The 57,671-nt window shown below is 66.2% G+C and carries 51 protein-coding genes and 3 rRNA genes (2 of these 54 only partly in view); 8 read left to right on the top strand and 46 right to left on the bottom strand.

Going from position 1 to position 57,671, the window contains the following annotated elements:
• The 10 genes from MF407_RS05870 to MF407_RS05825 all read right to left on the bottom strand — a co-directional run.
• Positions 1–1,102 carry the 5' portion of a CTP synthase gene (locus MF407_RS05870; protein ID WP_239701730.1) on the bottom strand. 590 nt of this gene lie to the left of the window's left edge, so the window shows 1,102 of its 1,692 coding nt (coding positions 1–1,102); it begins with the start codon at positions 1,100–1,102; its stop codon lies beyond the left edge, outside the window.
• A 68-nt stretch (positions 1,103–1,170) separates the two neighbouring features.
• Positions 1,171–2,790, bottom strand: coding sequence for a lipid II flippase MurJ (locus tag MF407_RS05865; protein ID WP_168990166.1), 1,620 nt, complete (start codon positions 2,788–2,790; stop codon positions 1,171–1,173).
• Positions 2,787–3,578 (bottom strand): hypothetical protein, encoded by a 792-nt coding sequence (locus MF407_RS05860; RefSeq protein ID WP_129624989.1) that lies wholly within the window; start codon positions 3,576–3,578, stop codon positions 2,787–2,789. The genes MF407_RS05865 and MF407_RS05860 overlap by 4 nt, the downstream gene beginning before the upstream one ends.
• Positions 3,578–4,507: a copper transporter gene (locus tag MF407_RS05855; RefSeq protein WP_239701729.1), complete on the bottom strand. Its 930-nt coding sequence runs from the start codon at positions 4,505–4,507 to the stop codon at positions 3,578–3,580. The genes MF407_RS05860 and MF407_RS05855 overlap by 1 nt, the downstream gene beginning before the upstream one ends.
• Complete coding sequence (steA, locus tag MF407_RS05850; RefSeq protein ID WP_141928747.1) at positions 4,504–5,682, bottom strand: putative cytokinetic ring protein SteA; 1,179 nt, start codon at positions 5,680–5,682, stop codon at positions 4,504–4,506. Before steA ends, MF407_RS05855 begins: the two co-directional genes overlap by 4 nt.
• Positions 5,683–5,699: 17 nt before the next feature.
• A complete protein-coding gene (gene recN, locus MF407_RS05845; protein WP_141928748.1) occupies positions 5,700–7,403 on the bottom strand; it encodes a DNA repair protein RecN in 1,704 nt (567 codons plus the stop codon).
• Positions 7,403–8,302: an NAD kinase gene (locus MF407_RS05840; protein WP_239701728.1), complete on the bottom strand. Its 900-nt coding sequence runs from the start codon at positions 8,300–8,302 to the stop codon at positions 7,403–7,405. Before MF407_RS05840 ends, recN begins: the two co-directional genes overlap by 1 nt.
• Entirely contained in the window at positions 8,299–9,102 is an 804-nt protein-coding gene (locus tag MF407_RS05835) for a TlyA family RNA methyltransferase (RefSeq protein ID WP_239701727.1), read from the bottom strand. The genes MF407_RS05840 and MF407_RS05835 overlap by 4 nt, the downstream gene beginning before the upstream one ends.
• A gap of 7 nt (positions 9,103–9,109) precedes the next feature.
• Complete coding sequence (locus MF407_RS05830; RefSeq protein WP_239701726.1) at positions 9,110–9,337, bottom strand: hypothetical protein; 228 nt, start codon at positions 9,335–9,337, stop codon at positions 9,110–9,112.
• Entirely contained in the window at positions 9,330–9,578 is a 249-nt protein-coding gene (locus MF407_RS05825) for a hypothetical protein (protein ID WP_129624983.1), read from the bottom strand. Before MF407_RS05825 ends, MF407_RS05830 begins: the two co-directional genes overlap by 8 nt.
• Before the next feature lie 82 nt (positions 9,579–9,660).
• On the opposite strand from MF407_RS05825, the gene MF407_RS05820 reads away from it, so the two are divergent.
• Positions 9,661–10,806 (top strand): hypothetical protein, encoded by a 1,146-nt coding sequence (locus MF407_RS05820; RefSeq protein WP_239701725.1) that lies wholly within the window; start codon positions 9,661–9,663, stop codon positions 10,804–10,806.
• 160 nt (positions 10,807–10,966) lie between these two features.
• Here the strand turns inward: MF407_RS05820 and MF407_RS05815 are convergent, their stop codons facing one another.
• From MF407_RS05815 to MF407_RS05695, 25 genes are all read right to left on the bottom strand, one after another.
• The gene (locus MF407_RS05815; RefSeq protein ID WP_239701724.1) at positions 10,967–11,977 is read right to left on the bottom strand and encodes an HAD-IIA family hydrolase; all 1,011 of its coding nucleotides are present in this window, start codon (positions 11,975–11,977) and stop codon (positions 10,967–10,969) included.
• A gap of 15 nt (positions 11,978–11,992) precedes the next feature.
• Positions 11,993–12,406, bottom strand: a complete 414-nt coding sequence (locus tag MF407_RS05810) for a single-stranded DNA-binding protein (protein WP_129624980.1) — start codon at positions 12,404–12,406, stop codon at positions 11,993–11,995.
• A 108-nt stretch (positions 12,407–12,514) separates the two neighbouring features.
• Positions 12,515–13,285: a hypothetical protein gene (locus MF407_RS05805; protein ID WP_239701723.1), complete on the bottom strand. Its 771-nt coding sequence runs from the start codon at positions 13,283–13,285 to the stop codon at positions 12,515–12,517.
• Positions 13,282–13,749: a hypothetical protein gene (locus MF407_RS05800; RefSeq protein ID WP_239701722.1), complete on the bottom strand. Its 468-nt coding sequence runs from the start codon at positions 13,747–13,749 to the stop codon at positions 13,282–13,284. The genes MF407_RS05805 and MF407_RS05800 overlap by 4 nt, the downstream gene beginning before the upstream one ends.
• A gap of 9 nt (positions 13,750–13,758) precedes the next feature.
• Positions 13,759–14,226 carry a hypothetical protein gene (locus MF407_RS05795; RefSeq protein WP_170221619.1) on the bottom strand — a complete coding sequence of 156 codons (468 nt, stop codon included), beginning with the start codon at positions 14,224–14,226 and terminating at the stop codon, positions 13,759–13,761.
• Positions 14,227–14,494: 268 nt separating this feature from the next.
• Positions 14,495–14,612, bottom strand: a 5S ribosomal RNA gene (gene rrf / locus MF407_RS05790).
• A gap of 105 nt (positions 14,613–14,717) precedes the next feature.
• Positions 14,718–17,842: ribosomal RNA gene (locus tag MF407_RS05785) — 23S ribosomal RNA — on the bottom strand.
• A gap of 427 nt (positions 17,843–18,269) precedes the next feature.
• Positions 18,270–19,792, bottom strand: a 16S ribosomal RNA gene (locus tag MF407_RS05780).
• Together the 16S, 23S and 5S rRNA genes form the textbook arrangement of a ribosomal RNA operon.
• A 396-nt stretch (positions 19,793–20,188) precedes the next feature.
• Positions 20,189–21,457: a tyrosine--tRNA ligase gene (tyrS, locus tag MF407_RS05775; RefSeq protein ID WP_239701721.1), complete on the bottom strand. Its 1,269-nt coding sequence runs from the start codon at positions 21,455–21,457 to the stop codon at positions 20,189–20,191.
• 65 nt (positions 21,458–21,522) lie between these two features.
• A complete protein-coding gene (locus MF407_RS05770) occupies positions 21,523–22,161 on the bottom strand; it encodes a DNA-3-methyladenine glycosylase (protein WP_239701720.1) in 639 nt (212 codons plus the stop codon).
• A gap of 4 nt (positions 22,162–22,165) precedes the next feature.
• Complete coding sequence (gene argH, locus MF407_RS05765; RefSeq protein ID WP_239701719.1) at positions 22,166–23,608, bottom strand: argininosuccinate lyase; 1,443 nt, start codon at positions 23,606–23,608, stop codon at positions 22,166–22,168.
• Positions 23,605–24,096, bottom strand: coding sequence for an arginine repressor (gene argR, locus MF407_RS05760; protein ID WP_129626751.1), 492 nt, complete (start codon positions 24,094–24,096; stop codon positions 23,605–23,607). Before argR ends, argH begins: the two co-directional genes overlap by 4 nt.
• On the bottom strand, positions 24,093–25,028 hold the full coding sequence (gene argF, locus MF407_RS05755) for an ornithine carbamoyltransferase (protein WP_129626748.1): 936 nt from the start codon (positions 25,026–25,028) through the stop codon (positions 24,093–24,095). Before argF ends, argR begins: the two co-directional genes overlap by 4 nt.
• Positions 25,025–26,227, bottom strand: a complete 1,203-nt coding sequence (locus MF407_RS05750) for an acetylornithine transaminase (RefSeq protein ID WP_239701718.1) — start codon at positions 26,225–26,227, stop codon at positions 25,025–25,027. The genes argF and MF407_RS05750 overlap by 4 nt, the downstream gene beginning before the upstream one ends.
• Positions 26,224–27,132, bottom strand: a complete 909-nt coding sequence (gene argB / locus MF407_RS05745; protein ID WP_239701717.1) for an acetylglutamate kinase — start codon at positions 27,130–27,132, stop codon at positions 26,224–26,226. Before argB ends, MF407_RS05750 begins: the two co-directional genes overlap by 4 nt.
• 100 nt (positions 27,133–27,232) lie before the next feature.
• A complete protein-coding gene (gene argJ, locus MF407_RS05740; RefSeq protein WP_239701716.1) occupies positions 27,233–28,384 on the bottom strand; it encodes a bifunctional glutamate N-acetyltransferase/amino-acid acetyltransferase ArgJ in 1,152 nt (383 codons plus the stop codon).
• A complete protein-coding gene (argC, locus tag MF407_RS05735) occupies positions 28,381–29,421 on the bottom strand; it encodes an N-acetyl-gamma-glutamyl-phosphate reductase (protein ID WP_141928759.1) in 1,041 nt (346 codons plus the stop codon). The genes argJ and argC overlap by 4 nt, the downstream gene beginning before the upstream one ends.
• A gap of 67 nt (positions 29,422–29,488) precedes the next feature.
• Positions 29,489–32,008, bottom strand: a complete 2,520-nt coding sequence (pheT, locus tag MF407_RS05730) for a phenylalanine--tRNA ligase subunit beta (protein ID WP_239701715.1) — start codon at positions 32,006–32,008, stop codon at positions 29,489–29,491.
• Positions 32,008–33,102 carry a phenylalanine--tRNA ligase subunit alpha gene (gene pheS, locus MF407_RS05725; protein ID WP_239701714.1) on the bottom strand — a complete coding sequence of 365 codons (1,095 nt, stop codon included), beginning with the start codon at positions 33,100–33,102 and terminating at the stop codon, positions 32,008–32,010. The genes pheT and pheS overlap by 1 nt, the downstream gene beginning before the upstream one ends.
• A gap of 86 nt (positions 33,103–33,188) precedes the next feature.
• Complete coding sequence (locus MF407_RS05720) at positions 33,189–33,986, bottom strand: RNA methyltransferase (RefSeq protein WP_239701713.1); 798 nt, start codon at positions 33,984–33,986, stop codon at positions 33,189–33,191.
• Positions 33,987–34,012: 26 nt separating this feature from the next.
• Positions 34,013–34,405, bottom strand: coding sequence for a 50S ribosomal protein L20 (gene rplT, locus MF407_RS05715; protein WP_129626732.1), 393 nt, complete (start codon positions 34,403–34,405; stop codon positions 34,013–34,015).
• Between the two features lie 73 nt (positions 34,406–34,478).
• Entirely contained in the window at positions 34,479–34,673 is a 195-nt protein-coding gene (gene rpmI / locus MF407_RS05710; RefSeq protein ID WP_129626730.1) for a 50S ribosomal protein L35, read from the bottom strand.
• Between the two features lie 88 nt (positions 34,674–34,761).
• Positions 34,762–35,406 carry a translation initiation factor IF-3 gene (gene infC, locus MF407_RS05705; protein WP_129626728.1) on the bottom strand — a complete coding sequence of 215 codons (645 nt, stop codon included), beginning with the start codon at positions 35,404–35,406 and terminating at the stop codon, positions 34,762–34,764.
• Between the two features lie 292 nt (positions 35,407–35,698).
• Positions 35,699–36,889 carry an MFS transporter gene (locus tag MF407_RS05700; protein WP_239701711.1) on the bottom strand — a complete coding sequence of 397 codons (1,191 nt, stop codon included), beginning with the start codon at positions 36,887–36,889 and terminating at the stop codon, positions 35,699–35,701.
• Between the two features lie 65 nt (positions 36,890–36,954).
• Positions 36,955–38,844, bottom strand: a complete 1,890-nt coding sequence (locus MF407_RS05695; protein ID WP_239701710.1) for a serine/threonine-protein kinase — start codon at positions 38,842–38,844, stop codon at positions 36,955–36,957.
• A gap of 87 nt (positions 38,845–38,931) precedes the next feature.
• On the opposite strand from MF407_RS05695, the gene MF407_RS05690 reads away from it, so the two are divergent.
• Complete coding sequence (locus tag MF407_RS05690) at positions 38,932–39,270, top strand: DUF952 domain-containing protein (RefSeq protein WP_129626722.1); 339 nt, start codon at positions 38,932–38,934, stop codon at positions 39,268–39,270.
• A gap of 43 nt (positions 39,271–39,313) precedes the next feature.
• Positions 39,314–40,714, top strand: a complete 1,401-nt coding sequence (gene lpdA, locus MF407_RS05685) for a dihydrolipoyl dehydrogenase (protein ID WP_129626720.1) — start codon at positions 39,314–39,316, stop codon at positions 40,712–40,714.
• Positions 40,715–41,126: 412 nt separating this feature from the next.
• Here the strand turns inward: lpdA and MF407_RS05680 are convergent, their stop codons facing one another.
• Positions 41,127–42,095, bottom strand: a complete 969-nt coding sequence (locus tag MF407_RS05680; RefSeq protein WP_141928767.1) for a zinc-binding dehydrogenase — start codon at positions 42,093–42,095, stop codon at positions 41,127–41,129.
• Positions 42,096–42,235: 140 nt separating this feature from the next.
• Here MF407_RS05680 and MF407_RS05675 point away from each other — a divergent pair, with 140 nt between their 5' ends.
• The 5 genes from MF407_RS05675 to MF407_RS05655 all read left to right on the top strand — a co-directional run bounded on the left by MF407_RS05675 (position 42,236) and on the right by MF407_RS05655 (position 46,696).
• Complete coding sequence (locus tag MF407_RS05675) at positions 42,236–43,735, top strand: AMP-binding protein (protein ID WP_239701709.1); 1,500 nt, start codon at positions 42,236–42,238, stop codon at positions 43,733–43,735.
• Positions 43,732–44,694, top strand: a complete 963-nt coding sequence (locus tag MF407_RS05670) for a phosphotriesterase-related protein (RefSeq protein WP_239701708.1) — start codon at positions 43,732–43,734, stop codon at positions 44,692–44,694. Before MF407_RS05675 ends, MF407_RS05670 begins: the two co-directional genes overlap by 4 nt.
• Before the next feature lie 309 nt (positions 44,695–45,003).
• Positions 45,004–45,873, top strand: coding sequence for a patatin-like phospholipase family protein (locus MF407_RS05665; RefSeq protein ID WP_239701707.1), 870 nt, complete (start codon positions 45,004–45,006; stop codon positions 45,871–45,873).
• Positions 45,870–46,184 carry a hypothetical protein gene (locus MF407_RS05660; protein WP_239701706.1) on the top strand — a complete coding sequence of 105 codons (315 nt, stop codon included), beginning with the start codon at positions 45,870–45,872 and terminating at the stop codon, positions 46,182–46,184. Before MF407_RS05665 ends, MF407_RS05660 begins: the two co-directional genes overlap by 4 nt.
• A 26-nt stretch (positions 46,185–46,210) precedes the next feature.
• Positions 46,211–46,696, top strand: coding sequence for a hypothetical protein (locus MF407_RS05655; protein ID WP_239701705.1), 486 nt, complete (start codon positions 46,211–46,213; stop codon positions 46,694–46,696).
• A 15-nt stretch (positions 46,697–46,711) separates the two neighbouring features.
• Here the strand turns inward: MF407_RS05655 and MF407_RS05650 are convergent, their stop codons facing one another.
• The 10 genes from MF407_RS05650 to MF407_RS05605 all read right to left on the bottom strand — a co-directional run.
• Positions 46,712–47,476 (bottom strand): SseB family protein, encoded by a 765-nt coding sequence (locus tag MF407_RS05650; protein ID WP_239701704.1) that lies wholly within the window; start codon positions 47,474–47,476, stop codon positions 46,712–46,714.
• A complete protein-coding gene (priA, locus tag MF407_RS05645) occupies positions 47,469–48,206 on the bottom strand; it encodes a bifunctional 1-(5-phosphoribosyl)-5-((5-phosphoribosylamino)methylideneamino)imidazole-4-carboxamide isomerase/phosphoribosylanthranilate isomerase PriA (protein ID WP_129626709.1) in 738 nt (245 codons plus the stop codon). Before priA ends, MF407_RS05650 begins: the two co-directional genes overlap by 8 nt.
• Before the next feature lie 15 nt (positions 48,207–48,221).
• Complete coding sequence (gene hisH, locus MF407_RS05640) at positions 48,222–48,836, bottom strand: imidazole glycerol phosphate synthase subunit HisH (protein WP_141928772.1); 615 nt, start codon at positions 48,834–48,836, stop codon at positions 48,222–48,224.
• Positions 48,833–49,450, bottom strand: coding sequence for a hypothetical protein (locus MF407_RS05635; RefSeq protein ID WP_129626705.1), 618 nt, complete (start codon positions 49,448–49,450; stop codon positions 48,833–48,835). The genes hisH and MF407_RS05635 overlap by 4 nt, the downstream gene beginning before the upstream one ends.
• A 15-nt stretch (positions 49,451–49,465) precedes the next feature.
• Positions 49,466–50,107, bottom strand: coding sequence for an imidazoleglycerol-phosphate dehydratase HisB (gene hisB, locus MF407_RS05630; RefSeq protein WP_129626703.1), 642 nt, complete (start codon positions 50,105–50,107; stop codon positions 49,466–49,468).
• Positions 50,104–51,237, bottom strand: a complete 1,134-nt coding sequence (locus MF407_RS05625; RefSeq protein ID WP_129626701.1) for a histidinol-phosphate transaminase — start codon at positions 51,235–51,237, stop codon at positions 50,104–50,106. Before MF407_RS05625 ends, hisB begins: the two co-directional genes overlap by 4 nt.
• Complete coding sequence (gene hisD / locus MF407_RS05620) at positions 51,234–52,568, bottom strand: histidinol dehydrogenase (RefSeq protein WP_239701703.1); 1,335 nt, start codon at positions 52,566–52,568, stop codon at positions 51,234–51,236. The genes MF407_RS05625 and hisD overlap by 4 nt, the downstream gene beginning before the upstream one ends.
• A 69-nt stretch (positions 52,569–52,637) precedes the next feature.
• Positions 52,638–55,628: a bifunctional [glutamine synthetase] adenylyltransferase/[glutamine synthetase]-adenylyl-L-tyrosine phosphorylase gene (locus MF407_RS05615; protein WP_239701702.1), complete on the bottom strand. Its 2,991-nt coding sequence runs from the start codon at positions 55,626–55,628 to the stop codon at positions 52,638–52,640.
• Positions 55,625–56,962 (bottom strand): type I glutamate--ammonia ligase, encoded by a 1,338-nt coding sequence (gene glnA / locus MF407_RS05610; RefSeq protein WP_129626695.1) that lies wholly within the window; start codon positions 56,960–56,962, stop codon positions 55,625–55,627. The genes MF407_RS05615 and glnA overlap by 4 nt, the downstream gene beginning before the upstream one ends.
• A 103-nt stretch (positions 56,963–57,065) precedes the next feature.
• A protein-coding gene (locus tag MF407_RS05605; RefSeq protein WP_275578446.1) for an immune inhibitor A domain-containing protein crosses the window boundary here: on the bottom strand, positions 57,066–57,671 show its 3' end. The gene runs 1,194 nt beyond the window's last position; 606 of the gene's 1,800 nt are visible here — the last part of the coding sequence; its start codon lies beyond the right edge, outside the window; it ends in the stop codon at positions 57,066–57,068.

Below are 57,671 nucleotides of genomic sequence, written 5' to 3'. Positions count from 1 at the left end.
CGAGCTTGCCGTCGATCCCCCGCACCCCGAACCCACCGGGCACGAGCACCGCGTCGACACCTGCGAGCTCCTTCTGCGCACCGGCATCGGTGGCGCAGGAGTCGCTGGCGACCCAACGGATCTTCACGCGCGCGTCGTGGTGGAAGCCGCCGGCACGCAACGCCTCGGTGACCGAGAGATAGGCGTCCGGTAGATCGATGTACTTACCGACCAGCGCGACCTCGACCTCGTGCTCGGGGCTGTGGACGCGGGTGAGCAGGTCGTTCCACGAGGTCCAGTTGACGTCACGGAACGGAAGGTCAAGGCGGCGGATGACGTAAGCGTCCAGACCTTCGCCGTGGATCACCTTGGGGATGTCGTAGATGCTCGGGGCATCGACGCACGCGGCGACGGCTTCCTGGTCGACATCGCACATGCGGGCGATCTTGTTCTTGATCGAGTCGGGAAGCTCCCGATCTGCCCGCAGCACAAGCGAATCGGGCTGAATACCGACCTGACGAAGGGCAGCGACCGAGTGCTGGGTCGGCTTCGTCTTCAGTTCACCGCTGGGTGCCAGGTAGGGCACGAGCGAGACGTGCAGGAAGAACACGTTGTCGCGTCCGACGTCCTGCCGCACCTGACGGGCTGCCTCGAGGAAGGGCAGCGACTCGATGTCGCCGACGGTGCCACCGATCTCGGTGATGATCAGGTCGACATCCGGGCCGGCCTGGGCGCGCATCTGCGCCTTGATCTCGTTGGTGATGTGCGGAATGACCTGGACGGTGTCGCCGAGGTACTCACCGCGCCGCTCCTTGGCGATGACCTGGCTGTAGACCTTGCCGGTCGTGACATTCGCGCTACCGGCGAGGTTCACGTCGAGGAAGCGCTCGTAGTGTCCGATGTCGAGGTCGGTCTCGGCTCCGTCGTCGGTCACGAAGACCTCACCGTGCTGGAACGGGTTCATCGTTCCCGGGTCGACGTTGATGTACGGATCGAGCTTCTGCATCGTGACCCGAAGGCCGCGAGCGCCGAGCAGGTGACCGAGGCTGGAAGCCGTCAGACCCTTACCGAGAGAGGAGGCGACGCCTCCGGTAACAAAGATATGCTTCGTCTGGTCCGCCACGGGCTGCCAGTCTACGCAGATGGTTCACCGGGTGCGACACCGGCACACGATCGACTCGCTGCCAACGCTCAGGAGCCTCCTGCGCGGCCCAACGCACCGACCCAGCCGCGCATGGTCGGCCGGTCGATCGTCCACATGGCTCCCACGAACGTGGCCATGGCCACCAGTCCGACCAGCACACTGACCGCAGTCGCCCCGGCCAGGGTGTCGGTCAGTCCTGCGCACAGACGTCCGAGGCCCAAGCCGGCGAGGGCGGACAACAACCCGGCGAGAAACGCCCGGACCCATGATCGGATCGTCGTTGCGAGCTCAAGGTCCGGCCAGTCACGCCGGACCAACGCCACGAGAGCTGCGGCGGCCGCGGTCATCCCCAGGGACGAGCACAGCCCGAGTACGACGAGGGTACGCGCGGAATCCAGGTGCACGCCGTGCAGGAATGCGAACGGCAGGACGCCCGCGACGAGCCAGCCGATACCCACCGCCATCCCCGCCGCCACAGCCGCGCCGCGCGCGTAGAGTGCACGGCTGAGCAGAGCGATCAGGCTGAACCCGACCAGTCCTGGCGCGTACGCGGCGAGCGCGGGCGTGAGCGCACGCACCGAGGCCGGCCGGGCGTCGAGCGCTTCGAAGAAGGCCCCGGCCGGACCGGAGACCGCGATCAGAGCAGCGGCACCGAGGATCGCCGCCGCCCCGACGAGTGGCAGCACTCGGCGCAGCACGGACGACCCTTCGGTGCCGCTGAGTCGCGGAAACGCGGCGGTGGCGATCGGCACCGCGAGCAGCGCGTACGGCAGGAGGTAGAGCGCCTGGACGTAGTTGTAGACGTTGACGGCACCGGTGTCGCCACGGTCGTTGGCCAGGGCGATAGTGGCAAGCACGGCAATTTGTTGGGCCACGAGAGCGATCATCCCCGCACCCGCCAATTGCCGGGCCCGGGCAGCGACACCTTCGGGGAATCGCACTGTGGGCCGGAGCCGAATACCCGCTCGCAGTATCGGGATCAGCAGCGGCAGGCTGAGCATCACGACGCCGAGAGTGGTGCCTCCGGCAAGGATCCAGCGGACGCCGTCGTCCGTCCCCAGCACGACGCCGGGTCGGGCTTCGTACCTGTTCGGGTCACCGGCCGCACCGTAGACCAGGTAGGCGGCGATCACGACCAGGCTGGACAACAGCGGTGCGACCGCTGCCGCGACGAAGCGTCGGTGCGCCTGCAGTACTCCCGCCAGCACGATGCCGACTCCGTAGAGCAGCACCTGTGGCGCGAAGACCACCAGCATCGTCGCGGTGAGGTTCGACAGCGTGCCCTCGCATCGAGTACCCGCTCCGCCGGCGAGGGCCGATGCGATCGGACCGGCGAGCAGCCCCAACAAAACGGCGAGAGGCAGCAGAACCACGACGGCCCAGGTCAGCAGCGCCGACGAGATGCGATCGGCCTGATCGCGATCGCCTCTCTCGACCGCGGACGCCACCAGCGGCACCACCACCGCCGCGAGCGCCCCACCGGCAGTGACCTCGTAGAGGACGTTGGGCAGTTGGTTCGCGGTGGCGTACGCCTGGCCGACGCAGCTACCACCGATCTCCTTGGAGAACACCAACCAGCGTCCGAACCCGGTGATCCGGCTGGCCAGGGTGACGGCCGCGATCGCACCTGCAGCACCGAGAAGCGTCCCGGTCCGCCGCGGACTCACGTCGATCTGCCCCACTGATCGATCGCGTGCAGCACCGGGTGGGCATCGATCACCCGGGAGAAGCTGACCTTCTCCGAACTCAACATCAACGCGACGACGCCGGCAGCGGCCACGAGCCGGCCGCGCGTTCCGAGGTGTCGTGCCCAGGCAGCACCCAGCACGGCGCCCAAGGGGTTGCTGCCGGTGTCGCCCATCATCGAGTGACCGGCGAAGTCATGCCGCGCGACGACGGCCCCTGACGTGATCGGCACGACCGCGAGCTCCGGGTCGATGAACAGCAAGGGAAGGTCGGCGAGTAGCGCGACCTTGAGCGCTCGTCCGGGCCGTAGGTCGAACAGGTTCATCAGGTTCGCCGAACCGGCGATGAGGACGGCGGCTGCCGGTGTCCCGATCGGACGCAGTCGGCCACGGTCCATCAGCAAGGCGGCGAGGACGGCGGTGCCGCCGATGCCGAGGATCTTCAGGGCGCCGGTGGTGACCTCGCCGTGCAGCAGCCCGGCGACATGCCCCTTCAACCCGCGCCTGTCGGCCGACCCGGCCACATCGTCCACGAGACCGAACGCACCCGATCCCACCGCGACGAGTGCCAGCACCGGATCGACCATCGCCGCGCCGGACAGGCCCGCGATGATCGCCGGGCCTTCGATCAGTGTGACGTCGTCGCCACGGAAGTTCTTGCGCGACAGGCGTTCTCGGACGGCGGGAAGACGGTGCAGCAGCGAACGCGTACCACCCGTGAGCGCTGCGGAAAACACGGCCGAGCGAACGCAGGTAGCGGTCGAAGCCATCACTGCGCCTCGGCGGACGGCTCCACCTGCGGCATCATCGCCGACGCATCCCGGCCCATGCCGTACTGCCCCGACCTGCCGGCGAGTTCGTCGCGCAGGCAGAGCCCGACGGCGACCTGACCGATGGCGAGCGAGCCGTTGTCGACGGTGCTCATCACCGAGACGACATCAGGGGTGTCGCGCAACCGGGTCATAAGGGCATCCGGGGACAGGCCGTCGTTGGTGGACGCGGAGCCGCTGGACACCCCGACCACGGCATCGACCGAGATGCCGAGGCCGGAGACCACGGCGGCCCACCGCTTCGCCTGGCCGTCCTTGTCCACCATTCCCGGCCACACCACGACGATCGCGGACGCTGCCGGACCGTCGGACGGTTCGACCGTGGTGGCATCGCTGTCGGCGAGCTTGTCGAGGACACCTCGCGCACCGGCGTCCCCGCGCGTCAGCGCGCGCGCCAACACAGCTCCACCGAGCCGGTCGGCCTTCACCGACCTCGGGTCGAGAGCCACCTTCGCGGCGTAGTCACGCATCGTGGCCGAGTCGGCGTAATCGGATCCGGTCCACTTGTCGTCGAGAGTGACGGTCGTGGCGACCTTCCCGTCACTGTCGGTCACCGTCCTGCGGACCTTGGTGACCAGGCTGTCATCGACCCCGGGAAGCACCACGATCGCGACCTGCCGTCCGGTGAGCTTGCCTGCCAGCAGACTCGGTGCGAGTTGCGCCACTCCGTCGTCGCGCTTCTTGCTGGACGCGTTGCCCTGATTGACCTGGTTCTGCAGCTCGGCCTTGTCCTTGCGCAGCGACACCACCTGGCCGTTGAGCTGGTCGGCCACCTCGCCGCGCAAAGAGAACCCGCCGATGATGATGCCGGTCGCGAGCGCGAGGAAGACCGCGACCAACGACACGACGTGATACCGGAAATCAATCACTGAAAGAGCCCCTCGAGCCAGGAGTAGAAGGTGTCCCAGCGCGCACCGATGATCTGGTAGAACGCTTGTCCCGCAGGGGTCGACAACATCGCGACCAGCAGCGCGATCAGTCCCGCGACGACGAGCACAGCCAAGGACGGCCAGCCGATGCTGGAGCGATACAACCTGCTCACGCCCTTCGCGTCGACCAGTTTGCTGCCGACCCGCAGCCGGGTCAGAAAGGTGCTGGCCATACCGGCACGACCCTTGTCCAGGAACTCGACCAGGGTGGCGTGGGTACCGACGGCGACGATGAGATCGGCGCCGGCGTCATCGGCGATGAGCATCGCGATGTCCTCGCTGGTGCCGGTCGCCGGGAACACCACGGCGTCGTCGATGCCGAGCTCCTCGACCCGGGAAAGGCCCGGAGCGCGTCCGTCGCGGTAGGCGTGCACGACAAGCTCGGCGCCGCTGCGCAGTGCTTGATCACTGACCGAGTCCATGTCGCCGACGATCATGTCGGGCTTGTGGCCGGCCTCCAGGATCGCGTCGGCGCCACCGTCGACTCCGATGAGCACCGGTCTGAAGTCGCGGATGTATGGCTTGAGGATCGCCAGATCCTCCTTGTAGTGGTAGCCACGGACGACGATCAGCACCGGTTTGCCGTCCATGTCGGTGCGGATGTCGGGCAGACCGATGCCGTTCAGCAGCAGGTCACGCTCCTGCTCGAGGTACTCCATCGTGTTGCCGGCGAACGCCACGATCTGCTCGGACAGGCCCTCGCGGGCCTCCTGCATCGCCTGCTCGACGATCTCAGGAGTCATCAGTGTGCCGGAGGCGATCGTCTCGTCGTCGACCATGAACGTGTCATCGACCAGGCGTCCGGTGCTGCCTTCGGTGGCCGCCGTCATCACTGCTTCACCGACACCGTCGAGCAACGGGATACCGGCGTCGACCAGGATCCCCGGTCCGACGTTCGGGTAACGACCGGTGGACGACTTCGCCGCGTTCACGACGGCACTCGGCCGGCACGCGACCAGCGCCTCGGCACTCACCTTGTCGATGTCAGCGTGGTTGATGACGGCGATGTCGCCCGGCCGCAGCCGCTTGGTGAGGTCCTTCGTGCGAGGGTCCACCTGCACCCGGCCACCGGTGCGTTCCGGGGCCGCGTCAGACCGCTGGAGTGGGTTCCTCACCCGCACATCGTGCCAGGTCAACGGCTCGAAGCCCGGGAGGTGGCCACCTGGGCGAGGAGATCATCGACGTGCGCCAACGCGGCTGGGCTGTCGCTGACACCGCCCAGCATGCGGGCCAGTTCACGCCGGCGGCGGTCACCCTCGACGACCGCGACGTCGCTGACGGTCACGTGTCCGTCGTCCTGCTTGTGCACAACCAGGTGCTGGTCGGCGTACGCAGCCACCTGCCCCAGATGGGTGACCACGATGACCTGAGCGTGCTGGGCCAGCGCCTTGAGCCGCGCCCCGATGTCGAGCGCCGCGGAACCGCCGACGCCTGCGTCGACCTCGTCGAAGATGAAGGTCGGCACTCCTCCGGCTGCGGTCACGACCTCGATCGCCAACATGACCCGCGAAAGCTCACCACCGGATGCCGCCTTGGACACCGCGCGTGGCTTTGCGCCCTTGTTCGCGGCGAGTTGGATCTCGACGTCGTCGATACCGCTGGAGCTGTACTCCCCCGGCTTCGCGGTGACCTGCACGCTCACCTTCGCCGAACCCATCGCGAGATGCGCAAGTTCGGCGGACACCTCTTTGCCGAGCTTGACCGCGGCTTTGCTGCGCTGGGAGCTGAGTTCCCTTGCCGCTTCGGCGAGTTCGTTCTCCAGCGCCTTCGACCTCAAGGTCAGGTCCTCGATCCGCTCGTCCGAGGACGCCAGATCGTTGCTCTCCTGCGCCGCCTGCGCGGACCACGCCAGCACTTCGTCGACCGAACGTCCGTACTTGCGCAGCAACGTGTTGAGGGCAGCGCGACGTTGTTGCACCTGCTCCACACGGGCCGGGTCTGCGTCGAGGTTCTGTACATACCCCTGAATGTCGGCCGCGAGATCGGTGAGCTGGACGCTGAGGTCGTCGAGCCGGACGCGCAGATCGCGCAGGACCGCGTCATGTTCGATGCCGCGCGCGAGGGACGCGGATGCCTGGCCGAGCAGGGTCAGGGCGCTGCGGTCGTCCAGGTCGTCGCTGCCACTGATCGCTTCGTGAGCGCCGCCGGCGGCGAGCATCAGGGCGTCCAGGTGCTCCAGACGCGACGATTCCTCAGCGAGGGCGACGTCCTCCCCCGGTTGCGGGTCGACGGACTCGATCTCCTCCAGCGCCGTCGTCAATTGGTCGAGGCGCATCGCCCGGTCGCGCGCCTTGGTGGTCAGTTCGTTCAGTTCGCGACGTACCTGTTGACGTCCGAGGTACACGGTCGCGTACCGATCGCCAGCCTTACGCAGCGGCGCGCCACCGAAGTCGTCCAGCACTGCGCGGTGCTGGTCGGGGCGCTGCAGGCGCCATTGATCGGATTGTCCGTGCACGGCGACGACGAGTTCGCCGATCTCACCGAGCACTCCCACGGGTGCGTTGCGGCCGCCCACCCATGCTCGCGAGCGGCCACCGTCGGCCACCGATCGAGCAAGCAGTAGTTCTCCCTGGTCGACCTCTCCGCCGGCTTCCAGCGCGCGTTCGACAGCGGCATGTTCCGCGGGAAGTTCGAGCACCCCTTCGACGACCGCGGAGGAAGCGCCTTCGCGCACCAGGGCTGCAGTCGCGCGTCCGCCGAGCAGCAGGCCGAGCCCTTGGACGACCATCGTCTTGCCGGCACCGGTCTCACCGGTGAGCACATTCAGGCCGGGCGCGAAACGCAGCGTCGCATCATCGATCACACCCAAGTCGCGGATGCGAATCTCCTTGAGCATCAACGCACCTCGCGCGCGCCACGCCAACCGTGCACGGAAAGATCGAACTTGGCCACCAGACGGTCGGTGAACGGGGCCTCGGCCAAGCGAGCCAGGCGCACCGGAACTAGGCTGCGCCGCACCGCTATCCGTGCACCCTCGGGGAGGTCGAAACTACGCCGACCGTCGCACCAGACGACCGCGCGGCCCGGCGAACCGGCGACCATCTCCACAGCGACACGGACGTCATGGCTCAGCACAAGCGGACGGGCGAACAGAGCGTGCGCCGAGATCGGGCACAGCAGAAGCGCTTCCACGCCAGGCCAGACCACCGGACCCCCGGCCGAGAATGCGTAAGCCGTGGAACCGGTGGGGGTACTGATGACGACACCGTCGCAGCCCCAGGTCGACAAGGGTCGACCGTCGATCTCGATGACCAGTTCGATCATTCGCTCCCGGGAAGCCTTCTCGACCGATGCTTCGTTGAGCGCCCAACTGTTCCAGACGACTTCTCCGTTCACCGTCACGTCGACTTCGAGGGTTTCGCGCTCCTCGACCGTCCATGACCGTGACACGATCCGCTCGACGGTCTCGTGGATGTTGTCGCGCTCGGCCTCGGCGAGGAAACCGACATGTCCCAGGTTGATCCCGAGCAGCGGCGTGCCGGCAGCTCGCACGGTCTCCGCGCTGCGCAGGATCGTGCCATCACCACCGAGCACGACGGCGAGCTCACAACCCTCGCCGGGCAAGCCGGTCTGCGGCACCACGTTCGGTCGGTCGAGCACACCGAACGCGCGAAGCTCCTCCTCGTCGCCGGTGATCTCGATGTCGTGAACTGCGAGCTCCTCGACCAGTTCGCAAGCTGTCTGTCGGGCCTGCTCGCGACCGGGGTGCCCGCTCAGCAGGACGCGGCGGGTCATGCGGTCTCCTGCTCGATAGTGGTCACGAAGGCCGCCTGTGCGGCCTCGTCCATCTTGCCTTCCGTGGACCGCCTCGCCCACAGCAGGTACTCGTGGTTTCCACCGGTGCCGGCGACCGCGCTGCGAGCCAGGCCACACACGTGCAGTCCGGCCCGGTCGGTTGCCATGAGTACTTCGCGGACGGCGCGAGCGCGTTCGCCGGCGGATCGGACCACCCCGCCGTGGCCGAGCCGTTCGCGACCGACCTCGAACTGCGGTTTCACCAAGGCGATCAGCTCACCGTCGTGCGTCATCAGTCGCGCGAGGTCAGCGAGGACCAAGGTCAAGGAGATGAAGCTGAGATCGGTGACAACGAGGTCGGCGGGACCTCCGATCGTCGCCGGGTCGAGCCCGCGGACGCTCACCCCACTGTGGTCGTTGACCCGTTCGTCGTCACGCACCACCGTCGCCAACTGGTCATGACCGACATCGACGGCTTCGACCTGCACAGCGCCGCGTGACAGCAACACCTGGGTGAACCCACCCGTCGATGCGCCGACATCGATGGCGCGTCGCCCGGAGGGGTCGAGGGCGAAGGTGTCGAGCGCGCCGAGCAGCTTGTGAGCGGCGCGGCCGACCCAGGGATCGATCTCGCCGCTCACACCCAGTTCGACGGATTCGTCCACCTTCACCGACGGTTTCGTGATCAGGTCACCGTCGGCGTGGACTCGTCCGGCCAGAACGAACTCCCTTGCCACAGCGCGCGATCGAGCAAGCCCGCGGGACACGAGCGCCTGGTCGACGCGTTCGGCGTCGCTCACCGGCGGTTCACCGCTCGATGCTCGACAGCTGTCGCCGCAGGGTGTCGTGCGCCGAACTCAACGTCGCGATCTGCTGATCGAGGTCGATCCGTACGTCGTCGGCTTCGCTGTACTCGGCAGTTGATGAGGGACTCGGCAGCTCACGAACTGCGGACATCGCCGCCTCGACCTCGGTCGCGCCACGCTCTGCGGCGGGCGCAACCGGGCCGGGCTCGGGAACCGTCGGTTCAGACATCCGCGGGCTTGGTGGACTGCTCGGTCTGCGCGTCGGTGTTCACTGCCGGAGCCTCGTCGGCCTGCGAGGTGGACTCGGCCACCTTCGCCGGCTCCACGGACTCGGCCGTCGACTTCGCCGGCGCTGCCGCGGACTCGGTGGTGGTCGGTGCGTCCTGCTCCACAACCGCGGTCGACGGCGTGGCCACCGAGGACGGGGTTGCCGGCGCGGCGGGGGTCACCCCGGCCGACTCGACACCCACCGTGGTCTCGGTCGCGCTCGGACGGGTCTCGTCCTTCGTGGCGGTAGACGGAGCCTGAGCAGGTGCCGACGGCTTCGGTGTCGTGCTCTTCGCCGTGTCGGACGTGGGCGTAGTCGCTGCCGTCTTGGTGGGCGTAGCCGCTGCCGTCTCGCTGGTGGCAGCCGACTTCGTCGTGGTGCCGGACGGCGACGACGCAGTCTTGCTCGGGCTCGCCTCGGTGGTCGATGCCGTGGTCGTCGTTTTTTTGGCCGGCGTCGACTTCGACGTGGTCGTCGTCTTCTTGGCCGGCGTCGACTTCTTGGCCGGCGTCGACTTCGACGTGGTCGTCGTCTTCTTGGCCGGCGTCGACTTCGACGCGGTCTTATTCGACGGGGTGGACTTCGACGGGGTGGACTTCGTGGTGCTCGTCTTCGCCGGGGTCGATGTGCTGGCCGACTTCTTCGCGGCGGACTTCTTCGTCGCCGTCTTCTTGGTCGCGGTGGCCTTCGCCGGAGTCGACTCGGTGGTGGACGCCTTCTTCGCCGGGCTCGCCTTGGCGGCCGTCTTCGCCGCCGTCTTCTTGGCCGCGGCGGTGGTCTTGGTCGGAGTCGATTTCGACGCGGTCTTCGCAGCTGCAGACTTGGTAGCCGGCTCCTTGGCCGAAGCCGACTTCGACGCCGCCGTCGTCTTGACCGTGCCGGTCGCCTTCGTCGTGGCGGACTTCGCGGTGCTCTTCTTCGCCGCCGGAGCAGACTTCGCCGCAGCGGTCTTGTTCGCCGAGGACGCCGTCGACGGGGTGGACTTCGACGGGGAGGACTTCGTGGTGCTCTTCTTCGCCGGAGCCACCTTCGCGGTGGCCGAGGTCGTTGCAGCCTTACGGACGGCAGCACGCGAGGGCGTAGCCCTCTTCGTTGCCTCAGCCGTGGCCGAACGCGAGGGAACGGGATCGGGGGCAACAGTCGGCTTCTCGGTCTTCGGACCACGACCGGGCACGACCCGCGCGGCACTGCGAGCCCCGGTGGTGGCAAGACCGGCAAGGGTCGCGGTGCCTCCTGCCAGGCCTGAACGCAACGAGCGGACCTCCTTGCTCAGGCGGTCGATCTCCTGCTGGGCGTTACCGAGCTCGGAGAGGGTCGACAAACCGACCTTCTCGAGCTGGCCGCTGATCTCTGCCTGGACTGTCTGGCGGATCAGTTCACGGTTCGCAGCGGCGGCTGCGATCAGTTCGTCGGCGAGTGCCGAAACCTGACCGACCGGCTTGTCCATCCCGGTTGCGCTGACGAGGGTCTGCGCCGCCTCCATCGCCTTGGCACGGGTCAGTTCGCCTGCGCCGGAAAGGATTTGCAGTGCTGCACGCACGCTGTCGAGAGCCATGGCCACTCCTGATCGGGGAAAGTCTTCGTACCAGACTACTTGCTCGTTACCCAGCAGTTCACTGCCTTCGCCGAGTCGATCCGACCCGTGTCGACAGCCTTCCAGAGAACGGCCAACGCAAGGCGTAGCCGCTCCTGCGAATCGTCGGTTCCTTCGATTCTTAGCCTCGGCCCCGAAGCATCGTCATCGAGGCGGGCACGCGCCGAGCCGATGCTCCAACTGCCCGAATCCTGTTGCGGTTCGGTGTAATTCTGGTCGAGGGCGCGAAGGTCTTCAGCGACGAAGCGCGGTCGAAGCTCGGTCGGAGCGGCGATCAGGTCGGCCGGTCCGTGCACTCCCGTGAGCACGTGGAGGCAGTCCATCCCGGCTGCTGCCGCGCCGGCGACGTCGGTCTCCAACCGGTCACCGACCCCGAGGGTTTTCTCGGGCGCCACACCGAGTATCTCGGCTGCCATCGTGTACATCAGCGGCCCCGGTTTACCCACGACGTCGGGATCGCGGTCGACGGCAGCACGCACCGCGGCCACGAGCGATCCGTTACCCGGTGCCGTACCCAGAGCCGTGGGCAGAGTCAGGTCGGTGTTCGTCGCCACCCAACGCGCACCGCCCTGGATCGCGTACGCCGCGTCGGCGAGATCCTGGGCCGTGACCTGCGGACCGTAACCCTGCAGCACCGCAGCCGGTCGCTTCTTCGGATGACCAGTCGCCACCTCGAATCCCTTGTCCACCAGGGCGATCCGGACCCCCTCACCGCCGACCGCCAGAACAAGCGAATCCTGCTCGATCTCCTGAGCCAGGAAAGCTGCACCCGCCATGGAACTGTTGACGACCGCGTCGTCGTCGAGGGTGAGGCCGAGATCGCGGAGGTGCTCAGCGACCTGTGCCGGTGGTCGGGAGGCATTGTTCGTCGCGTAGGCCACCTTCAGGCCGGCGGAGCGGGCCGCCTCCACCGCTGTGATCGCGTGCGCTACCGGTTCGGGGCCGCGATAGATCACCCCATCGAGATCGAAGACCAAGGCATCGTAGGAGTCCCGCAAGCTCGTCATTCGGTCATTGTCGCCTCACCCGGTCATGATGGAACGACCGGTACGCACCCGCATCGCCTCCAGTTCCATCCGCACCATCGCGCCGGCGTCGACCCGGCGGACGCGGCGGCGCATCGCTCCCAGCACCTCGACGGCTTGGCCTTCGCGCAATCTGCACGCAGCTTTGCGTGTCGACGCGGTGAAACAGTTGACCTCGAAGACGTCATACCTGGGGCTTCTACTCGAGCGTCGTGCCGAAGCCGGTCGCTCCACCGACACCCGCAGGACGACGAGTTCGTCCCCGCTCGGCATCTGACGAACCTGCGGGTCGCTTTGCACGGTGCCCACGATTCGAACCTCGTTGACGGCTGTCACCGAGGGCTGTAGTCCCTTGGCGGCACCTCGAGTGGTCTTCTCGGCCGAATTCGGCGTCGCCTTCTGTGCTGGCATGTCCAGCCTCCTCTCCTGATGACCAGACGATCGCCGGCCGGAGGGAGAAAACAAACGTCCCGCACCTGTCGTGTGGACAAGCGCGGGACGTCGAAGGGGCTGTGGAAATCAGTCCTCGCGACCGGACACCGGATCGGAGCCGTCCGCGTGAGCGGGGTCGTCCGACTCCGGCAGTTCGTCGTCGTCCGACTCCGGCAGTTCGTCGTTGTCCCCGTCGTCTCCGAGGAGATCGACCAGCTCGATGCCGTCCAGTTCCGCGAGGCGTTCATCTGCGTCGGTCAAGCCGTCTTCGTCGGCAGTGGCGGCGCGCGAGAAGTACTCACGTGCTTGCTCTTCGTCGCCGCCAGCCAGAAGTGCCTCGGCGTACGCGTAGAGCAAGCGGGCGGCCCACGGCTGACGACCGGCCTTGTCGAGTGCGGGAATTCGCAGTCCGATCAGCGCGGCGTCCGGCTGACCCATGTCACGACGCACACCGGAGACCACGATCGCGAGTTCGATGGCGTCGTCCTGAGCCAGTCGCTTGGCCTCGGGCGAAGCCGCGAGGTCGAGCGCCCGATCGAACCGGCCGAGTCCACGCTCGCAGTCGACCATGTACGGCAACAGGTGGTCCGACCCGGACAGCCGACGCGCTGTCTTGAACTCCCGTAGTGCGTCGGTGAACTCACCCCGCCGGTAACGGACCAGACCCAGGGCCTCACGGACGGCAGGCACCCGTCCGGCGCGGCGGGCAGCATGTTCGGCGTGGTCGAGTGCCTTGTCGGGGTCGTCGTCGAGCACGATCGCCGTCGCCGCAAGGTGAGCGGCGACTCCTTCGGCGTTCTCCACGGTGAGCGTTCGCAGTTGTTGCCACACACTGCGGTCGAGTTCCTTACCGGTCACGCCTTCAGGCAGGGCCGGCTCCCGACGGCGGTCACGACGAGCTTGATCGTCGAGGCCACGGTCCCAACTGCGCGGGCCTCCCTCGGGACGTGCTTCCTCCGGACGCTGCTCGCGGTCGTCACGGCGGTTGTCGCGTCTGTCATCGCGGCGGTCGTTGCCTCGTCCGCCCCGGCGGTCGTCCGGACGCGAGTCGCGGCGAGCACCATCGCGGAACGGGCGATCGTCTCTGCGGGGACCGCCGCCGAACGAACGTGCGGCAGCATCGCCACTGCGCTGGGAGCCACCGCGGTCATCCCGACGGCGGTCGCCCTGTCGTTCATCACGACGATCATCGCGCCGGCCGTAGCTGCGACCCTCACTCTGCTTCCTGAAGTCGGAGCCACCTCGCGACCCGCGGTCCTCGCGACGCTCGAATCCACGCCGCTCTCCGCCACGGTCATCACGTCGGTCATCACGTCGGTCATCGCGTCGATCTACGTCGCGACTCTGGCGTCGATCGTCCCGCTGGTATCCAGCACGCCCCTGAGCACTACGGTCATCACGACGCTCGAACCGTCCGCCGCCACCGGCACCGCCCCGGTCGTCGCGCTGGTAGCCACCTCGGCCCAGGTCGCGACGGTCATCCCGGCCGCCGTCGGAGCGACGGTCATCCCGGCGCTCGAAACGTCCGCTGTCCCCTGAGCCGCCTCGGTTTTCGCGCTGCTGGTACCCGCCGCGCGATCCGCGGTCGTCGCGGCGCTCGGATCCGGGCCGCCGGCCGCCGCGGTCATCGCGTCGATCGCCCCCACGGCTCGCGCCTCGATCGTCACGCTGATAGTCGCCGCGCCCCTGGTCACGACGGTCATCCCGGCGATCGCCGCCACGGTTGTCGCCACGGTCGTCGCGTCGAGGACCGAAACCGGAGCCACCACCAGAACCACGGGAACCGGCGCGGTTGTCATCGCGCCGTCCGCGTCCTTCCGAGCGACTGCTTTCCGCCCGATCGGATCCTCGATCGGAACCGCCGGCTCGGGACCACCGCGCCGACCGGCCTTCGCCCTGCTGGTCGTCCTTCTCGGGTCGCTCGTCAGCCACTACGTCTCCTCGGATCGAGATCATTCATCGGGTACAGGCGTGCTGATCAGTGTCCCACGCGCATACAAAAAATTGGAGGGTCGTCCCCGACAGGTCTGTGACCCATTACGGGGACAACCCTCCAATTGAGGTGAAGTCCGGCGGTGTCCTACTCTCCCACACCCTACCGAGTGCAGTACCATCGGCGCTGAAGGGCTTAGCTTCCGGGTTCGGAATGTGACCGGGCGTTTCCCACTTCGCTATGACCGCCGTAACACTATGAAACTATGACGCCAACAGGTTTGTTGCGTGTTGTTTCAGATATCGCATAGTGGACGCTAAAGCATGAACTGCAGGAACCCTCTTTGTTGTGAAGGGTTTGAGTAAGTTATCGGCTTATTAGTACCGGTCAGCTACACACATTACTGTGCTTCCACGTCCGGCCTATCAACCCAGTCGTCTACTGGGAGCCTCTCACCCACAAAGGGGCATGGAAACCTCATCTTGAAGCGTGCTTCCCGCTTAGATGCTTTCAGCGGTTATCACTTCCGAACGTAGCTAATCAGCGGTGCTCCTGGCGGAACAACTGACACACCAGAGGTTCGTCCATCCCGGTCCTCTCGTACTAGGGACAGGTCTTCTCAAGTTTCCTACGCGCACAGCGGATAGGGACCGAACTGTCTCACGACGTTCTAAACCCAGCTCGCGTACCGCTTTAATGGGCGAACAGCCCAACCCTTGGGACCTACTCCAGCCCCAGGATGCGACGAGCCGACATCGAGGTGCCAAACCATGCCGTCGATATGAGCTCTTGGGCAAGATCAGCCTGTTATCCCCGGGGTACCTTTTATCCGTTGAGCGACGGCGCTTCCACAAGCCACCGCCGGGTCACTAGTCCCGACTTTCGTCTCTGCTCGACATGTCTGTCTCACAGTCAAGCTCCCTTGTGCACTTACACTCAAAACCTGATTGCCAACCAGGCTGAGGGAACCTTTGGGCGCCTCCGTTACCTTTTAGGAGGCAACCGCCCCAGTTAAACTACCCACCAGGCACTGTCCCTGATCCGGATCACGGACCGAGGTTAGGAGCCCAGAACGACCAGAGTGGTATTTCAACGTTGACTCCACACACACTGGCGTGCATGCTTCACAGTCTCCCACCTATCCTACACAAGCCGTACCGAACACCAATACCAAGCTGTAGTAAAGGTCCCGGGGTCTTTCCGTCCTGCTGCGCGTAACGAGCATCTTTACTCGTAGTGCAATTTCGCCGAGTTCGCGGTTGAGACAGTGGAGAAGTCGTTACGCCATTCGTGCAGGTCGGAACTTACCCGACAAGGAATTTCGCTACCTTAGGATGGTTATAGTTACCACCGCCGTTTACTGGCGCTTAAGTTCTCAGCTTCGCCCAAAGGCTAACCGGTCCCCTTAACGTTCCAGCACCGGGCAGGCGTCAGTCCGTATACATCGAATTACTTCTTCGCACGGACCTGTGTTTTTAGTAAACAGTCGCTTCTCCCTGGTCTCTGCGGCCCTCACCCCTAGTGAGCAAGTCACTTCAAGGATTGGGCCCCCCTTCTCCCGAAGTTACGGGGGCATTTTGCCGAATTCCTTAACCACGATTCACTCGATCGCCTTAGTATTCTCTACCTAACCACCTGAGTCGGTTTAGGGTACGGGCGGCTCGAACCTCGCTAGAAGTTTTTCTCGGCAGCATAGGATCACCCTACTTCCCACATATGTGGTCACTATCAACTCTCAGCCTGAATGACTGGCGGATTTGCCTACCAGTCGGCCTACAGTCTTAGACGGGGACAACCATCGCCCCGCGGAGGCTACCTTCCTGCGTCACTCCCTCGCTTACCTACTACAAGATCGGGTCCCACGCTCCCCACCAACACGCACACCCGAAGGCGTACGAACATGATGGTTCGGGTGGTTAGCATCCCTTGGTTCGATATGGGCGGTCCTTCGCCGGTTCCGGAATATCAACCGGATGTCCATCGACTACGCCTGTCGGCCTCGCCTTAGGTCCCGACTTACCCAGGGCAGATTAGCTTGACCCTGGAACCCTTGGTTATTCGGCGGACGGGTTTCTCACCCGTCATTCGCTACTCATGCCTGCATTCTCACTCGTGTGGCCTCCACACCTGGATCACTCCGGCGCTTCACTGCCCACACGACGCTCCCCTACCCAACCACACCCCTGGACCACAAACACAAGGCTTGAAATCAGGGTGTCGTGTGATTGCCACAGCTTCGGTGGTGTGCTTGAGCCCCGCTACATTGTCGGCGCGGAATCACTTGACCAGTGAGCTATTACGCACTCTTTAAAGGGTGGCTGCTTCTAAGCCAACCTCCTGGTTGTCACAGCAACTCCACATCCTTTTCCACTTAGCACACGCTTAGGGACCTTAGCTGGTGATCTGGGCTGTTTCCCTCTCGACTATGAAGCTTATCCCCCACAGTCTCACTGCCACGCTCTCACTTACCGGCATTCGGAGTTTGGCTGACGTCAGTAACCTGGTGAGGCCCATCAGCCATCCAGTAGCTCTACCTCCGGCAAGAAACACGTGACGCTGCACCTAAATGCATTTCGGGGAGAACCAGCTATCACGGAGTTTGATTGGCCTTTCACCCCTACCCACAGCTCATCCCCTCAGTTTTCAACCTAAGTGGGTTCGGTCCTCCACGACGTCTTACCGTCGCTTCAACCTGGCCATGGGTAGATCACTCCGCTTCGGGTCTAGACCCAGCGACTAAAAACGCCCTCTTCGGACTCGCTTTCGCTACGGCTACCCCACCCGGGTTAACCTCGCCACTGAGCACTAACTCGCAGGCTCATTCTTCAAAAGGCACGCCATCACCCCAACAAGGAGGCTCTGACGGATTGTAAGCGCACGGTTTCAGGTACTATTTCACTCCCTCCCGGGGTACTTTTCACCTTTCCCTCACGGTACTAGTCCGCTATCGGTCACCAGGGAATATTTAGGCTTAGCAGGTGGTCCTGCCAGATTCACACCGGATTTCACGGGCCCGGTGCTACTTGGGAACACGTCCAAGACAGTGACACATGTTTCGGCTACAGGACTTACACCCTCTCCGGTACACCATTCAAGATGTTTCGCCTACACGCGCCATTTCTAACTGCCCACCAACATGTCAGCATTGGTAAGAACGATCCCACAACCCCACGACTGCAACCCCTGACAGGTATCACACAACCGCGGTTTAGCCTCATCCGCTTTCGCTCGCCACTACTCACGGAATCACTCTTGTTTTCTCTTCCTGTGGGTACTGAGATGTTTCACTTCCCCACGTTCCCTCCACATACCCTATGAGTTCAGGTATGGGTCACACCACATGAATGGTGCGGGGTTCCCCCATTCGGAAATCCTCGGATCACAGTCTGGTTATCGACTCCCCGAGGCTTATCGCAGATTCCTACGTCCTTCATCGGTTCCTGGTGCCAAGGCATCCACCGTACGCTCTTAAAAACTTACACAAAAAAACTTCACAGAGCACTACAGATGCTTCGCGTCCACTATGCAATTCTCAAACAACACACAGCACCACCACCACCCACACCAACCCAGACCCACAAGCCCAGATCATTCAGTGCAGCCGGCGAACAGCCTGCCAACCCAGAAAAAACAACCCCAACCACCACCACAACCCACCAAGGAGCTGTACCAGTCGCCGAAGATCGTTTCTTCAGGACCCAACAACGTGCCGACACCCCACACCCAGCAACCACCCCGAACACCTTTCCACAACCCCAGCCCAGCATCCGTGATCACTCACATCAGCCGAACCACCGGCTCGTACTCGGTCGAGACAGCCACCCGGTCACGGGCACCATGATTGATGTTCCACCCTTGAGCAGGACCCCACCACACACGCGGTGATGAAAGGCCACTGTCGCTCCTTAGAAAGGAGGTGATCCAGCCGCACCTTCCGGTACGGCTACCTTGTTACGACTTAGTCCCAATCGCCAATCCCACCTTCGACGGCTCCCCCCACAAGGGTTAGGCCACCGGCTTCGGGTGTTACCGACTTTCGTGACTTGACGGGCGGTGTGTACAAGGCCCGGGAACGTATTCACCGCAGCACTGCTGATCTGCGATTACTAGCGACTCCAACTTCATGGGGTCGAGTTGCAGACCCCAATCCGAACTGAGACCGGTTTTAAGGGATTCGCTCCACCTCACGGTATCGCAGCCCTCTGTACCAGCCATTGTAGCATGCGTGAAGCCCAAGACATAAGGGGCATGATGATTTGACGTCATCCCCACCTTCCTCCGAGTTGACCCCGGCAGTCTCCCATGAGTCCCCACCATCACGTGCTGGCAACATGGAACGAGGGTTGCGCTCGTTGCGGGACTTAACCCAACATCTCACGACACGAGCTGACGACAACCATGCACCACCTGTACACCAGCCAAAAGGCACACACATCTCTGCATGCTTCCGGTGTATGTCAAGCCTTGGTAAGGTTCTTCGCGTTGCATCGAATTAATCCGCATGCTCCGCCGCTTGTGCGGGCCCCCGTCAATTCCTTTGAGTTTTAGCCTTGCGGCCGTACTCCCCAGGCGGGGCGCTTAATGCGTTAGCTGCGGCACGGAACTCGTGGAATGAGTCCCACACCTAGCGCCCAACGTTTACGGCATGGACTACCAGGGTATCTAATCCTGTTCGCTCCCCATGCTTTCGCTTCTCAGCGTCAGTAATGGCCCAGAGACCTGCCTTCGCCATCGGTGTTCCTCCTGATATCTGCGCATTTCACCGCTACACCAGGAATTCCAGTCTCCCCTACCATACTCTAGCCTGCCCGTACCCACTGCAGAACCGGAGTTAAGCCCCGGTCTTTCACAGCAGACGCGACAAACCGCCTACAAGCTCTTTACGCCCAATAATTCCGGACAACGCTCGCACCCTACGTATTACCGCGGCTGCTGGCACGTAGTTAGCCGGTGCTTCTTCTGCAGGTACCGTCACTCTCGCTTCGTCCCTACTGAAAGAGGTTTACAACCCGAAGGCCGTCATCCCTCACGCGGCGTCGCTGCATCAGGCTTTCGCCCATTGTGCAATATTCCCCACTGCTGCCTCCCGTAGGAGTCTGGGCCGTGTCTCAGTCCCAGTGTGGCCGGTCACCCTCTCAGGCCGGCTACCCGTCAAAGCCTTGGTGAGCCACTACCTCACCAACAAGCTGATAGGCCGCGAGTCCATCCCCCACCAAAAAATCTTTCCACACACAACCATGCGACCATGTATGAATATCCAGTATTAGACCTCGTTTCCAAGGCTTATCCCAGAGTGAAGGGCAGGTTACTCACGTGTTACTCACCCGTTCGCCACTAATCCACCCCAGCAAGCTGGAGCTTCATCGTTCGACTTGCATGTGTTAAGCACGCCGCCAGCGTTCGTCCTGAGCCAGGATCAAACTCTCCGTAAAAAAACAGAAAAACTATCCTGGCCGAAATTGATCAAGAGCATTCATAAAAAATGCTACTGAGTACAATCTCAACCAAACAAACATTTGGCATCAATCACTCGACACGCTGTTGAGTTCTCAAGAAACGATCGCTCACCTTGGTTCGGCTTCTCAGCCGCACTTTCCGGGGCAACCTCTTCAGGTTATCACCGCCTTTCTTCGCTTTCAAATCGGCTTTTCTTCCGATTTCGAGCTCCGAGAGCGGTGGTTTCGCCTTGCGGATCCGGCCTTGCCTTGCGGCTTGTCCGTTCCCTCGCCGGGCGACTCGGAGAACATTACGCCGATCCCCGCGTGATGCCAAATCGGGGAGGGTGCGACCTGCGCCACACCCTCCCCGACCGTGACGAACGCCCGGAACTAAGCGGAATTCTGGGGTAGCCGCGCAGCCGCCTGGTGCTTGCGACCTCGCTTGATGACGGCCACCTGGCCGTGCAGGAAGTCGTTCTCGGTCAGGCTTGCCTCGACATCGGTGATCTTGTCGTTGTTGACCGAGATGCCACCGTCACCGATCAGCCGGCGCGCCGCGTTGCGGCTGTCAGCGATCCCGACGGCGATCAATGCCTCGACGATGCCTGTCCCGACCGCCACCTCGCCGCCAGGGAGCTCGGTGGTCGCATCACGCAGGGTGCTGGCGTCCAGAGCGGTGATGTCTCCCTTGCCGAACAACGCTTCGGACGCAGCCTGAACCGCCTCGGTCGCATCGGCGCCGTGCACCAGGGTGGTCGCAGCTGACGCGAGTGCCCGCTGGGCCGCGCGTTTGAACGGTTCGTCCGCCACCTGGCGTTCGTACTCCGAGATCTCCTCGGGACCGAAGTCGCTGAACACCTTCAGCAGCTTCACCACTTCGGAGTCCTCGACGTTGACGAAGTACTGGTAGAAGGCGTACGGCGAGGTCATCTCCGGGTTCAGCCAGATGGCGTTGCCCTCCGACTTCCCGTACTTGCGTCCGGTCGAGTCCGTCAGCAGCGGCGAGGTCAACGCGTGCACATGCGCGGAGTCGGCCAGTCGCACCAGGTCCACGCCGGCGATCAGGTTGCCCCACTGATCGGAGCCCCCGACCTGCAGCGTGCATCCGTGGGCGCGGTACAGATGCAAGTAGTCCAGCCCCTGCAGGATCTGGTAGCTGAACTCGGTGTAGCTGATACCCGTGTCCGAATTCAGCCGCGCCGAGACCGCGTCCTTCTTGATCATCGCGTTCACCCGGAAGTACTTGCCGTAGTCGCGCAGGAAGTCCAGGGCACTGATGCCCTCGGTCCAGTCCAGGTTGTTGACCATGGTGGCCGGGTTGTCACCGTCGAAGTCGAGGAATGACTCGGCTTGCGCGCGGATCGAGGCCACCGCATCGGCGACCTGATCCTTCGTGCGTAACACCCGCTCGCTGTCCGGCTTCGGGTCACCGATCAGACCGGTCGAACCACCGACGAGGCAGATCACGCGATGGCCCGCCTGCTGCAGCCGGCGAAGCTGCATCAACTGGACCAGGTTGCCGAAGTGGAGGGACGGAGCCGTCGGGTCGAAACCGCAATACACGGTGAGCTTCCCCTCGAGCGCTTCCCGCAGCGCGGCCTCGTCGGTGGTCTGCGCCACCAGGCCCCGCCACTGCAACTCGTCGAAGATGTTGCTCACGTGTCCGTCCTCCCTTTCTACCGCACGCAGGCTCCGTGCGTCGTTGATCGTGGTCAAAGCCTGCCTTACGGCCGGGCCGGCCTGCGACTCGGTTTCGCCGGCCGATACGCGGAGACGTACGGGTCCTCGGTGATCCAGAAGCGCCATGGGAACAACTCACCGTCGCCTCCCGGTCCGCTGACACCCACTCGTGGCCCGCTCGAAGTACATTTCGGGACCGTTGCAGGGACGAGCAGCAGGTCCGGCGCGGAACCCTCCATGGACATTCCGTCGTGCGTCCGGTCGAGCGCGAGCGCCTGCGCCAGGCGTCCGGGGCCCCGGGCCAGGTCGCGATCCGACACCCCGCCACGTCGCGATCGAGCCAGATCGACACCGTCCACGACCTCGCCCGCACGGATCAGCACCCCGTGGCCGGTGCCCTCCGGTCCGCACACGAGGTTCAGCGCGTGGTGCATCCCGTAGGTGAAGTACACGTACGCGTGCCCGACCGGGCCGAACATCGACGCATTGCGCGCGGTGCGACCCCGAAAGGTGTGCGCACCGGGGTCGTCACTGCCGGCGTACGCCTCGGCCTCGGTGATGCGGACGGTGACTCCGGCGTGCGAAATCAGGCAGCCGAGGACGTCGTGCGCCACCTGCGTGACCGGCGCGTCGGCGCGGGGACGCAGCCCGGCACCGCAGGGTTCGAGAGCGTCGCGGACCACTCTGTCAGGCCTTCACGACCCGCTGCTGTGACCACGAACGAGCCTGTGCCGCAACGATCTTGGATGCTTCGCGCTGCTCCTCGACGCGCTCCGGAGCGGTGCCACCCTGGGAGTTGCGCGACCCGAGCGATCCGGGCACGGTCAGCACCTCGCGCACCGCGGGAGTGAGCGCCGGATTGATCGCGGTCAGTTCGTCGTCCGTGAGATCCCACAGTTCCTTGTCCTGGGACTCGCAGACGCGGACGCACTCCCCCGCCATTTCGTGCGCGACCCGGAAGGGCGTGCCTTCCCGCACCAACCATTCCGCGATGTCGGTCGCAAGCGCGGAGCCCTGCGGGGCGAGCGCTTCGAGCCGGTCGGTGTCGAACACCATCGTGTCCACCATGCCTGCGAATGCAGGAAGGAGCACCTCCAGGGTGTCGACCGCGTCGAACACCGGTTCCTTGTCCTCCTGCAGGTCGCGGTTGTACGCGAGCGGGAGTGCCTTCAAGGTGGTCATCAGACCGGTGAGATCGCCGACCAGACGTCCGGCCTTGCCACGCGCGAGTTCGGCGACATCGGGGTTCTTCTTCTGCGGCATGATGCTCGACCCGGTCGAGTAGGAGTCGTCCAGCGTGATGAACGAGAACTCCTTGGTCGCCCAGAGCACGACCTCCTCGGCGATCCGGGAGATGTCCACCGCGGTCATCGCGGACACGAAGGCGAACTCGGCGACGAAGTCACGGCTCGCAGTTGCGTCGATGGAGTTCATCGCCGCCCTGCTGAACCCGAGGTCGGCAGCCACCGCACGTGGGTCGAGGCCGAGGCTGGAGCCGGCGAGCGCGCCCGAACCATAGGGCGATTCGTCGGCGCGCTTGTCCCAGTCGGCGAACCTCTGCACATCCCGCAACAATGCCCAGGCGTGCGCGAGCAGGTGGTGCGACAGCAGCACCGGCTGCGCGTGCTGCAGATGGGTGCGACCCGGCATGGCGACACCGTGGTGTCGTTCGGCCTGCCCGATGAGCGCGTCCACCACGTCGAGGACGAGAGCGCTGACGACACGGGCATGATCGCGCAGGTACATCCGGAAGAGGGTGGCGACCTGGTCGTTGCGGCTCCGGCCGGCACGCAGGCGTCCGCCGAGGTCGTCGCCGGCACGCTCGATGAGCCCGCGTTCGAGAGCGGTGTGGACGTCCTCGTCGTCGACTGCGGGTTCGAAAGCGCCGGTGCGGACGTCATCGAGCAACCGGTCGAGTGCGGCGATCATCCCGTCGCGCTGCGCATCGTCGAGCAGTCCGGCCGAGTGCAACACACGCGCGTGAGCCTTGGACCCGGCGATGTCGTAGGCGGCCAGTCGCCAGTCGAAGTGGGTGGACTTCGACAGTGCGGCGAGCGCGTCGGCCGGCCCCCCGGCGAACCGGCCTCCCCACAGACTCACGCGGTCGTTGCTCGGTACTTCGTTCGTCATGCCTGCCCTTGTGCGAGTTGGATGAAGTAGTCGCGGACCTGCGGGGCCGCTTGCTTGTTTCCGGCGATCACCATGATCGTGTCATCCCCGGCGATGGTTCCGACGACGTCCCGTGGACGCGCGTGGTCGATGGCCGACGCGAGCAGACTGGCGCCGCCCGGCGGCGTCTTGAGAACGACGAGGTTCTCGGACTGATCGGCCGACACCAAGAGATCAGCGCACATGCGTCGTAGTCGACCCTCCGGCTCGGCGAGGGTGGCCACCGCGGTGCCGTCGCCGCCCTCGGCGGCGACGGCGTACACCAGTTGTCCACCCTTACGGAGCTTGACCGCTCCGAGGTCGTCGAGATCGCGGGACAACGTCGCCTGAGTCACTGAAAATCCCTGTGCGGCAAGGATTTCCGACAGTTGTGTCTGGGATTGGACTTCCTCGCGAGCGAGCACATCCGCAATGGCGCGGTGCCGTGAGGCACGCGTGCCGGTGATCATGACGACTGCTCCAGCAGGAAGGCCATGAGTGCCTTCTGGGCGTGCAAGCGGTTCTCGGCCTCATCCCAGACCACCGAGCGCGGCCCGTCGATGACGTCGGCCGAGATCTCGAAACCGCGGTAGGCGGGCAGGCAGTGCATCACGATCGCGTCCGCGGCAGCGTGCCCGAGGAGTGTCTCGTCGAGCGCGAACCTCGCGAAGGGACTCTCGACGCCCTTGCGCGTCTGTGCCTCGGTCTCTTTGCCCATCGAGACCCAGGTGTCGGTGATGACGACGTCGGCCCCCCGGACAGCGGTGATCGGATCGTCGCCCACCGCAACCGAACCGCCGGTGTCCGCAGCAATCTCCTGCGCTCGCTCGAGGACTGCCGGCTGCGGACGGTGCGAACCCGGGGTGCCGATCCGCACGTGCATGCCGGCGAGTGACCCGCCGAGGAGGTAGGAATGCGCCATGTTGTTCGCGCCGTCGCCGACGTACGTGATGGTGAGGCCGGCGAGGTCTGCCTTGTGCTCCTTGATGGTCAGCAGGTCGGCGAGGATCTGACAGGGGTGGAAGTCGTCGGTGAGAGCGTTGACCACCGGCACACCCGCGAACTGCGCCATCTCCTCGATCCGGTCCTGACCGAAGGTGCGCCATACGATGAGCGACACCTGGCGGCCAAGGACGCGTGCCACGTCCGCCACCGACTCCCGGGTGCCGATCTGCGCCAGGTTTCCGTCGACCACCGTCGGGAAGCCGCCGAGTTCGGCGACCCCGGTACTGAAGGACAACTGCGTGCGCAACGTCGGCTTGTCGAAGATGATCGCCACTGCCTGCGGACCGGCCAGCGGTTGCCGGGCGGTGCGATCGGCCTTCATCTGCGCGGCGAGGTCGAGCACCCGCGCCTGTTCGGCCGGGGTGAGGTCGTCGTCACGTAGGAAGTGACGCGTCATGAGGTGGCCTCCGTGATGAGGGTGGGCAGGGCGTCGACGAAGGTCTGCAACTGCTCCTGGGCAATGATCAGCGGCGGAGCAAGACGAATGGCGTTCGGCGCAACGGCGTTCACGATGAAGCCTGCGTTCCGGGCGGCCGTCACGACGTCGGCGGACAACTCATCGCGTAACTCCACGGCGAGCAGCAGTCCGCGCCCGCGGACGCCGGCGACGCGCTCGTCATCCAGATCGTCGACAGCGGCCGCGAACCACTCGCCGAGCGTGCGGGCGTTGTCCAGCAGATCGTCCCGCTCGATGACATCGATGACCGCCAGTCCAGCGGCGCAGGCCAGTGGGTTTCCGCCGAAGGTGGTGCCGTGTTGGCCGGGTTGGAGCAGGGCCGAGACCTCGGCACCGAACGTGACCATCGCACCGATCGGGACGCCACCGCCGAGACCCTTGGCGAAGGTCACGGCGTCCGGGACGATGCTCGATCTTTGATGCGCAAGCCAGTCACCGGTTCGTCCGACACCGGTCTGGATCTCGTCGACGATCAGCAAAGCGCCTGCGGCAGAGGTGATCTCACGTGCCGCCCGGAGGTACTCGTCGTCGGCGACACGCACCCCCGCCTCGCCCTGGATGGGCTCGAGGAAGACTGCCGCCGTCCGGTCGTCGACCGCGGAACGCAACGCGTCCGCGTCGCCGAACGGGACGTGGACGACGTCCGGCAGCAGGGGTTGGAACGGCTCTCGATAGGCCGCTTTGTGCGTGAGAGCCAGTGCGCCGGTGGTGCGCCCGTGGAAAGCGCCCTCGCACGCGACGATCTTCGACCGGCCGGTGCGGCGGCTCAGCTTGATCGCGGCTTCGTTCGCCTCCGCACCGGAGTTGGCGAAGAACACCCGCGATCCTTCCGGCGCCCGGCTGATCCGAAGGAGTTCGTGCGCCAGGGCGACCTGGGCAGGGCTGGTGAAGAAGTTGGAGACGTGCAGCATCTCGCCGGCCTGTTTGGAGACGGCGGCAACCAGGTCAGGGTGGTTGTGACCGACGGCGTTGACGGCGATCCCACCCAGCAGGTCCAGGTAGCGCTTGCCGTCCAGATCCCAGACGTAGCATCCGTCGCCGCGATCGATGACCAGCGAGGGGGCGCCGAAGACCGGGAGGAGCTCCTCGCTGTACTGCGCAAGAGCGGTCTGCTGATTTGCGGTCGTGTTGTCGGTCATGCGTTCTCCTTCGGAAGCAGCATGGTGCCGATTCCGGCGTTGGTGAAGATCTCGAGCAACACCGAGTGCGGTCGCCGACCGTCGATCACGTGCGCCTGCGGCACTCCCCCGTCGATGGCCCGGATGCAGGCCTCGAGCTTGGGCACCATGCCGCTGTCGACGCGGGTGAGCAACTCCCGCGCGTCGTCGACGGGCAGCGTGCTGAGCAGGCTCTCGCGGTCGGGCCAGTCGGCGTAGATGCCCTCGACGTCGGTCAGCACGACGAGCTTGCGAGCACCGAGCGCGGTTGCCAGCGCCGCCGCAGCGGTGTCGGCGTTGACGTTGAGAACTTGTCCTTCGACGTCCAGATCGGGCGCGACCGAGGAGACGACAGGAATACGTCCTGCGTCCAGAAGGTCCTGTACCGCAGCGGGATTCACCGTCTCGACGTCACCGACCAGGCCGATGTCGACCGTCTCGCCGTCGACCACAGCACCGCGCTTACGAGCACCGAAGAGTGAGGCGTCCTCCCCCGACAAACCCACTGCCAGTGCGCCGTGGTTGTTGATGAGGCCGACGAGTTCGCGCGAGACCTGCCCGGTGAGCACCATGCGGACGACGTCCATCACCTCGGGTGTGGTGACCCGTAGACCGCCCTTGAACTCACTCTCGAGGCCGAGGCGGGTGAGCATGGCCTGGATCTGCGGGCCTCCGCCATGCACCACGACGGGACGCAGACCGGCGTACTTCAAGAAGGCGACGTCCTCCGCGAAAGCTGCCTTGAGGGTGTCGTCGGTCATCGCGTTGCCGCCGTACTTGATGACGACGAGAGCACCCCGGAACTGCTCGAGCCAGGGCAACGCTTCGACGAGCGTGGCCGCCTTGTCCGCGGCGGCGGCGAGGGAGACGGAATCACGGAGTGTCATGCAAGCACCTGCGTTCTGGCGACAGCTGTCATTGCGATCCTGATCAGGGTCCCCGCGAAGTACCGAGCCCAGCTTCCGGAGCGTGGACTTCGTGAGGTGATCATGTGGAGTAGGCCGAGTTCTCGTGCACGTAGTCGTGGGTCAGGTCGTTGGTCCAGACCGTGGCGGACGCGTCGCCGGCGTGCAGGTCGACGACGACGTGAACTTCACGCTCGGAAAGGTCGACCAGCGATCGGTCGTCCCCGACACCGCAGCCGCGGCAGACCTGGACGCCGTTGACGTTGACGTCGAGCCGCTGCGGCTCGAAGACCGCGTCCGTCGTGCCGACCGCCGCGACGATGCGGCCCCAGTTGGGGTCGTTGCCGAAGATCGCACACTTGAACAGGTTGTTCCGTGCGATCGCCCTGGCGACGGTCAATGCGTCGGATTCGCTTGCGGCAGTGCGAACTTCGATGGCGACCTCATGATGGGCACCCTCGGCGTCAGCGATGAGCTGTCGGGCCAGCGAGCCGCACACCTCGGTGACGGCGGCGATGAGGTCCTCCTGGCTCGGGCGGACCCCCGACGCGCCCGAAGCCAGGAGGAGGACTGTGTCGTTGGTCGACTGGCAACCATCGGAGTCGATGCGGTCGAAGGTCGTCGCCGTCGCGGTACGGAGCACGCCGTCGAGTTCGGACTGATCGACGACCGCGTCAGTTGTCACCACGACGAGCATCGTGGCGAGTGCCGGCGCCAGCATCCCTGCACCTTTGGCCATGCCGCCCACGGACCAGCTGGCACGCTGCACCACAGCCTGTTTGGGCACGGTGTCGGTGGTCATGATCGCGCGCGCAGCGTCCTCACCACCGTCCGGCGTCACCGCCGAAACCAGTTGCGGCACAGCGCTTTCGATCTTGTCCACCGGCAGAAGTTCACCGATCAGACCTGTCGAGCAGACTGCGAGATCACCCGATGCGATCCGGAGTGCATCCGCCACCAGTTCCGCAGTGCGGTGCGTGTCGGCGAAGCCCTGCGGCCCGGTGCACGCGTTCGCGCCCCCCGAGTTCAGGACGACGGCGTCGACTCGACCGTCACCGACCACGATCCGCGACCAGGTGACCGGCGCAGCCTCCACGCGGTTGCTGGTGAACACCGCCGCTGCGTAGTGGTCGGGACCGTCGTTGACGACGAGAGCCAAGTCGGGGTTGCCACTGGTCTTGAGGCCGGCAGTGACTCCGGAAGCCCGGAAACCCTTGGGTGCTGTCACGGTCAAGGCGCCACTCCTACGGTCGGAAGTCCGGTGCACTCATCGAGACCGAGCGCAAGGTTCATGCACTGCACGGCAGCTCCGGCGGTGCCTTTGGTGAGGTTGTCGACCGCGCTGGTCACGACGAGTCGGCCCGCATGCCGATCGACCGCGAACTGCAACTGGACGTTGTTCGATCCGAGCACCGCACCGGTGGACGGCCAGACACCCTCGGGCAATAGCTGGACGAACTGCTCTGTGCCGTAGGCGTTCTCGTACGCTGCCCGAACGTCGCCCTCGGTCACGTCGTCCTTGAGACGGGCCGTACATGTCGCGAGGATCCCGCGCGGCATGGGCGCCAGGGTCGGTGTGAACGACACCGAGACCTTGGCGCCTGCGGCGCGTGCGAGGTTCTGCTCGATCTCGGGGGTGTGACGATGCCCGCCGCCCACCCCGTACGGGCTCATCGATCCCATCGTCTCCGCACCCAGCAAGTGCGGCTTCAGGCTCTTCCCCGCACCGGACGTGCCCGATGCGGCGACGATCACCACATCGTCGAACTCGACGAGACCGGCGGCGAAGGCCGGCGCCAGCGCCAGGCTGACTGCGGTGGGATAGCACCCGGGGACGGCGACGCGTCGGGCTCCTTCGAGAGCGCCGCGCTGCTTACCGTCAGCGGTAACAAGCTCAGGCATCCCGTACGGCCAGGTGCCGGCGAAGTCGGTGTCGTAGAACGAGTTCCACGCCACCTGATCGACCAACCGGAAGTCGGCACCGCAGTCGATGACCACCACGTCGTCGGGCAACGAGCCGGCGAGCGCGGCGCTCTGCCCGTGCGGGAGGGCGAGGAAGACGACCTCGTGGCCGGCGAGGAAGTCCGCGGACGTCTCGTCGAAGGTTCGATCGGCCACCGGCGCGAGGTGCGGGTGCACAGAACCCACCCGCTGCCCCGCCTGACTGCCGGCGCACAGGGCACCGATCTCGACGCCCGGATGGGCGACGAGCAACCGGACGATCTCTCCCCCGGCATAACCGCTCGCTCCGGCGACAGCAACCTTGACCATTCGGAAACAATACACCGCCATGCATAGTCATGCATAGCGGTGTATTGCTGCCATCGCGTGGCCTTCGTCATGCTCCGCGCAGAACCGCCCCGTGCTTCGTGCTCGCCGCACTCACGGCGCCGTCGCGCATGCTGTTGACCTCTTCGGTCTTCAGGGTCCGGTCGGCCCGGAAGGTCATCCGGAAAGCCAAGGACTTCTTGCCCTCGCCGACCTGATCACCCTCGTAACTGTCGAACAACTGGATCTGCTCGAGGTCGTCGCCTGCCGCGGAGCGCAGCGTCTGCAGGACCTCTCCGGCCCGCACGCAGGAGTCCACGGTGAGCGCGATGTCGCTCTGCACGATCGGGAAGTTGGACAGCCCGACCGCCTGCGGTGTCGAGGACGCCGCGATCAGTGCGTCCAGATCGAGTTCACCCGCGACCGGACGACCGGTCAGTCCAAAGGAGGTCACCACCTTCGGGTGCAACTCCCCCGCCGCGCCGATGACCGTGCCGTCCGCCAGAACGAGTTCTGCGCACCGTCCCGGGTGGAACGGGGCAACTGCTGCGGTGCGCACCTGGATCGGAACGGCAAGGGCATCACCGACGGCGAGGGCGGCCGCGATCGCGTCGGACCAGTCGGCCACCCGTCCCTGCCCCCACCAACCGCCGCGATCGGTTTCACCTGCCATGGCCCAGGCAAGGTGCCGCGGCTGGTCGGGCACGGCGTCCTCGATCGCGCGAACGGCATCCGGACCCGGGTAGGTGCCGACCGGGAAGGTCTGCGCCTGGCCCGCGGCGCCGGCGATCACCAGGCCGTGTTCGAACAACGCTACGTCTCGCTGTCCGCGAGAAACGTTGCGGCGCAGGGATTCGAGCACATTCGGCAACACTGCCGTACGAATGAGCGGCTCCTCCTCCGACAGCGGATTGGCCACGCGGACGGTGACTCGACGCACGTCGTCGGCCGCGTACCCCAGCTGGTCGAACGACTTCTCCGCGACGAACGGAGCACTCCAGATCTCCCAGAATCCACGCGCCGCCAGAACGTTCGCAGCGATCCGTCGTGCCTGCTGGGCACGGGTCAGCCCGCGACCGCCGGGCGCCGCCGGGACGATCGAGGGGATGGCGTCATAGCCCTCGATCCGGGCGACCTCTTCGGCGAGGTCGGGCCAGGTCGCGAGATCGGGGCGCCAGGTCGGCGGCGTGACGCGCAGGTGATCGCCGGATCGCTCGACGGCGCACCCGATCTGCTCCAGCACCGACACGACCTGCTCGGTCGTGTAGGGCACGCCGACAAGGCGGCCCGGCTGTGCCGCGTCCAGTTCGATGACCGGTCGCCGCAACGGTGAGTAAACGTCGGTGACGCCCTCATCGGCGGCACCACCGCCGAACTCGATGAGCAGGTCGACTGCCAATTGCGCTGCGGCGACAGCGACTTCGGGGTCGACACCACGTTCGAAACGCTTTGATGCCTCGGTGGCCAGCTTGTGTCGACGTGCCGAACGGGCGATCGAGGTCTGATCGAAGCGGGCCGCCTCGATGAGCACGTTGCGGGTGGACTCGCTGACCTCGGAGTCCTCGCCCCCCATGACGCCGGCAATGGCCAGGGCCCTCTCCCCCGCGTCCGTGATCAGCAGGTCCTCGGGGAAAAGATCGCGCTCGACGTCGTCGAGGGTCTTGAGCTTCTCGCCCGCGCGGGCACGACGCACGACGATCGGCCCGGTCAGGGTGTCGACGTCGAAGGCATGCAACGGCTGACCGAGCGCAAGCATCACGTAGTTGGTGATGTCGACCGCGAGCGAGATCGGCCGCATACCCGCCTCGGTCAGGCGGGTGGCCATCCACTCGGGCGTGACTGCGGACGGGTCGATGCCGCGCACGACGCGGGCCACGTACCGGGTGCACCCGATGTTGCCGCCCACCGGGGCGTCGTCCTGGACCTGCACCCCGAATCCGGAGTCGTTCGCGGCAGGCGCCTTGTCGACCAGCGCAGGCGCGGGGTCGGTGTAGGCGGCACCGGTCGAGTGCGAGTACTCACGCGCCACACCGCGGATGCAGAAGCAGTAGCCACGGTCGGGGGTGACGTTGATCTCGACGGTCTCCCGGTCGAGGCCGAGCAGCGGCAACGCGTCCTGGCCGGCTGTGAAATCCACGCCCGGGACACGCTCGGTCAGACGGATGATACCGCCGGATCCGTCGTCCGGAAGGCCGAGTTCGTCTGCAGCACAGATCATTCCGGCGGACACGTGACCGTAGGTCTTACGCGCCGAGATGGCGAACCCGCCCGGCAGCACCGCTCCTGGCAGCACGCAGACGACCCAGTCACCGGCGTCGAAGTTGTGCGCGCCGCAGACGATCCCCTGGGGCTCACCCGAACCGTTCGCGTCACCGACGTCGACCTGGCACCAGTTGATCGTCTTGCCGTTCTTCTGCTGCTCCGGCTCCTTGGAGATAACCCGGCCGACCACAAGCGGTCCGGTGATGTCACCGCCGTGGATGCCTTCCTCCTCCAGGCCGACCTTCACCAGGGCGGCCGCGACGTCGACACCGCGTGCATCGGCCGGGACTGCGACGTACTCGCGCAGCCAATCGATCGGCACCCGCATCAGATCTCCATTCCGAACTGGTTGTTGAAGCGAACGTCGCCCTCGATCATTTCGCGCATGTCGGCCGCGCCGGTGCGGAACATCAGCGCCCGATCGACGCCCATGCCGAAGGCGAATCCGGAGTACTTCTCGGGGTCGATGTTGCAGGCGCGCAACACGTTCTGGTTGACCATGCCGCAGCCGCCCCACTCGATCCAGCCGGTACCGGAACAGGCGCGGCAGTCGGGATCCTCGCCTCGGCAGACGAAGCAGCGCAGATCCATCTCGGCCGACGGCTCGGTGAACGGGAAGTACGACGGACGCAGCCGCGTCACGATGCCCTCGCCGAACAGTTCGGTGGCCATCCGGTCGAGCGTGCCCTTCAGGTGGGCCATCGTCAGGCCTTCGTCGACGGCCAGTCCCTCGATCTGATGGAAGGCCGGCATGTGCGTCGCATCGAGCTCGTCGGTGCGGAAAACCCTTCCGAGACAACCGATATAGAGCGGGGCTCCACGTTCGAGCATGGCGCGCGCCTGCACCGGCGAGGTGTGCGTGCGAAGCACGAGGCCGGCGTCCGCCGGTTCGATGTAGAAGGTGTCCTGCATCTGCCGGGCCGGGTGATCGACGTCGAAGTTGAGGGCGTCGAAGACGAACCACTCGGCCTCGACCTCGGGACCTTCGGCGATCTCCCAACCCATGCCGACGAGGATGTCGGCGATCCGCTCTCCCATGAGCTCGGTGGGGTGACGACGGCCCAGCGGGTTGCGCCCGGAGATCATCGTGACGTCGACGGCTTCCTCCACCAGGATGCGCTCGTCGCGCTCGGCCTCCAGCTCGCTCTGGCGCTGCTTCAGCGCTGCGCCAACCTCACCACGCGCCTGACCGACCCGCTTGCCGGCCTCGGCCTTCGCAGTCGGCGGCAACGCGCCGATCTCCCGGTTGGCGAGTGCCAATGGCGACTTGTCGCCCTGGTGGGCGGTGCGGACGGTCTTGAGTTCGTCGAGGTTCGACGCAGCGGTGATCGCGGCGAGCGCGCCCTGAACGGCTTGCTCGATGGCAGCGGGGTCGAGTGCGGCGACCTCCACCGGGTCGTACTGGGTGTTGGGGCCTGACATCGCTCTCGTCTCTACGTTTTCGTCGGATCCGGGCGTGGATGCGTCCGGTTCACCGCGCCGAGTCTATCGACGCAGTGTCGAGCGGTTCATCCGGATTTCGGGTGAGCTGCGGCTGCGCTGGCGTACATGCAGACAGTGGCGGCCATCGCGAGATTCAGCGACTCTGCATGGCCGTAGATCGGTACCCGGACGACCTCGTCGCACGCGTCGCGGACCTCCGGTTCGAGGCCCCACGCCTCGTTCCCCATGACCCAGGCGTGCGGGGTGGCCAGGTCAGTGTCAGGCAAGAGCTGAGTGCCGATGCCATCGGTGGCGAGCAGCCGCAGGCCGGCGGACCGACACGCGGCGAAGATCTCCTCGACCGAGCCACCGAGGCTGACCGGCAGGTGCCACAGGGACCCGACGGTCGAGCGGACGACCTTCGGGTTGTAGATGTCCACACTGGCGTCGCTGACCAGGACACATCGCGCACCGGCGGCGTCCGCGCCACGGATCACCGTGCCGGCGTTGCCGGGATCGCGGACGTTGGTGAGCACCACGACGTAGCCGTCGCCGGCCAGTGCATCCTGCAGCGGGACGTCGACCGGTCGTGCGACGGCGGCGATGCCCTGCGGGTGCTGGGCCTCGCACATCGCTGTCATCACAGCGTCCGTCACCTCACGCACCGGCACGCCCCGGCCGGCGGCCAGTTCGATCAGCTCTGCGTCGGCGCCCGCCACGGCATAGACCGTCTGTGCGGTCTCCGGGCGGAAGCGCAACAGTTCGCGGACGGCTTGCGGCCCTTCGGCCAGGAAAAGCCCCGCCCGCTGACGCGACGAACGCCGGTGCAGCGCACGGACCTTCTTGACCCGATCTGACTGCGGGTTCGAAAGGACGGGCTCCACCGGCGTTCGTCGGTTGCTGTGCTGCGTCAGGCGACGTCTGCCTTCGAGTCGGTGTTCGATTCGGTGCTGACGTTGGCCTTGGCGATCTCGACCAGCGCGGCGAAGGCGGCGGCGTCGTTGACGGCCAACTCGGCCAGCATGCGACGGTCGACCTCGATCTCGGCGTTCTTCAGACCCTGGATGAACCGGTTGTAGGTCATGCCGTTGGCGCGCGCGCCGGCATTGATGCGCTGGATCCAGAGGCGACGGAAGTCGCCCTTCCTGGCGCGACGGTCCCGGTAGCTGTAACCCATGCTGTGGGTGACCTGCTCCTTCGCCTTGCGGTAAAGGCGCGAGCGCTGGCCGCGGTAACCGCTGGCCTGCTCGAGGACGGTACGGCGCTTTTTCTGGGCGTTGACTGCCCGCTTCACGCGTGCCACGTGAATCTCCTTCGTTCTGGGGCGGTCCCGAGATGTTGGTCGATCTCAGAACCAGTGCTGCAAAGTGGGCTGATTACTTACCGAGAAGCTTCTTGATCTTCTTCTCGTCGGACTTGGCGACGACGACGTCCGGAACGAGGCGACGGGTGGCCGTCTTGCTGCGCTCCTGGAACTTGTGCACGTGGCGGGCGCGCTGGCGCATCACCTTGCCGGAGCCCGTCACGCGGAAGCGCTTCTTGGCACCACTGTGGGTCTTCATCTTCGGCATGAGCCGATCTCCTTCATATCGCTGTCCCGGCGCGTGGGCACCGGTCGTCTGGCATCGAGGCCCGCAGGACTCGAAGTTTTCGGTCGTGTTACTGAGCAGCCGTTTCGGTCTCAGGGGTGGCCTCGGCGGCGGCAGCACCCGAGTCGGACGACGGCGCACCGGCGGCTTTCTCCTCGGCAGCCTGCTCGCGACGGCGACGACCCTCGGCGCGGGCCTCGGCCTTCTTGCGGGTCGGGCCGAGCACCATGATCATGTTGCGGCCGTCCTGCTTGGGCGAGCTCTCGACGAAGCCGAGTTCACCGATGTCCTCTGCGACGCGTTGCAGCAGGCGGAAGCCCAGCTCGGGACGCGACTGCTCACGCCCGCGCAACCAGATCGTCACCTTCACCTTGTCGCCGGCCTTGAGGAAGCGCTCGATGTGACCGAGCTTGGTGGAGTAGTCGTGCGGGTCGATCTTCGGACGGAGCTTGATCTCCTTGATGACCGTGTTGACCTGGTTCTTGCGGGCCTCACGCGCCTTCAGGGCAGCTTCGTACTTGAACTTGCCGTAATCCATGAGCTTGGCCACGGGAGGCTTCGCTTCCGCGGCCACCTCGACGAGATCGAGGTCTGCTTCGGCAGCCAGTCGCAATGCGTCCTCGACTCGGACGATTCCGACCTGCTCACCGTTGGGGCCGACCAGCCGCACTTCCGGAACCCGGATGCGGTCATTGATTCGTGGCTCGACGCTGATGTCTACTCCTTGTGTCTACGTTCAATGCTCCGTGCGGAGACAAAGAAAGGCTCCTCGTCACCGAAGTGCACGAGGAGCCAACGCCAGACAACGGAGCGATACTCACGGCGAAATGCCGCGGGTGGGACGATCGAAACCGTCCACTCCGGTACCGGGACCCGGCGACATGCCTGTCGGCTCGGGTGGAAGCGTCGCTTCTCTTGCACACTCACACGGCAAACGCATGAGTCGGTGCTACAAGGCTACCAGTGAAGCCCGCGGCGACGAAATCGTCGCTCGTTCGATCGGGCGGTCAGGCGGCCAAAGCCACTTGGCTGCGACGACGGCGGACCACGAGCACGGACGCCGCGCCCACGCAGGCGATGAGCAGACCGGCCAGGCACACCAGCACGATCGCGCTCTGGTGCCCCCGGGAGTCGATGACCAGACCGGCGAGCGGTGCCGCCATCGCCGATCCGGCGGTCATGCATGATCCGTGCCAACCCATCGCCTCGCCGCGGGCCACGGCGGGCACGACCCGGCTGACTGCTTCGACGGACGCGGTGATCGTCGGCGCGCACAGCAGCCCGGCCAGCAACGCGAGAGCAGCGACGGTCACCGCGGAGTCTGCGAGCGCCATGGGCAGGGTGACCATCGCCAGACCGCTGAGCAGCAGGTACGGCGAGAGGCCGCGGGACAGTGCGCCGTAGACGAGACCGCCGACGATCGAACCTATCCCCCACCCGGCGAACACGAGTCCGAGCGATCCGGACTGCCCCCACTCGCGCAGGCCGGCGACGACGGAGACCTCACTGCCGACCAGGACGAGCGTCGAGGCGGCGGCGGCCAGGCACAGGCCGATGAATGCCGGCCGGAACCATGCCGATCGCGGGACGTCGATGACCTCGCCGGCCCCGGCGGTCTCCTCGCGCAGGCGCGGGTCGAGGATCCACAACACGATTCCGCCGAGGACGCCGAGCATCTGCAGGACGAAGAGGGTCGGTGCGGTGCCCCACTGGCTCCCCGCCCACACGGCGACGGCCGGCCCGGACATGTAGGCAAGTTCGACGCCCACGCCGTCCACCGACAACGCGGTGCGCCGTTCGTGCATCGGCACGGCAGCGATGACGCTCTGGCGCGCGATGGAGAAGATCGGGACGACGAAGAGACCGGCGACACCGGCGAGGATCAGCAGCGGCCAGTAGCCGACGAAAGGGGCTACGGCCCAACAGGATCCGTTGATCAGAATCGACGGGAGGACGACCTTGCGCAGACCGTGACGGTCGAGCAGGCGTCCACGCCAGGGGCCGCTGACGGCGATGGCCAAGGTGGCCACGGCCGACACCAGACCGGCTTCCCCCCAGGAACGACCCAGCTGCTCGACGACGTGCAGCATGAGCAACACCCCGGTGCCGAAGATCGGGATCCGCAGCAGGATTCCGAGCAGCAGCACACGACGTGCCGCCTGGTTGCCGAGCACGCTGCGGTAAGGGGTGATGGACATCCGTCCATTCTTCCAATTCGAAGTGTTCGAACACAAACAGTTTTCCGGTGAGTTCGATCACCGCCTCAAAGGATGCGGATCTCATGCACCTGCGAGTTGTCGCCGTCCAGCAGCCAGAGGGAGCCGGAGAAGACCAGGAAGTCCACCAGCCGTGGCGGCACTCCGGCGATGGACGCGCCCAGCGGCGCCTTCAGGTCGAAGTCGTACTTGGTGATCGTGCCCGCAGAACCGTCGTGAATCCACACGCCGTCGTTGCCCAGGGCAGCGCTACCGCGCACGTTGTTCTCCAGGTCGGCGGCGGTCACCTTCGAGCCGCGCACCTGGGCCAGGCCGTTGCCGCCGACGAACACTCGCCCGAAAGCAGCCACCACCCCGACGATGCCTGCGGGCAGGTCCACCCGTTCCCCGGCAGGCTGCCCGGTGGCCTCGTCGAGCGTCACCAGCGCCCGATCGCCGACACAGACGACGTAGACCTTGCCACCGGAGGCCGCGATTCCATCAGGACGGCTACCCACCTTGATCAGACCAGGGATGTTCTCACCGCTACGCATGTCGATCCTGCCTATGGCGTGCTGGCTCGGCACGACATACCAGAGGAAATCGGTTCCGGCGGCCGACCTGGAGATCGCGTGGTCGAGGCGGATGAGCTCACCGACCTCCCCGGTCGCGGCATCGACCGGCGTGAACGAACTGGAGTAGTTCCACACCCACGTCTTGCCCTGGCCGAAGTGCAGGCTGCCCGGGCCACCGTTGACCTTGATCGAGCGCACCGTCCGGTTCGCGAGGTCGATCCGACTCACCGTGCCGTCGTCGTAGTTCGCGGTCCACAACGCGCCGTCACCGCCGGCGAGCCCTCTTGGGTTCGGGCCCACCGAAATCGCACCGGACTTCAACTCACCTACCACTCCGGGCGAGGGGCCAGGGCCAGCGGGCTCGTCGTCCCGCGGGATCAGATGCCAGCCGATGGCTCCGGCCGCCAGTGCCGCGGCACCCGCCCCGGCTCCGAGCAGCACACGTCTCGACGGCCCACCGGCACGCGGCGCGGGCATCGTGGTAAAACCGCCGGGTCCATGGGTGACATCTGCGCCGACGAACGGCACCGACGAGTGGACTGATCCCCCGTCAACGAGAGCTGCACGAGCAGCTTCGGCCAACGCGGTACACGAGCCGAAGCGTCGATCCGGCTGTTTGGCGAGGCCCTTGGCGACGACGTGAGCCAGTTCGCCCGGCAGCTGCGGTCTGATCGTTCGAAGGTCGGGCGGCGGAGAGTACAAGTGACCCGAGATCCGGGCGACCTGTCGATCCGCTGCGAACGGCACCCGACCGGTGAGCAGTTGGAACAGCACACACGCCAAGGCGTACTGGTCGCTGCGTCCGTCGACCGGATCCCCGTTGATCTGCTCGGGCGACATGTAGTCGACGGTGCCGATGGTCATCCCGGCAGCGGTCAGCCCGTTGTCACTGACCTCCTTGGTGATGCCGAAGTCGGTCAGGTAACTGTGCGGTCTTCCTCTACTTCCGCTCACCAGGATGTTGGCCGGCTTCACGTCCCGGTGAACGAGCCCGCGGGCGTGCGCGGCGTCCAGCGCTCCCGCGACCTGGTGGACGATCTCCACCGCCTCCGCAGGCTCGACGCTTCCCTCCCGGATGACCTTCGACAGATCCGTGCCGTCGACGAACTTCATCGTGAGGTAGACGCGACCGCCTTCTTCCCCGGCATGCATGATCGGGACGACGTGCGGGTGATCCAACGCGGCGGCCAGCCGCGCTTCGCGGCGAAACCTGGCGAGGAACTCGGGGTCGTCGGCGACGTCGGCGTTCATCACCTTGATCGCGACGGTCCGATCGAGCGCGAGGTGCTGCGCCCGGTACACCGAGCCCATGCCGCCGCGCCCGGCCAGGCCGATGATGGACACTCCCCCGATTACGGTGCCAGGTGCCAGATCTCTCCCCACGGGGATATCCTGCCCTGCAGTGTGCGGCCAGACCAGCAACTCTCGGCCCGGTGAGTCCTTCGCGCTCCCACTGCTTCAATCTCGACCATGAAATCCGAGCCGACCACCGAACTGTTCCACCTCGCCCTTCCTGCGGACTGGATCCTGGCGCAGGAACAGGGTGAGTACCGCGTCTCGACCCGTGGTGTCACCCTCGAAGAGCAGGGCTTCATCCACCTTTCGTTCCAGCATCAGTGGCCGGCCACTAGGCAACGGTTCTACGCCGACGTGAGGGATCTGCTGCTGCTCCACGTCGACGCCGCGGACCTCGAGATCGTCGTGGAGGTCGGCAATCCGGAGACCGGCGAGCAGTTCCCCCACCTGTACGGCCCCCTGCCGATCGAGTGCGTGACCGCCGTAGAACTGCTCCCGTACTTGCAGGTATGACTCGGCGCCCACGCAGACGAACGGGCGGCGTACGCTCGTCCTCGTGGCAGAACACTTTGACGTCGTTGTCCTTGGCGCCGGCCCCGGTGGGTACGTCGCCGCCATCCGCGCCAGCCAGCTCGGTCTGAAGACCGCCGTGGTCGAGAAGAAGTACTGGGGAGGTGTCTGCCTCAATGTCGGCTGTATCCCCAGCAAAGCACTGCTCAAGAACGCGGAACTGTCGCACACGCTGAACCACGAGAAGGAGAAGTTCGGCATCGTCGGCGACGCCTCCATGGAGTACGGCCCGACACACAAGCGCAGCCGAGCGGTCTCCGAGGGCATCGTCAAGGGTGTCCACTTCCTGATGAAGAAGAACAAGATCACCGAGATCGACGGCTGGGGCACCCTCACCGGCCCGAAGACGATCTCGGTCGAGGGCAACGACGGTGAGACCCGTGAGGTCACCTGCGACAACCTGATCCTCGCCACCGGCGCGACTACCCGCATGCTGCCCGGAGTGAAGGTGAGCGACAACGTCGTCACCTACGAAGAGCAGATCCTCGACCCGAACCTGCCGAAGTCGATCATCATCGCCGGCTCGGGCGCCATCGGCGTCGAATTCGCTTACGTCATGGCCAACTTCGGTGTCGATGTCACGATCGTGGAGTTCCTCGACCGCATGGTGCCGACCGAGGACGAAGAGATCTCCAAGGAACTCGCCAAGCACTACAAGAAGCTGGGCGTCAAGGTGCTGACCGGTACCAAGGTCGAGTCGGTCGAGGACACCGGCTCCGGCGTCAAGGTGACAGTCTCCCCCGCCAAGGGTGGAGACGAGAAGGTGCTGGAGGCAGACCGCCTGCTGTCCGCCATCGGGTTCGCGCCGCGCCTGGAGGGCTACGGCCTGGACGCCATCGGTGTCGAGACCACCGACCGCGGCGCCATCAAGGTGGACGACTACGGCCGCACCAACGTCGACGGCGTCTACGCCATCGGTGACGTCACCGGCAAGCTGATGCTCGCCCACGTCGCCGAGGCCATGGGCATCGTCGCGGCGGAAACCATCGCGGGCGCCGACACCCAGACGATCGACTTCCAGAACATCCCCCGCGCGACCTACTGCATGCCGCAGATCGGTTCCATGGGTCTGTCCGAGGCACAGGCCAAGGACGCCGGCCACGAGGTCAAGACCGCGAAGTTCCCGTTCACCGCGAACGGCAAGGCCATGGGCCTCGGCGAACCGGTCGGCTTCGTCAAGGTCGTCGCCGACGCCGAGCACAACGAGATCCTCGGCGTCCACATGATCGGCCCGGACGTCACCGAGTTGCTCCCGGCCGCCGTCACCGCCACCACTTGGGACCTCACCGCCGCCGAGATGTCGCGCGTCGTGTTCGCCCACCCGACCCTGGGTGAGGCGCTCAAGGAGGCCTTCCACGGCATCGAAGGCCACATGATCAATTTTTGATTCTTGCTCCTTCGCGGTTCATGCCCCCAGCGCTTCGCAAGCTCGCGCTGGGGGCATGACGCGTCCCGCAAGGTGAGCCTTGCGCCGTGGTCACCCAAGTGCCACCACCGGCACACCGAGCCAGCCCTTCGACGAGGCATCGTTTCTGCCAGGGGGTCGATGCGTCCCGCCGCGTGAGCCTTGCGCCGTGGTCACCCAAGTGCCACCACCGGCACACCGAGCCAGTCCTTCGACGAAGTCGTTCCCGCCAGAGGGCTCAGCCGTCCCCAGGGTGAGTCTCAATCCTGCGCTGGTTGAGCCGCGGACCCGACGAAGGAGGGCCCGCGCGCCGAAACCACGGTGAGAAGTGCTGGGACTCAGCTGCATTCGTCACAGTCTCGCGCGATCTCACCGGGTTTGTTCCGTGAGGTAGTCACATGGTGAGGACGAGCTTGCCGAACAGGTCGCCGTCGATCATCCGCTCGAACGCTCCGCGGGCCTCGGACAGCGGGCGGACGGAGTCGATCACCGGCTCGATGCGACGGGAAGCCATGAAGCTCAGCAGGGCCTCGAGTTCCGAGCGAGTGCCCATCGTCGAACCCTGAATCCGCATCTGCTGGAAGAAGATCCGGGTGAGCTCCGCCTTGTCCGGTGCATCTCCCGACGTCGCCCCGGCGATCACGATCGTGCCGCCCGGGCGCAGCGACTTCACCGAGTGCGACCAGGTCGCGGCACCAACGGTCTCGAGCACGGCGTCGACCCGGCGCGGCAACCGCTCCCCCGACCCGAACGCGTCCTCGGCGCCGAGTTCGACGGCGCGCCGGCCGCGCTCCTCGTCGCGAGAGGTCACGAACATCCGCAGTCCTGCGGCGCTGCCCAATTGCACTGCGGCAGTGGCCACTCCACCACCCGCACCCTGAACGAGCACCGAGTCGCCGGGCTTCACACCGGCCTGGACGAACAACATCCGGTACGCGGTCAGCCAACCGGTCGACACGCAGGCGGCGTGCTCCACCGCCAGCCCTTCGGGCAGAGGCACGAGATTCGCCGCGGGGATCCGCACGTACTCGGCGAGAGTCCCGGGGTACACCTCGGACAGCAACGATCGCTTCGGATCAAGCGTCTCGTCACCTGTCCACCCCGGGCTCGCGATCACGGTGTGCAACACCACCATCCGTCCGTCGTCCGTTTCACCGACACCATCACAACCGAGCACCATCGGCAGCCGTTCGGGCGATAGACCGACGCCACGCAACGACCAGACATCGTGATGGTTGAGACTGGCCGCCTTCATCCGCACCGACACCCACTCCGCAGGCGTGCTGGCTGGGACGATGTCACTGATCTCGAGAGCGGACAGTGGGTCGGCAGAGTCGGTGCGGGCGGCGTGAGCGGCGAACATGGTGCCAGCCTAGACACACTGACCTCGACAATCCGTTGCCTCGTCCGCCCGGCTCGGCGTAGCGTGAGAGCGAATCCGGCCAGGCTGCAACGGAGCGTCCGTCGCACGTACGAATCCTGTTGCCGGACGGGAGGATTCGAATGGTCAACATCGCCGGTGAAATCTGGGAGACCGCTGATCGCCAGCCGGAGCATCTCGCGGTTCGTACGCTGGATTCGCAACTCACCTTCGCCGAGTTGAAGGCTGCCAGTGCGGCAGCCGGCGGCTACTTCCGTCAGGCCGGAGTGCAGCCGTACGACCGCGTCCTGTTCATCGCGCCGACAGTGATGGAGTTCCCGATCACCTACCTGGGTCTGCACGCTCTGGGCGCAACGGTGATCACTGCCAACACGATGTCGACCGCTGCGGAGCTGGACTACCTCTGTGAGGACGCGGGTGTCAGCCGTATCGTCGCGTACAGCCAGTGCGCGGATGCGTCCGGCGTGGTGGCCGAGCGCCGCGACCTACCGCTGGACATCATCGAGCCCGGCCATCGCTACGACACCGAGCCGCTGACCGCAGCGCACGATCACGACGCGAATGCCACTGCGCTCATCCTCTACACCTCCGGCACGACGGGCCGCCCGAAGGGTGCCGAGCTGACGGCGGACAACCTGGTGCAAACGCCCAAGATGTTCGAGCCGGTGCTGCAGGTCGAACCCGGCGACAGGTTCGGCACGGGTCTGCCGCTGTTCCACGTCTTCGGTCAGTGCGTGGTGATGAACGCCGTGCTCGTCCAGGGGGTCACCCTCTCGATCCTGCACCCGTTCACCCCGCAGACGATGCTGCGGATGATCACCGAGCACGAGCTGACCGTCGTGTCAGGCGTCCCGACCATGTGGAACGCCATCCTGCACGCCGCCGGCGACTACTGCGCCGACGACTTCAAGCACCTGCGTGTGGCCAGCTCGGGCGGCGCGTCGCTGCCGGTCGAGGTGATCAACGCCTTCAAGAAGAAGTTCGGCTGCGCGATCCTGGAGGGATACGGGCTCACGGAGTCCAACGGCACGGCGACCTTCAACGACATTCGGCGGGAACAGAAGGTCGGCACCGTCGGCCCGCCTCTCCCGGGTGCCGCCGTCGAGATCCGCGACCCGTCCGGGCAGCCGGTCGAGCCGGGCACCGTCGGCGAGGTCTTCATCACCGGACCGATGATCTTCAAGGGTTACTGGAATCGTCCGGACGCGACCGCGTCCGACCTGCAGGACGGATGGTTGCGCACCGGCGATCTCGGCTCCGTGGATGCCGACGGGTATCTGAGCATCGTCGACCGGGTGAAGGATCTCATCATCCGTGGTGGCTACAACGTCTACCCCCGGGAGGTCGAGGAGGTGCTCTACGCGCACCCCGAGATCGTCGAGGCCGCCGTCGTCGGTATCCCGCACGAGCACTACGGCGAGGAAGTAGCCGCTGTGGTCGTGCGCACCCCCGGCTCCACCCTCGACGCCGAAGGGTTGCGCGCCTACGCGAAGGAACAACTCTCGGCGTACAAGGTCCCGCACGTCATCACGTTCACCGACGCCCTGCCCAAGGGTGCGACCGGCAAAATCCTCAAACGCGCGATCGATCGCGCGTCCCTGGAAGCGCAGGAGCGGGCATGACCAGCGTCCCCACCGTCACCGGCACCGTCGAGTCCGCAGAGCTCGGACGGGTGCTCGTGCACGAACACGTCTTCGTGGTGAACGAGGAGTACCGGCAGAACTTCCAGGGCGACTGGGACGAGGAGGGAAAGATCGCCGATGCGGTCCGCGACCTCAACGAACTGAAGGGACTCGGGATCGACACGATTCTCGATCCGACCGTGCTCGGCCTGGGACGCTACATCCCGCGGATCCAGAAGATCGCCGCACAGACCGACCTGAACATCGTCGTCGCGACCGGCGTCTACACATACAACGAGATCCCGTTCCAATTCCATTACAGCGGACCGGGATTGCTGTTCGACGTCCCCGAGCCGATGACCGAACTCTTCGTGAAGGACCTCACCGAGGGAATCGCCGACACCGGCGTCCGAGCGGGATTCCTCAAGTGCGCGATCGAGGAGCAAGGGATGACTCCGGGCGTCGAGCGCGTGATGCGAGCGGTCGCGCAGGCGCACGTCCGCACCGGTGCACCCATCACCGTTCACACCAACCCGCATACCCGCTCGGGGCTGGAGGCGCAGCGCGTCCTGCGCGAAGAGGGCGTCGACCTGACCAAGGTCGTCATCGGGCACTCCGGCGACACGACCGACTTGGATTACCTCGCCGAACTCGCGGACGCCGGATCGCTTCTCGGCATGGACCGGTTCGGTCTCGACGTGCTGCTGCCGTTCGAGGACCGAGTCCGCACGGTCGTCGATCTCGTCGAGCGCGGCTACGCCGAGAAGATCGTCCTCGCGCACGACGCGTCGTGCTTCATCGACTGGTTCGACCCTGAGGCGAAGCGGCAGGTGGTGCCCAAGTGGAACTTCCGCCACATCAGCGAGGATGTCCTTCCCGCCCTGCGCGACGGCGGCGTCAGTGACGACGACATCGAGACCATGTTGGTCGCGAATCCTCGCCGTTACTTCGAGCGCTGATCGGTCAGCTCTCGCTCGGATCCTTCAGGCAGAGCGTCACCGCCGAACGCGTCGAGCTCGAAGTGCTACGGATCGATGGCGCAGCGGTCGGATCCGGCTCCGAGTCGCCACCCAGCTCGGATCGATTGCGTCGAGACGATACTGACCGAACTGCCGAGGACGCTGCTGTTCGGGCATCCGTCACTTCCCTTGTCCATCGAGGTCTCGACGGGACCTCACCCCGGTCCCGCCGAGGCCTCACCGAGGCCTCACCGAATCGTGCGCCATTGTGCTCGGTCGACAGGGCGATCGCTCGGATATCGTCGCGACGTGTCCCCCGCCGTTCATGACGATCCTCGCGCCGCCCCCGTCAGCACATCGCGCACCGCCTTCGTCCTCGGTGGCGGCGGTGTGTTGGGTGCCACCCAGATCGGCGCCCTACGAGCCCTGGTCGACCACGGCATCACCCCGGACGTCGTCCTCGGCACCAGCATCGGGGCGATCAACGGGGCGGCGTTCGCCGGGAGACCGGACGCGTCAGGTCTCGCCGATTTGGAGGACCTGTGGACACACCTGACCACGGTGCGCGGACTGCGCGACCGAGCGGACTATCTGCGCCGTCCTCGCGGACGAGACCTACGCACTCACCTCTACCCCTCCGGCGGGCTGCTCAAACTGCTGCGTGACGAACTGCCGGCCCGATCGATCGAAGACCTCCCGGTGCGCTTCCAGTGTGTGGCAGCGAGCGTCGAGCAGGCGAAGGCGCACTGGTTCACCAAAGGACCGCTCGCCGAAGCAGTCGTCGCATCCTGTTCGGTACCAGGGATGTTCCCGCCGTTCCGGATCGGCGACGAGCACTTCTTCGACGGCGGTCTGGTGCACTCGATCCCCGTCGGCCGCGCGATGCTGCTGGACTGCGACCGAATCTTCGTGATGCACGTCGGTCGGGTCGACCGCGCGCTGCGCGCCCCCAGATGGCCCTGGCAGGTGGGTCAGGTCGCGTTCGAGATCGCCCGGCGCCACCGGTATCTGGAGGAGATCGAATCGGTGCCCGACGAGGTCGAACTGATCGTGCTGCCGACCGGCACCGAAGCGGCACCGTCCGTGTCCTTCGGCCAGATGTCGAACACCGCCGTCCGCCGCCGGATCGACGACGCCTACGACGCGGCGTCCGCACACCTGACCGGCCTGCGCCGGTGAATCCGCCGGTCCCTGCGCTGATCGTCCGTCGGATCCTTCGCGATCCGATCTACGCCGTTGTCGCGCCGGTCATGATGTTGCTGCTCGTCGTCCTCGGCTGTCTGTTGTGGGTGCTGGAGTTGCCCAGCCGCCGCAAGCGCGGATGGCGCCTGACGTGGACCTGTGCGGCCGCCGTCCTGCTCGACTGGTCGGTGTTCGTGCGCTGTACCTGGTTGTGGTGTGTGATGCCGCCTTGGCGACGCAATCAGCAGGAGTGGCAGGCACGACATGTGGTCGTGCTCGGCCAGGAACTGCACCGGTTCGTGTGTTGAAACGGGCGCTGCTGTGGGACCCGGCCATGGACCTGTGCTTGCGTCGACTGCACGCCTACTTCCTCGGTGAGGGCATGACTGCGCAGGTGCGTGACGAACAGTTGCGCGCTTTCGCCGAACAGGTCGAGGTGAACGACGCGACCCTCCTGTTCCCCGAAGGCCGCAACTGGTCACCCGGCCGGCACGCGTCCGATCTCGCCGAGGCGATCGAGAAGGGTGAGACCGAGCGAGCGGCCTGGCTGGAACGCAACCCGCGGGTGCTGTCGCCACGATCCACCGGTGTGCGCCGCATCCTGCAGGCCAGGCCCGATTCCCAGGTGCTCGTCGCGGGCCATCAGGGAGTGGAGGACCTTCGCTCGGTGCCCGACATCTGGCGGGCCCTGCCACTGCGTCGGCAGATCCATATCGATGTGCGACAGGCAGATTCGCTACCGGACGAGCACATCGATGCCTGGCTGCAGGACGAGTGGGAACGGTTGGACGACTGGACCGACGAACTCGACGGCGACTGAGCGCCCCGCCGAGCCCTACTCGGCTGGGCGGACGGCGAACGAGACCGCGTCGATGCGGGCCCGCACCTCACCGTCGGTCGCCAGTCTCTCCCCCACGCGCTGCGCGAGGGCTGAAACCTCGGACGCGTCCAGCCCGGGCTGCAGGTGCAGCACGATGCGTAGTGCGCCGTTCTCCCCGGCCTCACAGGACGCTCCGGCCGCAGCCTGTTCGAGCGCCACCGCCGAGTCGACCGCTGCGATGACGTGCTCGTCCTCGTGTGCCGGACGCCACGGACGTCCCATCGCCAGCGCCCACACCATGCTGGGTCGCAGGACGGCCTGGTGCGGACCGGCCAGGTCGACCACCATCACGTCGGCGCGCTCGCTCACCGCAGCCTGCGCGGCCTTGTCCGCTGCCACCGGGGAAGGCCGTGCCGCCGGATCCCACGCGTGCAGCGAATCGAGTGAGGTGAAGACCGGCAGTGCACGCGTGCCGTCCTGTCCGACGAGCACCGCCACCGCCATGTCGGCGGCCTTGTCCGCGTGCAGGCCGCCGCCCTGGACGACCTCGGTGGCGTCGGCGACGATCGGAACCAGGAAGCGGGCGTCGGCGAGGGTCGCCATCAGCGAGACTTCGTCACCGGGAGCTGAAAGGGCATGCAGTACAGTCGGACTCGCCGAACCGTCATCGTGCCCGAAACCGGTGTCGGTGACCTGCCTACCCCGCCAGGTCTGCCCTGCGGAGTCGAACTGCTCGTCGGTCGAGTCAGGTACCTCGGAGCTCACAGCGTTCTCACGCACGCCCGGCGACGTCGAGCGCCTCGGGCAGCGTGAACGCCCGCTTGTACAGGGCCGAACCGACGATCGCCCCTTCGACACCGTTCGGCACCAGTTCACGGATCGCACGTAGGTCGTCCAACGTCGAGACACCACCCGATGCGACGACCGGACGGTCGGTGCGTGAGCAGACGTCCTTCAGCAGGTCGACGTTCGCGCCCTGCATCATCCCGTCCTTGGCGACATCGGTCACCACGTAACGAGCGCAACCCTCACCGTCGAGGCGGGCGAGCGTCTCGTAGAGGTCGCCGCCTTCCTTGGTCCAGCCACGCGCGGCGAGCGTCGTGCCCTTGACGTCGAGCCCGACGGCGATCCGGTCGCCGTGCTCGGCGATCGCGCGGGCGGTCCATTCCGGGTGCTCCAGCGCAGCGGTGCCGAGGTTGACCCGGCGGCAGCCGGTGGCCAGCGCCCGTTCGAGGGTCTCGGCGTCGCGGATGCCGCCGGACAGTTCCACCTTGATGTCGAGACGCTGCACGATGGAGGCGAGCAGTTCGTGGTTCGACCCGCGACCGAAGGCGGCGTCGAGATCGACGAGGTGCAGCCACTCGGCGCCTTGGTCCTGCCAACCCTTCGCGGCCAGCCAAGGGTCACCGAACTCACCACCGGTGCCGGCGATGCCCTGCACCAGTTGGACGGCCTGGCCGTCGACGACGTCGACGGCCGGAAGAAGCTCGAGGCGTGGCTGTTCGGTCATGTCACTTCCCTTGTCTCACAACGAATCACACCAGTTGCGCAACAACTGCGCACCGGCGTCCCCGGACTTCTCCGGGTGGAATTGTGTGCCTGCCAGCAGGCCGTCCTCAACCGCGGCGACGAAGGAGCCACCGTGCGTGGCCGTGCTGACGACGGCGGTGTCGGCACCTCCCCAGCGCGACGGGGCGAAGGAGTGGACGAAGTAGAACCGTTCGCCGTCCAGACCGTCCAACAACACGCTCCCCGCCCCGGCGGCGACCTGACTCCACCCCATGTGCGGGACGACGTCGGCTTCGAGACGGCCGACCTCGCAGGCCCAGCGCCGAAGGCCCGGCAACGGGGCCGGGCTGGGTTCGGCGCTGCCGTCGAACATCACCTGGTAGCCGACGCAGACGCCGAGAACCGGACGCCCGTTCGTGAGCCGCTGCTCGATCAATCCGGCAGCACCGACCGCGTCGAGGCCGGCCATGCACGCGTGGAAGTTGCCGACACCGGGCACGTACAGTCCGTCGGCCGACAGTGCGGCCTCACGATCGGCCGTCAACTCGACATCAGCGCCGACCCGCTCGAGCATGCGGACGACGGAGCGCACGTTGCCGCTGCCGTAGTCGAGGACGACGACCCGCTTCACAGGTTCTCCCGCAGTTCGGCGCGCATCTCGGCCTCGTCGCCGGCAACCTTCTCGAAGTGACCGACGGCGCTCCGGTCGGGCTCCACCAGAACTGCTTCGAGGTCGGACTTCACGCCCTCGCCGGACAGCATCCCGGCACCCGGCAATGCGAGAGCGTGCATCAACTGCTGCAACTGCGCGGTCGGGTCACCGGCGCGAGCCGCGAGCACCCGACGGACCCCGGCGACATCGTTCTCGTCGAGACCCGCCGACTCGGCGAGCTGACCGAGCTTCAGCGGTGGGAAACCAGGCACCTCATCCGCGCCGTGACCGGGCGTCCAACTGACCATCCGCGGTGCGGAGCGCCAGCCACGGGTCTGCGCGGACACGATCGCAATACCGTCGATCACGAAGAACCCCAAGGCTGTTCGCAGCCGGGTCGGTACCGGACGGTTCGCTGTCACGGTCAACGCGTCGTCGTATGGGGCCGACAGCTGAGTCGGTCCGGCGGGGACGACCGCGGTCCAGCCGGGCAGCGGGACGACGTAGCTGGGCACCACACCGCGCCGCACCCACGCGTCGGTCAGCTTGGCGTCGGCGTGCAGCAGCAGAACGCCGGGCAGCGTTCGACTCATGATCGGTTCATCGGCTCAAAGCACGCCCTTGGCGCTGGGCACGCCCTCGACGCGCGGGTCGCGCGCGATCGCGGCGCGCAGCGCTCGGGCGACCGCCTTGAACTGAGTCTCCACGATGTGGTGCGGGTCGCGACCGGACAGCACGCGAACGTGCAGCGCGATCCCTGCGTGGTGCGCGAAGCTCTCCAGCACGTGTCGGGTCAGCGAGCCGGTGTAGTCGCCGCCGATGATCGCGTAGATCTGCCCGTCGGGTTCACCGACGTGCACGAAGTAGGGGCGACCGGCCACGTCCACGACGGCTTGCACGAGTGCCTCGTCCAGCGGCACCGTCGCATCGCCGAACCGGCTGATCCCGCACTTGTCACCGAGCGCCTCACGGACGGCCTGCCCGAGCAGGATCGCGGTGTCCTCGACCGAGTGGTGAGCGTCCACGTCGACATCGCCGACGGTCTTGACCCGCAGATCGATGAGCGAGTGCTTCGCCAAGCTCTCGAGCATGTGGTCGTAGAAGCGCACACCCGTCGAGATCTCGGCCTTCCCGGTTCCGTCGAGGTCGACCCGCACCTCGACTGAGCTCTCCGAGGTCTTGCGCGACAACTCAGCGACGCGGTGCGGCTGGTTCTGCGGCGAGTAGGGCTCTGCGTGAACGGAATTCATGCTGTCTCCTGACGTTCGTCCGCGCCTCGCGCGGTGGCGAGGACAGTGCTGAAGGCGGCGAGGACGGCGTCCGTCTCGTCCGGTGTGCCTGCGGTGATCCGCAGGTGGTTGGCGATGCCGACGTCACGCACCAGGACCCCCTGGTCGAGCAGAGCCTGCCAGGTCGTGGCGGCGTCGTCGAACCCGCCGACGAGGACGAAGTTCGCATCACTCGGCACCGGTCGCAACCCGAGATCGGTGCACCCCGCGACCAATCGGTCACGCTCGGCCTTGATGGCCTCGACCATCGACAACATCGTGGTGCGGTGTTCGAGAGCGGCACACGCGACCGCCTGCGTGACGGACGAGAGGTGATAGGGCATCCGGACCAGACGGAGCAGGTCGATCAGGTGTGGGTCAGCGGCCAGGTAGCCCAGACGCACCCCCGCGAAGGCGAACGCCTTGGACATCGTGCGGGTCACCACCAGTCGCGGCCGTCCCTTGAGCAGCGTGATCGCACTGGGCGTGCCCGGTCGCGCGAACTCGGCGTACGCCTCGTCGACGACGACGATCGCGTTCGGTGCTGCGTCGTACACGGCCTGCACGACGTCGAGGTCGAGTGCGGTGCCGGTCGGGTTGTTCGGGGAGGTGAGGAACACCACCGACGGGTCATGTTCCGCTGCCTGTTCCACCGCGAGGTCGAGATCGATGTCGAAGCGGGACGGATCCTGGGTGCGCATTCCGTCGACCCAGCTCGTACCGCTCACGCCGCTGATGATCGGGTGCATCGAGTACGACGGGGTGAAGCCGAGGGCGGTACGTCCGGTGCCGCCGAAGGCCTGCACGATGTGCTGCAGCACCTCGTTGGAGCCGTTGCCCGCCCAGACCTCGTCCGGCTCCACGTGCACGTCGGTCGTCCGGGTGAGGTAGTCGGCCAGGTCGGTGCGCAGCCGGGTGAACTCACGGTCGGGGTACCGGTTGAGCGTGCTCGCGACGGCCTCCACCTCGGCGAGGATCGCGTCGACCACCTCGCGTGAGACGCCGTAGGAGGATTCGTTGGTGTTGAGCGCCACGGGCACGTCGAGCTGCGGAGCGCCGTAGGCGGTGCGGCCGCGCAGATCCGCGCGCAGCAGTCGGTCGAGTTCGTTCATGAGCGCGCCTCGAAGCGGGCGGTCACGGCCTCGCCGTGCGCCGGTAGATCTTCCGAATTTGCAAGCGTCACAACGGTTTCGGCGATCTCGTCGAGCGCGTCACGAGAGTAGTCGATGACGTGGACACCGCGCAGGAAGGACTGCACCGACAGACCGCTGCTGTGGCACGCGCATCCGCCCGTGGGCAGGACGTGGTTCGAACCGGCGGCGTAGTCGCCCAGGCTCACCGGCGAGTGGTCGCCGACGAAGATCGCGCCGGCATTGCGGACCTTGGCAGCCACCGAGGCTGCGTCCGCGGTCTGGATCTCCAGGTGCTCGGCCGCGTAGGAGTCGACGACCCGCAGTCCGGCCGACACGTCGTCGACGAGGACAGTGCCCGACTGGCGCCCGGTCAGCGCGATACGCACCCGCTCGGTGTGCTTGGTCGCGGGCACCCGGCGCTCCAGCGCGGCGTCGACCGCGTCGGCCAGCTCCACCGAGTCGGTGACCAGCACCGATGCAGCCAGTTCGTCGTGCTCTGCCTGGCTGATCAGGTCGGCCGCCACCAGGTCCGGCTGCGCGGTGGCATCGGCGAGGATCGCGATCTCGGTGGGGCCCGCTTCGGCGTCGATTCCGATGAGCCCCTTGAGCAACCGCTTGGCGGCGGCGACGTAGATGTTGCCCGGGCCGGTGACCAAGGTGGCCGGTTCACAGACCGTGACTCCGGACGCGTCCCGCGCACCGTGCGCGAACATCGCGACCGCCTGTGCCCCGCCGACCGCGTACACCTCGTCGACGTCGAGCAGCGCGCACGCGGCCAGGATCGTCGGGTGCGGGTAACCGCCATTGTCCTTCTGAGGGGGGCTGGCGACCGCGATCGAGCCGACCTCGGCCAGTTGCGCGGGCACCACGTTCATCACCACCGAGCTCGGGTACACCGCCTTGCCGCCGGGGACGTAGAGACCGACCCGATCGACCGGGATCCACTTCTCGGTGACCGTGCCACCGTCGCTGACCTTCGTGGTCACCTCGGTGCGGCGCTGGTCGGCGTGCACCAGGCGAGCGCGGCGGATCGACTCCTCGAGCGCGGCGCGGACGGCCGGGTCGAGCGTTTCGAGCGCGGCGGTGATGACCTCGGCGGGCACCCGAAGCTGCGGGGGTCGGACGCCGTCGAACTTCTCCCCCAGCTCCAGCAGCGCCTCGACGCCACCATGCTCGACCTGCTCGCAGATCGGACGGACCGTGTCCAGCGCGGCCTCGACGTCGAACTCGGCACGGGGCAGGGTGTTACGCAGGCCACGGGCGTCCAGGTCGGACAGGGCGGTGCCGCGCAGATCGATACGGGAAAGCACGTGCTTCAGTCTACGAAGCTCGCCGGTGTGATGTAGAACCGTCCACCGAACGGCCGCCCGACCAGCTGCTCACCGGGTCGGATTGGGGTCCCGGCCGAGGCGTTCCTTCTCGCCGTAGAACACTTCCTCGACCACACCACGCGCCTTACGCGCCGCTCGGCGATACCGCTCGGACAGCTGGTTGCCCGAGCCAACCGGCCAGCCCATCACCCGGGCGATGCCGTTCGCGTCGGTCATGTTGCTCGGCAACCCGTCGACGGCACGGCCGCGCCACAGCACGGACGCGTTACGCAGGCGCGAGGCAAGCGTCCAGGACTGCCGAAGCATCGACGCCGCCTCGTCGTCGATCAGACCGTGCTCGGCAAGCGCCTTGAGTGGAGTCATCGTGCCCGGGTGACGCAGGTCGGGGTAGGCGGCGGCGTGCTGCAGTTGCAGCATCTGGACGGTCCATTCGACGTCCGACAGACCGCCGTGACCGAGCTTGAAGTGCCGTTTCAGGTCGCCGCCGCGCGGGATGCGTTCGGCCTCCATGCGGGCCTTCAGGGTGCGGATCTGACGAACGGCCTTGTCGTCGATGCCGCCTTCGGGGTAACGAAGCGGGTCGATGATCTCGATGAACCGGCGACCGACGTCCGGGTCGCCGGCGACCGGCGAGGCACGCAGCAGGGCCTGCGCCTCCCAGCCCTCGGACCAGCGCTCGTAGTACGCGGCGTACGACTCCAGCGTGCGGACCAAGGGACCGGCCTTGCCCTCCGGACGCAGGTCGGCATCGACGCCCAAGGCTGGGTCAGGGCCTGCGGAACTCAGGTGTTTGCGGACGAAGCCGACCACGGTTTCGGCCTGCTTCTCGGCAGTCTTCGGGTCAGCACCCTCGGCCGGATCATGCACGAACAGCACGTCGGCGTCGCTGGCGTAACCGCACTCGCGGCCCCCGAGCCGGCCCATGCCGATGATCGCGACGCGGGTCGAAAGTCGTTCTCCCGCTTCCCTTTCCACCGCTCGGATCGCGATTCCCAGCGTGACATGCAGGGTGGCTGCGGTGAGGTCGCTGAGTGCGTTCTCGACCGCGTCCGTGTCGAGGTCGCCGGACAGGTCGGCGATCGCGATGCGGATGAGTTCGGTGCGCCGGGTGGACCGCAACCCGACGACGGCCTTTTCGTCATCCTCCTGGCGGGACGCGGCCGCTTTCATCGCGGTGATGATCGCCTCACTCGACAACGGGACGAGCGCGTCCTTGTCGCCGACGAGCGCGGCAGCGGACGGGGCGCGTTCGAGCAGCCCGGACACGAACCGGCTGGTGGCCAGCACCCGCGCCAGGGTCTCGGCGGCGGAGCCTTCGTCGCGCAGCATGCGCAGATACCAGGGGCTGGTGCCCAGGGCCTCACTGATCTTGCGGAACGTGAGCAGGCCCAGATCAGGATCGGGCTCCTCGGCGAACCACTGCAACATCACCGGCATGAGCGTGCGCTGGATCGCCGCGCGCCGGGTCACTCCCCCGGTCAGAGCCTCCAGGTGACGCATGGCTCCCTTGGCGTCGCGGTAACCCAGCGCGTTCAACCGGTCGGCCGCACTCTGCGGGCTCAGACGAGCGTCGTCGTCGGACAACCGCGCAACGGCCGACAGGAGCGGACGGTAGAAGATGCTTTCGTGCAGGTGGCGCACCTCGCGCGACTGCTTGCGCCACAGCGACTCGATCTCGGTGTCGGCGTCACTACGGAAGCCGAGTCCGCGCCCGATCCGCCGACGGTCGGTCTCGGAGGTCGGCATCAAGTGGGTGCGCCGCATCTTCGAGACCTGGATGCGGTGCTCCATCGCCCGAAGGGTCCGGTACGCCTGGTCCAGCTTTGCGGCGTCGGTACGACCGATGTAACCGCGGTTGGCGAGCGCGTCGATCGCCGCCAGAGTGCTGCGCAGCCGCAATCGTTCGTCGGTGCGGCCGTGCACCAGCTGGAGCAGCTGCATGCTGAACTCGATGTCGCGCAGGCCGCCAGGCCCGAGCTTGATCTGCCGGGCCGCCTCCCCGGCGGGCACGTGCTGCTCGACGCGGCGACGCATGGCCTGGACGTCCTCGACGAAGTTCTCCCGGTGGGCGGCCTGCCAGATCATCGGCTGGATGGCGTCGAGATACTCCGCGCCGAGTTCCATGTCGCCCGCAACCGGTCGTGCCTTCAGCAGCGCCTGGAACTCCCACGTCTTCGCCCAACGCTCGTAATAACGACGATGGCTGGCCACCGTGCGCACCAGCGGGCCTTGTTTGCCCTCCGGGCGCAGCGCCGCGTCCACCTCCCACAGGCTTCCCTCCCCGGTCGAGGTGCTGCAGATCCGCATCAGGTCGATCGCCAGTTTCGTCGCCACAGAAAGGGCTTCGTCCTCGTCGGCACCGTCGGCCGGCTCGGCCACGAACACGACGTCGACATCGGAGATGTAGTTGAGCTCGCGTGCCCCACACTTGCCCATCGCGATCACGGTGAGCCGGCACCGATCACTGTCGTCGTGTTCACGGGAGGCGATGTCGAGGGCGGTCTGCAGCGCGGCGCCGGCCAGGTCCGCAAGCGCTTGCGAGACCTGGGGCAGCAGTTCGACCGAGTTGCCGCAGAGGTCGACAGCCGCGATCTTCAGCAGTTGGCGCTTGTAGGCGATCCGCAGCAGATCGACCGCTTCCGGACCGGTGCTGTCGCTCACCTCGTTCGAGACCGCCTCGCGCAGCGTCGCCTCGTCGCCGATCGTGGCGTCCGCGACCTCGCGCCATTGCTCGGGGCGGCGCACCAGCCAGTCGGTGAGTGCGGAGGATGCACCGAGCAGATGCAACAACCGATCGGCGCGGTCGCCGTCCTGTGCCAAGAGCTCGCCGACCTCCTGGCGATCACCGGCGTCCAGCGCCTCGTACAACCGGACCAGGCCCAGGGCCGCGCCATCGGGATCGGCGACCTTCGACAACGGGCCGACCAACGCCTCCGGCGACCAGTCGGGCACCTGCTCCAGCAGACCCTTGCTCCGGGACGGTTCCAGGAAGCCGACGCGGGTGAGGGCGCCGTCGGTCAGGGCGGACTCGGCGCTCACAGCCGGTAGAGGTACTGCTGGATCTCGAACTGGGTGACCTGCTCGCGGTAGGCCGCCCACTCGGCGCGCTTGTTGCGCAGGAAGAAGTCGAAGACGTGCTCGCCAAGGGTTTCGGCGACCAGTTCGCTCTCCTCCATCAGGTGGATCGCGTGGTCGAGGGACGCCGGCAGCGGGTCGATGCCCATCGCTCGGCGTTCGCGGTCGGTGAGGTTCCAGACGTCGTCCTCCGCCTCGGGAGGCAACTCGTACTCTTGCTCGATGCCGCGCATGCCTGCGGCCAGCACGAGCGCGTACGCCAGGTAGGGGTTGCAGGACGGATCGAGGGACCGGATCTCGACGCGGGTCGAGGCGCCCTTGTTCGGCTTGTACATCGGCACTCGCACCATCGCGCTGCGGTTGTTGTGGCCCCAGCAGATGTACGCCGGAGCCTCTTGGCCGCCCCATAGCCGCTTGTAGGAGTTGACCCACTGATTGGTGACGGCGGAGATCTCCGGTGCATGCTTCAGGACGCCCGCGATGAAGCGGCGTGCGGTGAGCGACAGCTGGTACGGCGCACCGGGTTCGTAGAACGCGTTGGTGTCACCCTCGAACAGCGACACGTGCGTATGCATGCCCGAACCCGGTTGGTGCGCAAGCGGTTTGGGCATGAAGGACGCGAAGATGCCGCGCTCCAGCGCGACCTCCTTCACGACCGTCTTGAAGGTCATGATGTTGTCTGCGGTGGACAACGCGTCCGCATAACGCAGATCGATCTCGTTCTGGCCTGGACCGGACTCGTGATGGCTGAACTCCACCGAGATGCCCATCGTCTCCAGCATCGAGATCGCCGCTCGACGGAAGTCGTGGCCGGCACCCTGCGGGACGTGGTCGAAGAAGCCCGCTTGATCGATCGGCACCGGTTCACCGGAGGAGGACAGGTCCTTCTCGAACAGATAGAACTCGATCTCCGGGTGGGTGTAGAAGGTCAGCCCCTTCTCGGCCGCCTTGCCCAGCGCCCGACGCAGCACGCTGCGCGGGTCAGCGGCACTCGGTGAGTTGTCGGGCAACCGGATGTCGGCGAACATCCGCGCGGTGCCGGGACGCTCACCGCGCCACGGCAGGATCTGGAAGGTCGAAGCGTCCGGCCGTACGAGCATGTCGGCCTCGTAGACCCGGGCCAGTCCCTCGATCGAACTGCCGTCGAAGCCGATGCCCTCGACGAACGCCCCCTCGAGCTCGGCCGGGGCGACCGCCACCGACTTCAAGGTTCCCAACACGTCGGTGAACCACACCCGTACGAACCGGATGTCGCGTTCCTCGATGGTGCGCAGCACGAATTCCTGTTGCCGATCCATGGTTCCCATCTTGGCCTACTGCGGCGTCATACGCGTGGCCCCGGGTGATTCACACCCGGGGCCACGCATCTCACCGCGAGGGTCGCGGCTTACTGCTGTGCGATCACTTGAACGAGATGACCAGCTTCATCGACTTAGCCGCGTGGTTCTGGACGCGGATCGTCGTGCCGGAGCCGGCGACCTTTGTCGAGGCCCACGGGTTGGTGGCGTCGTAGTAGCGGTCCGGGTCGCTGTCGTCGAACGTGGTCACGCCCGGCTTGGACGGGAAGGTGGTCGGAACACCGTTGCGGTGCAACGTGATTTCGTCACGAGCCTGCGTGGTGAACGTCGCGTCGTACGGCTGGCGACGGTTGCCGACCTTCGTACCGTCCGAGAACTTCATGTTCGCCGGGTTGGCGTCGACCGGCAGGACGAGTCCGCCGCCCGGGTGCACCGAGGTGTTGTTGTCCTCGTAGCGACCGTCGCTGAAGGTGATCAGCAGGCCGTCCTGGTAGGGGAAGTGCTCCACCCAGTCGGGCTTGGTGTTCGCGAAACCGAAGTTGTACGGACCGGTCCGCAGGCCGGCGTCGTACCCGGCGTAACGGCGGTACTCGGCGAGGTAGTACTGCGGCACCTGCTTGGTGACGGTTCCGTCGATTCGGGTGAAGCCCTTCGCGGTCCACGCCGAGGTCTCGGACTCCGCACCCTCGGTGCTGGAGACACCGTCGAT

The organism is Yimella sp. NH-Cas1, from assembly GCF_022359705.1.
In the GTDB taxonomy this organism is placed as follows: domain Bacteria; phylum Actinomycetota; class Actinomycetes; order Actinomycetales; family Dermatophilaceae; genus Yimella; species Yimella lutea.
The sequence above is the reverse complement of the archived record's forward strand: the minus strand, read 5'-3'. Positions and strand labels throughout refer to the sequence as shown.

Excerpts from the sequence above, each read along its gene's own strand:
- MF407_RS05860 (WP_129624989.1), bottom strand. The coding sequence starts at position 3,578 with ATGGCTTCGACCGCTACCTGCGTTCGCTCGGCCGTGTTTTCCGCAGCG.
- recN (WP_141928748.1), bottom strand. The coding sequence starts at position 7,403 with ATGCTCAAGGAGATTCGCATCCGCGACTTGGGTGTGATCGATGATGCG.
- MF407_RS05840 (WP_239701728.1), bottom strand. The coding sequence starts at position 8,302 with ATGACCCGCCGCGTCCTGCTGAGCGGGCACCCCGGTCGCGAGCAGGCC.
- MF407_RS05830 (WP_239701726.1), bottom strand. The coding sequence starts at position 9,337 with ATGTCTGAACCGACGGTTCCCGAGCCCGGCCCGGTTGCGCCCGCCGCA.
- MF407_RS05815 (WP_239701724.1), bottom strand. The coding sequence starts at position 11,977 with ATGACGAGCTTGCGGGACTCCTACGATGCCTTGGTCTTCGATCTCGAT.
- MF407_RS05810 (WP_129624980.1), bottom strand. The coding sequence starts at position 12,406 with ATGCCAGCACAGAAGGCGACGCCGAATTCGGCCGAGAAGACCACTCGA.
- MF407_RS05800 (WP_239701722.1), bottom strand. The coding sequence starts at position 13,749 with ATGACCGACGTGATGACCGACGTGATGACCGTGGCGGAGAGCGGCGTG.
- MF407_RS05795 (WP_170221619.1), bottom strand. The coding sequence starts at position 14,226 with ATGACAACCGCGCCGGTTCCCGTGGTTCTGGTGGTGGCTCCGGTTTCG.
- argH (WP_239701719.1), bottom strand. The coding sequence starts at position 23,608 with ATGACGAACGAAGTACCGAGCAACGACCGCGTGAGTCTGTGGGGAGGC.
- argR (WP_129626751.1), bottom strand. The coding sequence starts at position 24,096 with ATGATCACCGGCACGCGTGCCTCACGGCACCGCGCCATTGCGGATGTG.
- argF (WP_129626748.1), bottom strand. The coding sequence starts at position 25,028 with ATGACGCGTCACTTCCTACGTGACGACGACCTCACCCCGGCCGAACAG.
- MF407_RS05750 (WP_239701718.1), bottom strand. The coding sequence starts at position 26,227 with ATGACCGACAACACGACCGCAAATCAGCAGACCGCTCTTGCGCAGTAC.
- argB (WP_239701717.1), bottom strand. The coding sequence starts at position 27,132 with ATGACACTCCGTGATTCCGTCTCCCTCGCCGCCGCCGCGGACAAGGCG.
- argC (WP_141928759.1), bottom strand. The coding sequence starts at position 29,421 with ATGGTCAAGGTTGCTGTCGCCGGAGCGAGCGGTTATGCCGGGGGAGAG.
- pheT (WP_239701715.1), bottom strand. The coding sequence starts at position 32,008 with ATGCGGGTGCCGATCGATTGGCTGCGCGAGTACGTCGCAGTCCCGGCC.
- pheS (WP_239701714.1), bottom strand. The coding sequence starts at position 33,102 with ATGTCAGGCCCCAACACCCAGTACGACCCGGTGGAGGTCGCCGCACTC.
- rpmI (WP_129626730.1), bottom strand. The coding sequence starts at position 34,673 with ATGCCGAAGATGAAGACCCACAGTGGTGCCAAGAAGCGCTTCCGCGTG.
- MF407_RS05700 (WP_239701711.1), bottom strand. The coding sequence starts at position 36,889 with ATGTCCATCACCCCTTACCGCAGCGTGCTCGGCAACCAGGCGGCACGT.
- MF407_RS05690 (WP_129626722.1), top strand. The coding sequence starts at position 38,932 with ATGAAATCCGAGCCGACCACCGAACTGTTCCACCTCGCCCTTCCTGCG.
- MF407_RS05680 (WP_141928767.1), bottom strand. The coding sequence starts at position 42,095 with ATGTTCGCCGCTCACGCCGCCCGCACCGACTCTGCCGACCCACTGTCC.
- MF407_RS05675 (WP_239701709.1), top strand. The coding sequence starts at position 42,236 with ATGGTCAACATCGCCGGTGAAATCTGGGAGACCGCTGATCGCCAGCCG.
- MF407_RS05670 (WP_239701708.1), top strand. The coding sequence starts at position 43,732 with ATGACCAGCGTCCCCACCGTCACCGGCACCGTCGAGTCCGCAGAGCTC.
- MF407_RS05655 (WP_239701705.1), top strand. The coding sequence starts at position 46,211 with ATGGACCTGTGCTTGCGTCGACTGCACGCCTACTTCCTCGGTGAGGGC.
- priA (WP_129626709.1), bottom strand. The coding sequence starts at position 48,206 with ATGACCGAACAGCCACGCCTCGAGCTTCTTCCGGCCGTCGACGTCGTC.
- MF407_RS05635 (WP_129626705.1), bottom strand. The coding sequence starts at position 49,450 with ATGAGTCGAACGCTGCCCGGCGTTCTGCTGCTGCACGCCGACGCCAAG.
- hisB (WP_129626703.1), bottom strand. The coding sequence starts at position 50,107 with ATGAATTCCGTTCACGCAGAGCCCTACTCGCCGCAGAACCAGCCGCAC.
- MF407_RS05625 (WP_129626701.1), bottom strand. The coding sequence starts at position 51,237 with ATGAACGAACTCGACCGACTGCTGCGCGCGGATCTGCGCGGCCGCACC.
- glnA (WP_129626695.1), bottom strand. The coding sequence starts at position 56,962 with ATGGATCGGCAACAGGAATTCGTGCTGCGCACCATCGAGGAACGCGAC.